Annotated in this window: 46 protein-coding genes (1 of these 46 running past the window's edge); 24 read left to right on the forward strand and 22 right to left on the reverse strand. The window is 72.0% G+C overall.

Annotation, left to right across the window (positions count from 1 at the left end):
- Positions 1 to 788: 788 nt before the first annotated feature.
- Positions 789 to 1715, reverse strand: a complete 927-nt coding sequence (locus ADL15_RS38840) for a S8 family serine peptidase (RefSeq protein WP_083972296.1) — start codon at positions 1713 to 1715, stop codon at positions 789 to 791.
- A 196-nt stretch (positions 1716 to 1911) separates the two neighbouring features.
- Here ADL15_RS38840 and ADL15_RS38845 point away from each other — a divergent pair, with 196 nt between their 5' ends.
- Positions 1912 to 2133, forward strand: a complete 222-nt coding sequence (locus ADL15_RS38845) for a hypothetical protein (RefSeq protein ID WP_067702448.1) — start codon at positions 1912 to 1914, stop codon at positions 2131 to 2133.
- Positions 2134 to 2153: 20 nt separating this feature from the next.
- Here the strand turns inward: ADL15_RS38845 and ADL15_RS53530 are convergent, their stop codons facing one another.
- On the reverse strand, positions 2154 to 2342 hold the full coding sequence (locus ADL15_RS53530; protein ID WP_157441870.1) for a hypothetical protein: 189 nt from the start codon (positions 2340 to 2342) through the stop codon (positions 2154 to 2156).
- 123 nt (positions 2343 to 2465) lie between these two features.
- On the opposite strand from ADL15_RS53530, the gene ADL15_RS38850 reads away from it, so the two are divergent.
- Entirely contained in the window at positions 2466 to 3089 is a 624-nt protein-coding gene (locus ADL15_RS38850) for an AbfB domain-containing protein (RefSeq protein ID WP_067702451.1), read from the forward strand.
- A 38-nt stretch (positions 3090 to 3127) separates the two neighbouring features.
- On the opposite strand, the gene ADL15_RS38855 is transcribed toward ADL15_RS38850, so the two are convergent.
- On the reverse strand, positions 3128 to 4549 hold the full coding sequence (locus ADL15_RS38855) for a WGR domain-containing protein (protein WP_067702454.1): 1422 nt from the start codon (positions 4547 to 4549) through the stop codon (positions 3128 to 3130).
- 79 nt (positions 4550 to 4628) lie between these two features.
- Complete coding sequence (locus ADL15_RS38860) at positions 4629 to 5246, reverse strand: hypothetical protein (RefSeq protein ID WP_067702459.1); 618 nt, start codon at positions 5244 to 5246, stop codon at positions 4629 to 4631.
- A gap of 138 nt (positions 5247 to 5384) precedes the next feature.
- Here ADL15_RS38860 and ADL15_RS38865 point away from each other — a divergent pair, with 138 nt between their 5' ends.
- The 4 genes from ADL15_RS38865 (at position 5385) to ADL15_RS38880 (ending at position 9844) form a co-directional block, all read left to right on the forward strand.
- On the forward strand, positions 5385 to 6350 hold the full coding sequence (locus ADL15_RS38865; protein ID WP_067702463.1) for a rhamnogalacturonan acetylesterase: 966 nt from the start codon (positions 5385 to 5387) through the stop codon (positions 6348 to 6350).
- 15 nt (positions 6351 to 6365) lie between these two features.
- Positions 6366 to 6956: a winged helix-turn-helix domain-containing protein gene (locus ADL15_RS38870; protein ID WP_157441871.1), complete on the forward strand. Its 591-nt coding sequence runs from the start codon at positions 6366 to 6368 to the stop codon at positions 6954 to 6956.
- Positions 6953 to 8176 carry an MFS transporter gene (locus ADL15_RS38875; RefSeq protein ID WP_067702469.1) on the forward strand — a complete coding sequence of 408 codons (1224 nt, stop codon included), beginning with the start codon at positions 6953 to 6955 and terminating at the stop codon, positions 8174 to 8176. The genes ADL15_RS38870 and ADL15_RS38875 overlap by 4 nt, the downstream gene beginning before the upstream one ends.
- Positions 8177 to 8305: 129 nt before the next feature.
- Positions 8306 to 9844: a sulfatase family protein gene (locus ADL15_RS38880; RefSeq protein ID WP_067702472.1), complete on the forward strand. Its 1539-nt coding sequence runs from the start codon at positions 8306 to 8308 to the stop codon at positions 9842 to 9844.
- Here the strand turns inward: ADL15_RS38880 and ADL15_RS38885 are convergent.
- Entirely contained in the window at positions 9833 to 10744 is a 912-nt protein-coding gene (locus ADL15_RS38885) for a phosphotransferase family protein (RefSeq protein WP_067702475.1), read from the reverse strand. The genes ADL15_RS38880 and ADL15_RS38885 overlap by 12 nt on opposite strands.
- Positions 10745 to 10839: 95 nt before the next feature.
- Between ADL15_RS38885 and ADL15_RS38890 the strand changes: the two genes are divergently transcribed.
- Together ADL15_RS38890 and ADL15_RS38895 are read left to right on the forward strand one after the other, a co-directional pair.
- Positions 10840 to 11262, forward strand: a complete 423-nt coding sequence (locus tag ADL15_RS38890) for an integrase (protein ID WP_067702588.1) — start codon at positions 10840 to 10842, stop codon at positions 11260 to 11262.
- A 141-nt stretch (positions 11263 to 11403) separates the two neighbouring features.
- Complete coding sequence (locus ADL15_RS38895; protein ID WP_269748425.1) at positions 11404 to 13770, forward strand: nitronate monooxygenase; 2367 nt, start codon at positions 11404 to 11406, stop codon at positions 13768 to 13770.
- 183 nt (positions 13771 to 13953) lie between these two features.
- Here ADL15_RS38895 and ADL15_RS38900 read toward each other — a convergent pair whose 3' ends face one another.
- On the reverse strand, positions 13954 to 14463 hold the full coding sequence (locus tag ADL15_RS38900) for a GNAT family N-acetyltransferase (protein WP_067702481.1): 510 nt from the start codon (positions 14461 to 14463) through the stop codon (positions 13954 to 13956).
- A gap of 72 nt (positions 14464 to 14535) precedes the next feature.
- Here ADL15_RS38900 and ADL15_RS38905 point away from each other — a divergent pair, with 72 nt between their 5' ends.
- From ADL15_RS38905 to ADL15_RS38915, 3 genes are read left to right on the forward strand one after another with little or no spacing between them, the layout of a single operon-like run.
- Positions 14536 to 15540 (forward strand): ABC transporter ATP-binding protein, encoded by a 1005-nt coding sequence (locus tag ADL15_RS38905; RefSeq protein ID WP_067702484.1) that lies wholly within the window; start codon positions 14536 to 14538, stop codon positions 15538 to 15540.
- Positions 15537 to 16337: an ABC transporter permease gene (locus ADL15_RS38910; RefSeq protein WP_198171203.1), complete on the forward strand. Its 801-nt coding sequence runs from the start codon at positions 15537 to 15539 to the stop codon at positions 16335 to 16337. The genes ADL15_RS38905 and ADL15_RS38910 overlap by 4 nt, the downstream gene beginning before the upstream one ends.
- A complete protein-coding gene (locus ADL15_RS38915) occupies positions 16330 to 17175 on the forward strand; it encodes an ABC transporter permease (RefSeq protein WP_232344820.1) in 846 nt (281 codons plus the stop codon). Before ADL15_RS38910 ends, ADL15_RS38915 begins: the two co-directional genes overlap by 8 nt.
- Here the strand turns inward: ADL15_RS38915 and ADL15_RS38920 are convergent.
- Positions 17169 to 18047, reverse strand: a complete 879-nt coding sequence (locus tag ADL15_RS38920) for a nucleoside hydrolase (RefSeq protein WP_067702488.1) — start codon at positions 18045 to 18047, stop codon at positions 17169 to 17171. The two genes, ADL15_RS38915 and ADL15_RS38920, sit on opposite strands and share 7 nt — an antisense overlap.
- A gap of 200 nt (positions 18048 to 18247) precedes the next feature.
- Here ADL15_RS38920 and ADL15_RS38925 point away from each other — a divergent pair, with 200 nt between their 5' ends.
- Both ADL15_RS38925 and ADL15_RS38930 read left to right on the forward strand, forming a co-directional pair.
- A complete protein-coding gene (locus tag ADL15_RS38925) occupies positions 18248 to 19207 on the forward strand; it encodes a pectate lyase family protein (RefSeq protein ID WP_067702491.1) in 960 nt (319 codons plus the stop codon).
- Between the two features lie 73 nt (positions 19208 to 19280).
- Positions 19281 to 20264 carry a pectinesterase family protein gene (locus ADL15_RS38930; RefSeq protein ID WP_067702494.1) on the forward strand — a complete coding sequence of 328 codons (984 nt, stop codon included), beginning with the start codon at positions 19281 to 19283 and terminating at the stop codon, positions 20262 to 20264.
- Between the two features lie 376 nt (positions 20265 to 20640).
- Here the strand turns inward: ADL15_RS38930 and ADL15_RS38935 are convergent, their stop codons facing one another.
- The 3 genes from ADL15_RS38935 to ADL15_RS38945 are packed head-to-tail and all read right to left on the reverse strand — an operon-like array spanning position 20641 to position 24866.
- Positions 20641 to 22149 carry a serine/threonine-protein kinase gene (locus ADL15_RS38935; protein WP_157441872.1) on the reverse strand — a complete coding sequence of 503 codons (1509 nt, stop codon included), beginning with the start codon at positions 22147 to 22149 and terminating at the stop codon, positions 20641 to 20643.
- 32 nt (positions 22150 to 22181) lie between these two features.
- On the reverse strand, positions 22182 to 23426 hold the full coding sequence (locus ADL15_RS38940) for a serine/threonine-protein kinase (protein WP_157441873.1): 1245 nt from the start codon (positions 23424 to 23426) through the stop codon (positions 22182 to 22184).
- Between the two features lie 42 nt (positions 23427 to 23468).
- Complete coding sequence (locus ADL15_RS38945) at positions 23469 to 24866, reverse strand: aminotransferase-like domain-containing protein (RefSeq protein WP_067702503.1); 1398 nt, start codon at positions 24864 to 24866, stop codon at positions 23469 to 23471.
- Here ADL15_RS38945 and ADL15_RS38950 point away from each other — a divergent pair.
- Positions 24865 to 25851, forward strand: a complete 987-nt coding sequence (locus ADL15_RS38950) for a DMT family transporter (RefSeq protein WP_067702506.1) — start codon at positions 24865 to 24867, stop codon at positions 25849 to 25851. The two genes, ADL15_RS38945 and ADL15_RS38950, sit on opposite strands and share 2 nt — an antisense overlap.
- Here the strand turns inward: ADL15_RS38950 and ADL15_RS38955 are convergent.
- Positions 25764 to 27065, reverse strand: a complete 1302-nt coding sequence (locus ADL15_RS38955; RefSeq protein ID WP_232344821.1) for a D-alanyl-D-alanine carboxypeptidase — start codon at positions 27063 to 27065, stop codon at positions 25764 to 25766. The two genes, ADL15_RS38950 and ADL15_RS38955, sit on opposite strands and share 88 nt — an antisense overlap.
- Positions 27066 to 27561: 496 nt before the next feature.
- On the opposite strand from ADL15_RS38955, the gene ADL15_RS38960 reads away from it, so the two are divergent.
- The 7 genes from ADL15_RS38960 (at position 27562) to ADL15_RS56680 (ending at position 33330) form a co-directional block, all read left to right on the forward strand.
- On the forward strand, positions 27562 to 27864 hold the full coding sequence (locus ADL15_RS38960; RefSeq protein WP_198171204.1) for a hypothetical protein: 303 nt from the start codon (positions 27562 to 27564) through the stop codon (positions 27862 to 27864).
- 645 nt (positions 27865 to 28509) lie between these two features.
- A complete protein-coding gene (locus ADL15_RS38965; protein ID WP_067702512.1) occupies positions 28510 to 29874 on the forward strand; it encodes an FAD/NAD(P)-binding protein in 1365 nt (454 codons plus the stop codon).
- Between the two features lie 35 nt (positions 29875 to 29909).
- On the forward strand, positions 29910 to 30551 hold the full coding sequence (locus tag ADL15_RS38970; protein WP_232344822.1) for a DUF2238 domain-containing protein: 642 nt from the start codon (positions 29910 to 29912) through the stop codon (positions 30549 to 30551).
- Between the two features lie 9 nt (positions 30552 to 30560).
- The gene (locus tag ADL15_RS38975) at positions 30561 to 31079 is read left to right on the forward strand and encodes an isochorismatase family protein (RefSeq protein WP_232344823.1); all 519 of its coding nucleotides are present in this window, start codon (positions 30561 to 30563) and stop codon (positions 31077 to 31079) included.
- Complete coding sequence (locus ADL15_RS38980; protein ID WP_067702514.1) at positions 31076 to 31333, forward strand: hypothetical protein; 258 nt, start codon at positions 31076 to 31078, stop codon at positions 31331 to 31333. Before ADL15_RS38975 ends, ADL15_RS38980 begins: the two co-directional genes overlap by 4 nt.
- Before the next feature lie 322 nt (positions 31334 to 31655).
- The gene (locus ADL15_RS38985) at positions 31656 to 32057 is read left to right on the forward strand and encodes a VOC family protein (protein WP_394326976.1); all 402 of its coding nucleotides are present in this window, start codon (positions 31656 to 31658) and stop codon (positions 32055 to 32057) included.
- Between the two features lie 241 nt (positions 32058 to 32298).
- On the forward strand, positions 32299 to 33330 hold the full coding sequence (locus ADL15_RS56680; protein WP_067702517.1) for an intradiol ring-cleavage dioxygenase: 1032 nt from the start codon (positions 32299 to 32301) through the stop codon (positions 33328 to 33330).
- A 317-nt stretch (positions 33331 to 33647) separates the two neighbouring features.
- Here the strand turns inward: ADL15_RS56680 and ADL15_RS38995 are convergent, their stop codons facing one another.
- Genes ADL15_RS38995 through ADL15_RS39010 form a run of 4 tightly spaced genes read right to left on the reverse strand, consistent with a single transcriptional unit; the run spans position 33648 to position 43438 of the window.
- The gene (locus tag ADL15_RS38995; protein ID WP_067702520.1) at positions 33648 to 39665 is read right to left on the reverse strand and encodes a DUF7507 domain-containing protein; all 6018 of its coding nucleotides are present in this window, start codon (positions 39663 to 39665) and stop codon (positions 33648 to 33650) included.
- A 48-nt stretch (positions 39666 to 39713) separates the two neighbouring features.
- A complete protein-coding gene (locus ADL15_RS39000) occupies positions 39714 to 40937 on the reverse strand; it encodes a vWA domain-containing protein (protein WP_067702523.1) in 1224 nt (407 codons plus the stop codon).
- Positions 40934 to 42106, reverse strand: a complete 1173-nt coding sequence (locus ADL15_RS39005; RefSeq protein WP_067702526.1) for an AAA family ATPase — start codon at positions 42104 to 42106, stop codon at positions 40934 to 40936. The genes ADL15_RS39000 and ADL15_RS39005 overlap by 4 nt, the downstream gene beginning before the upstream one ends.
- Positions 42107 to 43438, reverse strand: coding sequence for a hypothetical protein (locus ADL15_RS39010; RefSeq protein WP_157441874.1), 1332 nt, complete (start codon positions 43436 to 43438; stop codon positions 42107 to 42109).
- 119 nt (positions 43439 to 43557) lie between these two features.
- Here ADL15_RS39010 and ADL15_RS39015 point away from each other — a divergent pair, with 119 nt between their 5' ends.
- The 3 genes from ADL15_RS39015 to ADL15_RS39025 all read left to right on the forward strand — a co-directional run bounded on the left by ADL15_RS39015 (position 43558) and on the right by ADL15_RS39025 (position 46965).
- Positions 43558 to 45834: an FtsK/SpoIIIE domain-containing protein gene (locus ADL15_RS39015; protein ID WP_083972301.1), complete on the forward strand. Its 2277-nt coding sequence runs from the start codon at positions 43558 to 43560 to the stop codon at positions 45832 to 45834.
- Between the two features lie 528 nt (positions 45835 to 46362).
- Positions 46363 to 46596, forward strand: coding sequence for a helix-turn-helix transcriptional regulator (locus tag ADL15_RS39020; RefSeq protein WP_338025605.1), 234 nt, complete (start codon positions 46363 to 46365; stop codon positions 46594 to 46596).
- A 9-nt stretch (positions 46597 to 46605) separates the two neighbouring features.
- Positions 46606 to 46965, forward strand: a complete 360-nt coding sequence (locus ADL15_RS39025; protein WP_067702537.1) for a DUF2203 domain-containing protein — start codon at positions 46606 to 46608, stop codon at positions 46963 to 46965.
- On the opposite strand, the gene ADL15_RS39030 is transcribed toward ADL15_RS39025, so the two are convergent.
- The 7 genes from ADL15_RS39030 to ADL15_RS39060 all read right to left on the reverse strand — a co-directional run.
- Positions 46962 to 48923 (reverse strand): sensor domain-containing diguanylate cyclase, encoded by a 1962-nt coding sequence (locus tag ADL15_RS39030; protein WP_232344824.1) that lies wholly within the window; start codon positions 48921 to 48923, stop codon positions 46962 to 46964. The two genes, ADL15_RS39025 and ADL15_RS39030, sit on opposite strands and share 4 nt — an antisense overlap.
- A gap of 256 nt (positions 48924 to 49179) precedes the next feature.
- Positions 49180 to 51972, reverse strand: coding sequence for a DUF5682 family protein (locus ADL15_RS39035; protein WP_067702540.1), 2793 nt, complete (start codon positions 51970 to 51972; stop codon positions 49180 to 49182).
- The gene (locus tag ADL15_RS39040; RefSeq protein WP_067702543.1) at positions 51969 to 53081 is read right to left on the reverse strand and encodes an ATP-binding protein; all 1113 of its coding nucleotides are present in this window, start codon (positions 53079 to 53081) and stop codon (positions 51969 to 51971) included. Before ADL15_RS39040 ends, ADL15_RS39035 begins: the two co-directional genes overlap by 4 nt.
- Before the next feature lie 23 nt (positions 53082 to 53104).
- Positions 53105 to 54430 carry a vWA domain-containing protein gene (locus ADL15_RS39045; protein ID WP_067702546.1) on the reverse strand — a complete coding sequence of 442 codons (1326 nt, stop codon included), beginning with the start codon at positions 54428 to 54430 and terminating at the stop codon, positions 53105 to 53107.
- Positions 54427 to 55791 (reverse strand): hypothetical protein, encoded by a 1365-nt coding sequence (locus tag ADL15_RS39050; RefSeq protein WP_067702612.1) that lies wholly within the window; start codon positions 55789 to 55791, stop codon positions 54427 to 54429. Before ADL15_RS39050 ends, ADL15_RS39045 begins: the two co-directional genes overlap by 4 nt.
- The gene (locus ADL15_RS39055; protein ID WP_067702549.1) at positions 55791 to 56291 is read right to left on the reverse strand and encodes a hypothetical protein; all 501 of its coding nucleotides are present in this window, start codon (positions 56289 to 56291) and stop codon (positions 55791 to 55793) included. Before ADL15_RS39055 ends, ADL15_RS39050 begins: the two co-directional genes overlap by 1 nt.
- Positions 56292 to 56367: 76 nt before the next feature.
- Positions 56368 to 57671, reverse strand: partial view of a bifunctional 3-(3-hydroxy-phenyl)propionate/3-hydroxycinnamic acid hydroxylase gene (locus ADL15_RS39060; protein ID WP_067702552.1) — the 3' portion only. Its footprint extends 55 nt past the window's final position; 1304 of the gene's 1359 nt are visible here — the last part of the coding sequence; the start codon falls outside the window, past its right edge; it ends in the stop codon at positions 56368 to 56370.

The raw sequence follows: 57671 nt of genomic DNA on the forward strand, positions 1-57671 counted from the left end.
GCCCCACTCACTGCCCCCAGCTGGTGCCTGCGGCTGCCTCAACCCGCCCGAAACAACCGCGAGCACCAGCCACCCCCGCTCGGCTGCCGCTGACGACTGCCTCCACGGGCCCGAGGCAACCCTGAGCACCAGCCACCCCGCTCCATGCCACTTAGCTTGAGTTGATGTGTCGGTAGCTCCCGGGCAGGGCGGTAGGAGTCCGCACTGCCAGATCGCGTGCGGCTGCCGCCCACCCGCGGGCGGTAGCCGCACGCACAACCCGACCGCGGACCGCCACCGCCCCCAACCCGGCCCAACGCGGTCTTCCACCGCCCCACCGACGCCGAGCGCGGACCTCCACAGCCCCGCCGACGCCGAACGCGGACCCCTGCCGCCCCTCCAACACCGAACGCGGACCTCTACCGCCCCCTCAACGCCGAACGCGAACTTCTACCGCCCACCGGCATCGACCACCCACACCGACCGTCACAGCAACACCGACCGACCATCCCGGCCCACAACAACACCCCCACCCACCTGCACCCGAACTACATCGGACACCACTCCAAAGCCGCCGAGGCGCGCACCCGGCTGGCTTCCAGAGGTGCCTCCTCGCCCCCGACACACCCCTGAAGACCAGCTGCGCGCACCCGGCTGGCTTCCAGGGGTGCCTGCATGCTTCCGAGGCACCGCTGGAAGCCAGCCGAGGGCTGCTCGGCTGGCTGGGTCACGGGGTGCTCGCGGAAAACAGTGATGGGACGGTCAGCCCGCTGGGGGATTGTGCTGCATTCGGCGGGCCAGTGGTCCGGTCAGATGGAGCGTTCCATCACCCTGGGGGATCGCCACCCGGTGGCGTCCGCGGCGCGGATGTTCAGCACCCGGTTGGGAGTGCCGGTCGGCAGACGGTGCAGCACCCCGGTGGCCGCGTTCGCGATCAGCCAGGCCTTCACCGCGGCGGGTGGCGCGGTCGGGTGTGCCTCCAGGTAGAGCGCGGCTGCGGCGGCTACCAGCGGAGTGCCCGCGAACAGCGTCAGGCACGTCCCGAAGTCCCGCACGGCGTCCACCCCGACCGTGATCACAGCTGCCGACCGCCCCGGTGACCGGCCACAAGCGCTACCACCGGCACCACCGGCGATGGTGGTGCCGCCGGCTGAGACGACGGGGACGACGCCCGCGGTGACCGAGGCGGCGACCGCGTCGTCCAGTGCCCGGGACGGGCCGGCGCTGAGGCCCAGGCTGAGCACCGACGGTCCCTGATGCTGGCGGGTGATCTCGTCGATCGCGGCGATCACGGCCGACTCCGGGCCCGCGCAGACCGGCACCGGAACGATCTGCGCCGCGGGTGCCACCCGGCGGACGACGTCCGACTCGTCGTGGCAGTCGGCCAGGTAGACGGTGACCCCGGCGCCGGTCGCCTCACTCGCGCCGTAGTCGGACCGGTAGGGACCGCCGGCGTCCGGGTGCACGGCGCCGTCCGGGACGACGTATCGCACGCCTGGGTCGGTGCGCAGCGCCGCGAGCTCTGCCGGCGACAGCGCCGCGCTGAATCCGGTGAGCACGTGGTGGTAGTCGTGGTCGCGGTGGATCCGGTTCGCCGGGGCGCGCCGCAGGGCCGCGGTGTCCCGCAGCACGACGATGTAGTGGCCGGTCGCGGGTGCCGCGGCCGCCGTCCGCGCCGCTACGGCGAGTGATGTCACGGCCAGGACGGCGATGGCCGTTGCAGCGAGTCTTCTCATGACTCCACAGTGCTGAGCGGCGCGATTACGGACATGGGCACTCGTTGCCCATATCAGTCACCGCCCGACCTGCCGATATGGGCGTGACGGCCGGTAACAGCGAGGGCGAGGCTGGCAGGCCATCGTGATCCGTTAAGCTCCCGCCCGAAAGATCCACTCCGGACGGAATGGATCCACCGATCACTGCGGAGGAAACATGGCTGTCACCGCCGACCTTGAGAAGATCGTGGACAAGGCCTACCTCGACAAGTCGATCCAGGAGATCCTGGACGCCCCGGTCGAGGCGCTCGCCGGCGTGAGCGTCAACGGCGGCAAGCTGATCCGCGAGGCGCTCGGCGTCAAGACGATCGGTGAGCTCGGCCGGAACAAGTACTTCCGGGCCGCCCAGGCCCTCGCGGCGCTCGCCGACGCCAGCTGATCCACCGCGGCGGGGTTTCCCTACGGACGCCCCGCCGCGACCCGCACCTCCACCGGAACCGCACGCTGCACCGCGGCCAGTTCGTCGTCGTCGAGCAGATAGCGGTACGGGCAGAGCGACGGCCCCGGCGCACTGCAGGCACCACAGGGCCGGCCCGGATCCACCACGCACCGCTCGTAGGTCTCCATCCCGGCCGCTCCCCTCGCCACCCCCTCAGTCTCGCCGCTCGGCCTGCCCGCCCGTAGAGGCCAAGGTCCTGCGGCGGCACTCACGACACGGGTCGTCACCGGTCCGCATATAGTCTTCGGGGCTCGCACCAGGAGGAACCACCGATGACCATCTACGGCAGTGGCGGCACCGGCACCCCGGCCCGCCGCGGTCTGCACCCCGGCGTGCTCGCCCTCGCGGTCGGCGCGGCGATCATCGTCGTGGCGGCGTTCGCCTACATCGCGATGCGCTCCCCCGCGGACGCTCCGCCCGCCGCGGCCTCCGCGCCGTCCCCGGCCGCCGCCTCCGCGGCACCCCCGGCAGCCTCGCCGAGCGCGGCCGACCCGAAGGGCCTCAGCACCGGCTCCTGGCTGGTCTCGCCGGCCGACGACGAGGACAGCTACCTGATCGCGACCGGCGAATATGCCGCGATCTCCCAGGTGCCGACGGCGCTGACCGTGGTCGCCGGTCTGGGTGACGACTCCTGCTTCTCGTTCCGTGACGAGGACGGCGACTACCTGCGCCACTTCGACTACCGGTTGCGCTTCGACCCGAAGGAGGACAAGGACCTGTTCCGCAGCGACGCCACCTTCTGCGCCGAGGACGACCAGCCGGCCGGCAGCTTCCGGGTCCGCTCCAAGAACTACCCGGAATACTTCCTGCACCGCCGCGACACCAAGCTCTACATCGACAAGCCCTCCGGCGACGACTTCGAAGCCGAGTCCACCTTCACCCTCCGCGCGCCCTGACCCACCGGGCCGCGGCCACGGTCGCGGCAAGCGGGTGGTCAGAGGAGGCGACGGACCTCACCGTACGTCCGGTAGAAGCCGCCACGAGCCGCCTCCCGAACCCCGGTCACCACATAGCGGCTGCCGGTCTCGCGGATGCCCTTCGGGAACTGGACCTGCCAGTCGGTGTGGTACCCGGAGGACACCACCCGCACCCGCAACCGGCCCCCGACATCGATGCACTCGACGACCACCCCGTCGGCCACGTCGTGAACGATCTCGACGGTGGTGGACGGGACGACAGCGGCCATCCGCGGTGGCGCCTTGACGTCGACGGCCTGCGGAAGCGTCCCGCTCACCGCTGACTGCACCGCCGCCTCGCTCGCGTCGATGCAGGCCAGCGAGCCGTCGGTGGTGACGATGTAGAGGCGGTCGTCGTGGTACTGCATCGAATACGCCGAGCCGCACCCGGTGGACAGCTTCCACAGCCGGGTGCCGTCGGCGGCGAAGCAGTAGATCGACGACGCGCTGTCGCCGGCGAACACATACCTTCCGTCCTCGGCGGTGGCGCACGAATACACCGCGGCGTCGCAGCGGTAGACCTGCCGGCGCGAGCCGTCCTTGCCCAGCTCGACGACCTCGCGGGTGGCGGTGCCCGCGTAGAGCGTGTCGCGCTCCTGCCAGCCGAACAGCACCGGGCCGGTCTTGGTGTGCCACAGCTCGCGGCCGGTGCGCCAGTCGTAGCTGGTCACGCCGCCGGAGTGGCCGTGGTGCACGGCGTCGGTGTCGCACCGGACCATCCACGCCGAACTGCCCCGGCCCGGGCGCTGCCAGAGGAACTCGTCCTCGTGGTCGATGGCCGAGATCCCGCCGTTGGCGTCGGACACCCCGAGCACGCCGTCGTGGATGTCCAGCCAGTAGATGTCGATCTCGGGGGCGATCCGGTACGCCAGCCGCGGCACCTTGCCGGACAGGTCGTAGACGTTGCCGTCGTCGCAGCCCGCGTAGATCCAGCCGTCGTCGGCGACGATGGACTTCACCCCGTCGGGAAGGCGGAACTGCTGCCGCACCGTCGCGTCGTGACCCAGCGTGGTGATCAGGCCGCTCTCGTTGCCGACCATGCAGCCGTCGTCGTCGACGAAGATGCCGAACGCCGGGCTGCCCGACGCGTACCGCCAGAGGATCGGCGCGCGGGTGGCGGTGGACCGGGTGCTGACGATCTGCCGACGGGAGATCGACCGTTTCTGCCGGCCGCCGGGAACCGCCGGAGCGTACCCTTTCCGGACCTTGTCCCCGATCTTTTTCGAGGCCTCGGACTTCGCCTTTTCCGGTGTGGTGAACGACGACTGCTTGACCTGCCCGCGGTCGCCGATCCGGCCATATCGGACGGTCAGGTCGGTGCCGTCGACAGTCACCTCGTAGAACTTGTGCGCACTCCCGCTGTCTTCGGAGAGTTCGAGGTACGTCATGTCGGCAGGCATCACAGCCACCCTTCCCAGCAGCGCGGATCAGATGCCAGAACCGTAGTGACCGGGTACGACAAAAACGCGAAGACCCAGCTCAGGACGGATAGGACAGCACTGCCGAGCGCTCCTGTGCGACACCCGCGAACCGGACCAGCTCGGCCACCCCGACGGCCGGGTCGGTGCTGGACATCCCGATCACCGACCGCGGTGTCAGGTAGACGATCTCGGTGATCCCGGCGCCGGCGCGGTGCAGGGTGGCCGGTCGCCCGTCCACCACGGTCAGCGTCGCAAAACCACAGTCGGCGGCCGCCCGCACATAGGTTTCCGCGAACGGGCTGTCCGGCGCGAACAACACGACCTGCTCGCGTACCGAAAGTCCTTTCTCGGAAATCATGGTGACCGCGAGCCGGGCGCGCCCGCCGAGCGGATAGAGGTCGCTTTCGATCACCCACGGGAAGGCGTCGCACCGGTCCGGGCGGACCGCGACGCCGGCGCAGCGGTCGGCGGGAAGGAGGGTGTAGCTGGCGGAGGTCGCGCCGCCGTCCGGCCAGACGTCCTCGGCCCGCAGCGTGGCACTGTCCGGAAATGACGTTTCAAGCCCGCAGCTGGTGAACATCGGCGAGGCCGTGGCACCGGGCCGCACGGCCCGGTCGGCGCAGGCCGAGAGCAGCAGTGCGACGACCGCGATCGCCGCGACAACCTTGCCTGACATCGATTCCCCGAGCGCTGATCCATCGAAACCAGCAGATCGTACCCGGCACCTCCCGCACCGCGTAGAGATTCTTGACGATCGATACGTTGAGGGTTGAGATGGACGGTGTTTGAAACCTTTTAACCCCAGGGAGAGCCCATGCACGCGTTCCTCGCCGCGGCCCTGACCAGCGCCGCCGCGGCCGTCCCCGCCGCCGGGATCCCGGTCACCTGCACCGGGACCGCCCCGGTGGTCTGCCACGCCGACGTGGCACCCGGCAACTACCGGATCTCGGTGACCCTCGGTGACGCCGGGGTGCGGGCCGAGGCCCGACGGATGGTGATCGCCGAGGGCACTTCCGGTCATCGCACGTTCGGGGTGAACGTCCGCGACCCCGAGGGCGAACCCACGAAGACCGGCTCCGGCACGCCCGGGCTGACCCTGACCTTCACCGGCGCCGCGCCCGTCGTGCGCCACCTGCGGATCCGGCCGGCACCGCCGCGCACCCCGATGCTCTACCTGGCCGGCGACTCCACGGTGTGCGACCAGGACACGTTCCCGTACACCGGCTGGGGCCAGGCGATTCCGCAGCACCTGCGCGGTGTCACGGTCGCGAACTACGCCGACTCCGGGGAGAGCGCCGGGTCGTTCCTGACCGATCCGTTGCTGTTCGACACGATGCGCCCGCTGCTGCGCCGGGGCGACGTGGTTCTTATCCAATTCGGACACAACGACAAGACCACGACGGCCGCGGACTATCGCGCGAACCTGACCGCGCTGGTCGCCGGCGTCCGTGCCGGGCACGCCCGGCCGGTCCTGGTCAGCCCGCCGGTGCGACGGATCTTCGACAGTACGGGCGTGCTCACCCCGGTCGCCCGGCACGTCAACGGTCTCGGCGTCGACCTGCCCGCCGAGATGGCGTCGCTCGCCGCGGAGTTGCGGGTGCCCTACATCGACCTGACCGCGGACAGCGCCGCCCTGGTCGAGAGCCTCGGGCCGACCGACTCCCAGCCGCTGTACCTCTACCGCGAACTCCGCGACAACACCCACTTCTCCGAGTACGGCGCCGACGAGATCGGCAAGCTGGTGCTGTCCCGGCTTATTGCAGAGGGTCTTATGCATTAACTACTCTGCATATTCGTGAGAGACGATCGGACGAACGAGGTGCGGCAGATCGAGGCGCTACGCGCCCTGGCCCATCCGATGCGGATGCGGATCCTGGGCTCGCTGCGCGTCGACGGCCCGGCCACCTCCGCGAGCCTGGCCCGCCGCCTGTCGACCGATTCCGGTCAGACCAGCCACCACCTGAGGATGCTGCACCGGCACGGGTTCATCGACGAGGCGCCCGAGCTCGGCAAGGGCGACCGCGGCCGGGAACGCTGGTGGAAAGCCGCACAGGAGTCCACCTCATGGCCCAACCGGGGTGACGCGCTCGGGCCGGGTGGCCACGAGGTGGTGACCGCGTTGAACCGGGCCGCGTCCGCGGTCTGGGAGGACGTCTCCGCCACCTTCCGGGCGCAGGCGGCCCGGCAGGAGTGGTCGGACGCGTGGCAGGAGGCGGCCGGCTTCGGTGACTTCGCGATCCGCACCACTCCGGAGCGGTTGACCACGCTGCGGGCCGCGATGCTCCGCCTGATCGACGAGCACGACCTGGGCCCGGACTCGGCGGCACCGGACGCCGCGACAGTGGTGGTGGCGGTGCAGGCATTCCCGTATCGGACTCCGCAGTGACAGCCCTCTGGCGCAACCGCGAGTTCAACCTGCTCTGGACCGGACAGTGCTTCTCCGACCTGGGCGACGCGATCGCCCAGTTCGCCCTCCCGCTGCTCGTACTGATGCTCACCGGCTCCCCGGTACAGGCCGGGATCGTCGGCACCGTCGCCAAGGTCGCCGGTCTGGCCAGCCGCCTGCCGGTGGGCGTGCTGGTCGACCGGGTGAACCGCCGCTGGGCGCTGCTCGGCGCGGACGCCGCCCGGCTGCTCTCCGGCCTCGCCTTTGTCGCGCTGATCCTCAGTGGACACGCGGGCCTGCCGGTGATCATCGCGGTCGCCGTGGTGGACGCCGTGGCCGGCTCGGTCTTCTTCACCACCGAGCGCGCCGCGCTGAGCAGCATCGTGGCGAAGGAGCAGCTACCGGCCGCGGTGGCCCGCAACGAGGCCCGCGGCTACGGCGTGGCGCTGGCCGGGCCACCGCTCGGCGGCCTGCTGTTCGGTATCGGGCACGCGTTGCCGTTCATCGGCAACACGATCTCCTACCTGGCCTCGATGATCGGCGTTGCGCTGATCCGCCGGCCGCTGCAACGTTCGCGGGCGGAGACCCCGGACAGGTACACGACCGCGCTGGCCGAGGGCGTGCGCTACGTCGCGCGACAGCCGTTCCTGCGCGCCGTGCTGCTCATCGCGGCACCGCTCAATTTCGCGATCAACGGGGTGATCTTCACCATCGTGGTGTCCCTGCAGCAGACCGGCACCGCACCCGCCGTGATCGGCCTCACCGAGACGGTGATCGCCGTGGGCGGCCTGACCGGCGCCTTCTTCGCCCCACTGCTGCAACGCCGGCTGAGGATGGCCACGCTGACCCGGATGATCTGCACCGCGGCCACCCTGCTGTTGCTGCTCAGCGCGGTGCTGATGACCGGCCTGGCGGCCGCCGCGCCGGTGGCCGTGACCCTGTTCCTGGCGCCCGCCTGCAACGCCGCGATCTTCGGTCACCTGGCCGCGACCACCCCGGACCGGCTGCAGGGCCGGGTGCTCAGCGTCATCTTCCTTGCCGCCAACTCGGCTGCGGCCGCCGCGCCGCTGCTCGCCGGGGTGCTGGTCACCCACGGGGGCGGCACGGTCACCGTGCTGGTCTTCGCCGCGTCCGTCGCCGTCTCCGCGGTCAGCGCCGCCGTGCATCCCGGTCTGCGCCAGGAGACCCGCACCCCCGCGGACAACAAAGCCATCCGTTGAAGCGCCAGGAGACCCGCAGCCCCGCCGACAACGAAGCGACACCCCCGTGCGCGACGACACCGTCCGTTAAACCGGACCGGCTACCGTGCCGGGCTCCACCTTCTCGCCGACGGAGCTACCGCACCCGACATGGTCACCACGCTCATCCGCCTCACCGTCGCCGTCTCGCTGCTCATCACCACCGGATGCGCAACAGTGAAGGCCCCGGCCGCCGCCCCGTCGCCATCGCCGAGCCACGCACGGGAGAGCCCGACGCCGATCACCGAGACCACGAAGACCAGGCCGAACATCGTGTTCGTGCTGACCGACGACCTCTCCGACGACCTGCTGCCGTACCTGCCGAACGTGCTCGCCCTGCAGAAGGACGGCGCGTCGTTCGCGAACTACACGGTCACCGACTCGCTCTGCTGCCCGTCCCGGGCGTCGATCCTCACCGGCCGGTATCCGCACAACACCGGCATCGTGAAGAACAACGGCTCCGACGGCGGGTTCCGGCTCTTCCACAGCCGCGCCGAGGAGAAGTCCACGTTCGCCACCGATCTGCACGCGGCCGGCTATCGGACCGCGTTCTACGGCAAGTACATGAACGAGTACTTCCCGCGGATCACCTTCGGCGGCGGCACACCGTATGTTCCGCCGGGCTGGGACGAGTGGGCCGCCGGCGGCGACGCCTACGACGGCTTCAACTACGAGCTCAACGAGAACGGCAAGGTCCGCACGTACGGATCACGGCCGCAGGACTATCTGACCGACGTGCTCTCCGCCAAGGCGCAGCGTTTCATCACGGCGTCCGCGGCCGCCGGCAGGCCGTTCATGCTCGAGGTCGCGACATACACCCCCCATCTTCCGTACGTGCCGGCGCCGCGCGACGCTCACGGTTTCCCCGGGCTGACATCGCCAAAGAATTCGGCGTACGACACAGTGCCGGAGGACGCACCTCCCTGGCTCGCCGGGCACCCGCCGCTGCCCACCTGGCTGAAGAAGCACATCGACGACAGCTTCCGCAAACGTGTCCAGTCGATCCAGTCCGTCGACCTGATGGTGTCCGAGCTCCGGGCCACCCTGACCAGGGCCGGCGTCGCCGACGACACCGTGGTGGTGTTCAGCTCGGACAACGGGTACCACATGGGTGAGCACCGGCTGAACCCCGGCAAGATGACCGCGTTCGAGAGCGACATCAAGGTGCCCCTGATCGCGGCCGGTCCCGGGATCACGGCCGGGCTGGTCGTCGAAGAGCCGGTGGAGAACATCGACCTGCGGCCCACCTTCGCCCAGCTGGCCGGCGCGCCGGTCGCCGCGCAGATCGACGGGCGCAGCGTCACCGGCCTGCTGGACGGGACGACACCGGCCGAGGCGGACGGGTGGCGGACCGCCGCGCTGATCGAGCACAGCGACCCGGCCACCGACCCCAAGGACCCGGACTACAACCAGGACTCCGAGAACGTCCCGCCGTCCTACGACGCGCTGCGCACCCGGGCTTTCACCTACGTCGAATACGTGGACGGCAGCCGGGAGTACTACGACCACCGGTCCGATCCTGATCAGATGCTCAACCTGGCGTCCGGGCTCGACCCGGAACGCGTCACCGAGCTGCGCGAGGCCCTGCACGCGCTGAACACGTGCGCGGGCGCGACGGCGTGCGGGGCGGCCGGACGGTCAATCCGCTGAGGCGAGCAGGTCACGGATCCGGGCGAGCGCCCCCTGGAAGTACCGATGCTCCGGCGGGCGCGTCAGGAACGCTGCCAGGGCGTACACATCAAGGGCTGAACTCAGGGCACGCCAACCCGGCGGCAGATCGCCGCCCTGCGCCCGGAATCCCTCGAGGAACGCCTCGGCGAAGCCGGGCGGACGCGGATCGCGCAACATGTTGCCGACGTCGACCAGCGGCGGACCGCTGAACGCGAACTCCCAGTCCAGCACCGCGGAGATCCGCCACCGGCCGTCCACCTCGAGGGCCAGCAGGTTCTTCGGGTTGAAGTCGCTGTGCACCAACCGGCGCAAACCGTGCACGGCGGTCAGCAGCGGGGTCGCCCGGGCGGCATGGGTCCGCAGCGCACGCTGCTCGGCGTCGGTGAGACGGCCGGCCGCGTTGCCCTCGGCCAGGCACTTGTCGACGAAGACGTCGAGACCGCTCGCCGGCTCGATCCCGGGCGGGCCGGGAGTCAGGGTGCCGTCCGCGAAGAAGCCCGGCGCGGCGAAGGACACCGTGCCGATCCGGGCCAGCGTCTCGCCGGTCGAACGGCCCAGGTCCTCGACCACGGTGGCGTCCGCGTCTGTCTCCGCGTCGGCGAGGACCTCACTGAGCGGGCGGCCCGGCAGGAACCGCGACACCAGGGCTCCGTGACCGATCGCGATCACCTCGGGCACCGGGACCACCCCGGCCAGGCGGCGCGCGAGGGCGGCCTCGACGGCGCCCGCGTCGTCGCCCAGGTAGCGGCGCAGGACGTAGGTGTCGCCGGTGTCCGTGGTGAACGCGACGTTGTGGTTGCTGTAGCCGCCGGTCAGCTCGCGCTTCGTGGTGACGCGGTGGCCGGGCAGCGCGGTGTTCTCGACCCAATCCCAGATCATCGATCCCACTCTTCCGCCTCGGCCCTCGTCGCACGAATCGGGGGATCCCGTGCTGGGGGCGGGTTGTGGCAGGATCGGCGGCAGAGGTGATGGACATGCGAACACGGCTGCGGCACCTGCGGCACGGGCCCCGGGTCTACACCTGGCGGGCGGAGATCCATCACCTCCGGGGCAGCAGGGACTGTCACCGCTGCGTGCGGGTGCGGATCTGGGGAGCGGGCAAAACCGGTCAGGCGCTGCAGGCCGATCTGTTGTCGCTCGCGCTCGGGCCGGCCGGCGCCTGCGAGACCGACGGGTCCTCGCCGAGGCCGGCCGACGTGCGGGCCGTCCTCGCGTACGCGCTGCGGCACGGCTGGAACCCGGACCGGCGGGGCGGGACGTTCGCGCTGACCGAGATGTTGCACGGCGAGACGTTCACGCTGGCGGGTTTTGTCCTCACCGACCGGCTGCGAACACCACACGGCGCGGATCCGTCGGAACGGGTGGCCGCCGCCTTCGACCTCGGCGAGCAGGGTTGACGGCGGCATCGGCCGGCGTGCACGTCGACGTTCCGGCCTGCGCCGGCAGGGCTGCGGCCTACGAGGACGGGGTTGTTCATGGCGCTGACGACTGCTTTCACCGAGCTGCTCGGGGTGCGGCATCCGATCGCGCTGGCGCCGATGGGCGGGTCCGCCGGTGGGGCGCTGGCCGCGGCGGTCTCGGCGGGCGGCGGGCTGGGGTTGCTGGGCGCGGGTGATCACGCCTGGCTGGACCGCGAACTACCGATCCTGACCACCGCCCTGCACCACAACGCCGACACCGCCGGCCTCCGGGATTCCCGGGCTCCGGCGGGCGCCCAGCCGCCATCCGGCGCTCACCTTCCGACGGATGCTCCGGCTCCGTCGGACGCGCGGCCATTCCCGGACACCCGGTTTTTTCCGGACACGCGGGCCCCCTCGGACACGCGGGCCCCCTCGGACACGCGGGCCCCCTCGGACACGCGGGCCCCCTCGGACACGCGGGCCCCCTCGGACACCCCCTCGGACACGCGGGCCCCCTCGGACACGCGGGCTCCCTCGGGCGCTCCGGCTCCGTGGGGGGCGGGTTTTCTGACGTGGGCGATCGAGCCCGGCCTGGTCGAGCGGGTTCTTGAGCACGGGGCGCGGGCGGTGATGTTCTCGTTCGGGGACCCGGCGCCGTGGGTGCGGATGGTGCACGCGGCAGGCGCGCTGGTGATCGTGCAGGTCACTGACCTGGACGAGGCACGCCAGGCGGTCGAGCTGGGCGCGGACGTGATCGTGGCGCAGGGCACCGAGGCGGGTGGGCACGGGGCGCGGCGGGGACGGTCGGTGCTCTCGTTCGTACCCCTGGTTGTTGATCTTGCGGGACCGACGCCGGTCCTGGCGGCCGGCGGGATCGGTGATGGGCGCGGCCTCGCGGCGGCCCTGGCCCTGGGCGCGGACGGCGCGCTGCTCGGCACCCGCTTCCAGGCCACCCCGGAGTCCCTGGCGCATCCCATGATCACCGCGGCACTGCTGGCCGGGCGCGGCGCGGACACCGAGCGCAGCAGCGTCCTCGATGTGGTCCGCGGCTCGGCGTGGTCCCCGAAGTACACCGCCCGCACCCTGGCACACCCGCACCTGGACCGTTGGCGCGACCGCGAGCCCGAGGCCGCCGCGAGCACGCAGGCCCAGCAGGATTACCGCGACGACGTGGAACGCGGCGTGATCCCACCACTGCCGGTCTGGGCCGGCGAAGCGGTCGACCTGATCACCGAACTGGTCCCGGCCGCCGGCCTCGTCGAGTCCCTGTCCCTCGAGGCCGAACAGTCCCTGTCCCGAGCCGGCGCTCGGCCTCCCCGGGCCTCAGAGGCTGATCGATTTCCGCCGCTGCCGGGACGCGTTCAGGCGGAGATTGCGGAGTGTTTCCGGCTGGGGCTGGTGGCGGAGTGCCAGGCCGCGCCGGCCGGAGTGATGAACCTGAACTGGCGGCTGAGCACCGGCAACGGCCAGTTCGCGGTGAAGCGGCTGACCGACCGCTCCCCCGAGGCGTTCCGCGCCGCTCAGGATCTGCTGCCGCGGTTGGCCGAGGCGGGCTTTCCGGTTCCGGCGCCGCTGCGCACGGCGTCCGGCGACACCCTTCAGAAGATCAACGGCTTTTGGTACGCGGTGAGCACCTGGCTGCCCGGCACCCATCCCGCCGGCGCCGACCTGGACCTCGGGGCGTGCACGGCCCTCGGCGATCTGATCGGCCGACTGCACCTGGCCCTCGCCGACCTCTGCCCACCGGCGCCGCGGAGCCTGCCCGACGTGCCGCCCGACGCGGCCCAGGCGCGTGCCGAGCTGGCCCGGTACGCGCAAATCTCCGCAGACCACGCGAGTCGGTCGCTCAATCTGGGCGCGGGCACCACAAATCAGGCGCTCAAGCTCGGCACGGACACCACAAATCAGGCGCTCAAGCTCGGCACGGACACCACAAATCAGGCGCTCAAGCTCGGCACGGACACAAATCAGGCGCTCAAGCTCGGCACGGACACCACAAATCGGGCGCTCGAGTTCGGTGCGGAGATCGCCCGGCGGCGGGAGTTGCTGGATCGGGTCGCGGATCAGCGCCCGCCGGACCAGGACGTGTCGCCCTGCGGCTGGACACACGGCGACCTGCAGCCCTTCAATCTGCTGGCCGAGAATGGTCTGGTCACCGGCATCCTGGACTGGGACCGCCTCGATGTCCGGCCCTACGGCCTGGAGGTGATGCGCACCGCCACGATCATGTTCAGCGACGGCGGCCGCACCGCGCTCGACCTGGACCGAACCGCGGCATTCATCCGCGGCTATCGTGCCCAGATTCCGATCACTTCCGGTCAGCTGGTGGATGCCGCCGAGCGTCGCTGGTGGACCCTGGCCACCGAGACCTGGCAGCTGCAACGCCACTACGACGCCGGCGACACCAGTTGTGATCACCTGTTCCTCACCCGCGGAACGTTCCTGCACTGGTGGACCAGCCACCGCCAGCAGGTCCAGAAAACCCTGTCAGCAGTCAACCACTGACCCCACCCAAGAGCGTGTGAAGTTGCGGCGCGCTCCGCACCGAAAGTCCCCACGCAACCTGCTGCTCAACGCTGCGTGGGGAGTTGCGGCGCGCTCCGCACCGAAAGTCCCCACGCACGCTGCTGGTCGAGGTTGCGTGGGGAGTTGCGGTTCGACGCGCCCAGAAGCACTACGCGGCGGTGGCTAGCGCAGGGGTTTGCGGAGGATGTAGTTGATGCCGAAGTCGGTGTCGCTGACTCGGACGTCGGTGTAGCCGATCCGCTGATAAAAGCCGTGACCGGTGATGCTCGCGCCGGTCTCCATGTGGTCAAAACCGTCCGCGGCTGCCAGGTTTTCGATGTGGGTCATCAGCTGCCGGCCGACGCCCTGACCGTGCGCCCGCGGGTGGACGAACATGGTGAAGACCTTGTTGCCGTCCCGCGAGACCGTGCCGACGAGACCGGCGCCAGCGCCGAGAAGACCGTCGCCGGAAGACGGGGCGGCCGGGGCGGAGGGGGTGGGAGTGGCCTGCTGGGCGACGAAGATCTGGCGTTGCTGGGACAGCTCCAGCATCCGGAGTGGGTTGAAGTGGGCGCACATCCGGTCGATCAGCTCGGCCGGGTAGTCGCGGCTGTTGACCTCGCGGAGGCACCGGGTGATCAGCTCGGCCACCGCCACGGCGTCGTCGGGGCGGAACAATCGGATCGTCGTCACCGATCCATTCTGGACTCGATGCTCAGGAAAATGCGCCCGGCGAAACAGGCGGGAATGGTAGACCCATGAGTCATGGCCCTCATCACCGTGCGGCAGTTGACCAAGGAGTATGTGCGGACCAAAGCGGTGCAGGGCCGCTTCGGCACCCTGCGGACGCTGTTCACCAGGGAGAAGGAGCGCACCCTCGCCGTCGACCACATCGACTTCAGCATCGACGAGGGCGAGGTCGTGGGGTATCTCGGGCCGAACGGCGCCGGCAAGTCGACCACCATCAAGCTGCTCACCGGGGTGCTCTGGCCGACCAGCGGCACGGTCGAGGTGGCCGGGCCGGGCGGGCCGGTGGTGCCGTGGCGGGACCGGCAGAACCTGGCCCGGCGGATCGGGGTGGTGTTCGGCCAGCGCAGCCAGCTCTGGTGGGACCTGCCGCTGATCGAGTCGTTCACGCTGGTCGCCGCGCTCTACGACGTGCCGGCGCCCCGCTACACCAGCAACCTGGCCCGGCTGCGCAAACTCCTGGAGCTCGACCCGTTCCTGCACACCCCGGTCCGGCAGCTCAGCCTCGGCCAGCGGATGCGCGGTGACCTGGCCGCCGCGCTGCTCTACGACCCGCCGCTGCTCTACCTCGACGAGCCCACCGTCGGGCTGGACGTGCTCGCCAAGGAGACCGTCCGGGGCTTCGTCGACGAGTCCAACCGCAGCGGCCGGACCACGGTGCTGCTGACCACCCACGACCTGGCCGACGTGGAACGGCTGTGCCGGCGGATCCTGCTGATCGATCACGGACGGGTGCTCTACGACGGGGCGGTGGACGGGCTGGTCGCGCGCTTCGCCCCGTACCAGGAGGTCCTGGTTCGTCTGGACGGCGATCAGCCGGATGGGGACCGCCTGGACCTGGGCGGGTTTGTCGGCGAACGCGAGCACGACGGCCGATGGCGGTTCCGGGTGGGCCGGGACGAGCCGGTGCACCGGCTGCTCGCGGCGGCCGGCGACGGGTGGCAGATCCGGGAGCTGTCGGTGGTCGAGTCCAACCTGGAGAGTGTGGTCAAGGAGCTCTACCGGGAACGGCGGGACGGGTGAGGCGCGCGCTGCGGGGCTATCGGGCGTATGTCCGGGCCGCCGTCGCGATCCGCCTGCAGTACCGGATCACGATCTTCGCGTCGGCGGCGGTGACCCTGCTCTGGATCCTGCTGGTGACCCGGGTGTGGTCGGCCGCCTACCAGGGCCGGGACACCGTCGCGGGGCTCAGCCGGGAGAGCACGGTGGTCTATCTGACCCTGGCCAGCCTGCAGGCCATCGTGATCAACTCGCCACTGATGTGGATCATGGCGGCTCGGGTCCGCAGCGGGGAGGTGGTCTTCGACATCAGCCGGCCGCTCGGATATCCGGGGCAGATGCTGGCGTTGCAGGCCGGGACGTCGGTCACCCAGATCGCGGTGACGCTGCTGGTCGTCCCGCTCGCCGGGCTGATCGGCGGGCTGTCCGGGCCGGCCGGGCTCGCCGCCGGGCTGCTCTACCCGGTGGCGCTGCTGCTCGGCTGGATGCTGAACGGGCTGCTGTCGCTGCTGATCGGGCTGACCGCGTTCTGGACGGTGGAGAACACCGGGATCGCCGTGCTGTACCGCTTCGTCGCGGCGTTCCTGGCCGGTGCGAGCGTGCCGCTGGTGTTCTTCCCGGCGCCGCTGCGGGCGGTGGCCGACGCGCTGCCGTTCCGCTACATCGTGTACCAGCCGGCGGCGATCTACATCGGTCAGGTCGACGGGGCGGCGGCGCGCGACGGGTTCGTGCTCGCGGCCGGCTGGATCGTGGCGCTGAGTGGGCTGACCGCGCTGGTGTGGCGCCAGGCGTACCGGCGGACGGTGGTGCACGGTGGGTGAGCCCGCGGTGAAAGGTGGCGGCGCGGCACACCGACTGCGCCGAGAGCTCCGGCTCTACCTGATCCTGCGCGGGGCCGCGCTGCGCGCCGCGACCCAGTACCGCGGCAACGTGCTGACCACGATGCTGGCCGGCGCCGCGTACCAGGGAAGTGGTTTTGCGTTCGTCTGGGTGCTGCTGCACACGTTCGGCACGGTCGCCGGCTGGTCCCTCGGGCAGATCGCTTTCCTGTACGGCATGCGCCTGCTGTCGCACGCCCTGTGGCTGGTCACCATGGACGGCGTCGGGTTCTCCGACGTCGCGATCCGCGAGGGCCAGCTCGACCGGATGCTGCTGCGCCCGGCCAACCCGCTCGTGCAGCTGGCCACGAACACCCGGTCGCTGATGCCGTTCGGCGACCTGTCGATGGCGATCCTGGTCTTCGGCATCGCGCTGACCGTCGCCGACGTCGACTGGTCACCCGCCTCGGTGCTGTTCCTGGTGCTCGCGGTGATCGGCGGCGCGCTGGTGGAGGCGTCCGTGGTGGTGATGATCGCCGGGCTGTCGGTGCGGATCCTGGACACCTGGGCGTTCCGGCTGATGATGCTGGACGCGTTCGACACGCTGGGGTCCTACCCGCTGAGCATCTTCGGCAGCGGCGTGCAGCGGACGTTGACCTACGTCCTGCCGGTCGCGTTCGTGGCCTTCCTCCCGGCCAGTGTGGTGCTGGGCAGAACCGGTCAGCTGGCCGTCCCGGCGTGGCTGGGCTACCTGACGCCGGTGGTGGGCGCGGCACTGTTCACGCTGGCATACCTGTTCTGGAAACGGCAGCTGCGCGGCTACCAGGGTGTGGGTCACTGACCGAGGATGCGGCTCAGCAGCACCGGGCCGGCCGGGGCCGTGAGGGACAGGACCACCCGGACCGGGCCCGGGCCCTGCTCCACCGTCCGGCCGTCCGGGGCGACCGTGATCGACAGGGTCGGCGCGTCCGCCGGGGTCACGTCGCCGAGCATGACGGCGGCGGCGAGGGGGTCGTGCAGCGGGATCTCGCGGACGCCGAGGCGGCGCTCGTAGCTGGTGTAGTAGATCGGGAGCATGTCGGCCAGGGCCACCTGCAGCGGTGAGCCGCCGGCTCGCAGCGCGTCACCGTCGGCGGCGGTCCAGCGGTGCGCCATCGTGACGTCCAGCGGGACCAGGGTCACCGGCCAGGGGGCGGCCAGCACCACGGCCGCGGCGGCCGGGTCGTGGACGATGTTGGCCTCGGCGTGCGGGGTGCGGTTGCCGGGGACCCGCACGGCGCCGCCCATCACGGTGACCGAGGCGAGCAGTTCGGGCAGGCGCGGCTCCACGTGCAGGGCGGCGGCCAGGTTGCCGCAGGGGCCGGTGGCCAGCACGTGGAGGTCGCCCGGGTGCTGCCGGGCGAGGGCGACGAGCAGCTCCACGGCCGTACGATGATCGGGTTTGCCCCCGGAGGGGAGGCGGACCTCGCCGACGCCGTTGCCACCGTGCACCGAGGCCACCGCGTGCGGATGTTCGCCGGCGCCGATCGCGACCGGAACGTCCTCGCGGCCCGCCAGTGCCAGCAACCCGAGGGTGTTCGCCGCCGCCTGCGGCGCGGTGGTGTTGCCGTTGACCGTGCCGATGCCGGCGAGCGTGACCGCCGGGTGGGCCAGCAGGTAGGCGATGGCGACCGCGTCGTCGATGCCGGTGTCGCAGTCGAGATAGGTGAGCATGTCTCAGTTCTACAGATGTTGCACGCCGTCCGGGAGCGCCCCGAACGATGGAAGCCGCAGGTCAGCGTGAACCGGTTAAGGCGTCGCCGGAAACATGCCGGACATCAGTGATTGACAGACATGGATGACAGGCTTAACTTCGGCAGCCAGGAAAGCGCTTACCCGCAGGAAGAACCCGTCCCCCAACGGAGGAATCCCCCATGTCACCGTCACGTCGTACCGTCCTCGCCGCCACCGCCGCCGGAGTCCTGGCGGTCGGCGGCACCCTCGTCGCCACCCAGACCGGCGCGGTCGCCGCCGAGTCCAGCCCGGTCGGTTTCGCCAGCCTCAACGGCGGAACCAGCGGCGGCTCGTCCAGCACCGTGGTCACCGTGACCACGGCGTCCGCCCTCAAGTCGGCGCTCAGCTCGAGCACGTCGCAGACCGTCCGGGTCTCCGGCCTGATCACCATCTCCGGCATGTACAGCGTCGCGTCCAACAAGACAGTCATCGGCGTCGGATCCTCGTCCGGCGTCACCGGCGGCGGCTTCAACCTCTCCGGCGTGAAGAACATCATCATCCGGAACCTGGTGTTCAAGAACGCCTCCGACGACTCGATCAACGTGCAGTCCAGCACCACGAACGTGTGGATCGACCACAACGACCTGTCCAACGGGTACGACGGCCTGATCGACATCAAGCGTGGCTCGGACTTCATCACGGTGTCCTGGAACCACCTGCACGACCACGACAAGTCGATGCTGCTCGGCCACAGCGACGACAACTCGGCCGAGGACCTCGGGCACCTGCGCGTCACGTACGTGCACAACTGGTTCGACGGCACCAACCAGCGGCACCCGCGGGTCCGGTTCGCCAACCCGGTGCACGTGCTGAACAACTACTACAGCAACGTCGGCTCGTACGGCGTCGCGTCCACCGAGAACGCCGGCGTCTTCGTCGAACGCAACTACTTCGAGAACGTCGCGAACCCCACGATCACCCAGACCGGTGACTCGGATTCCGGGAACCTCAAGGTGCTGAACAACTACAAGGTCAACTCGGGCACCGAGGTGGTACGCAACGGCGCCAGCGTCGCGGCGATCCCGTACTCGTACACCCCCGAGGCCAACAGCACGGTCAAGGCCACCGTCACGGCCGGCGCCGGCACCGGCAAGATCTGACGTTCCCCGCTCCTGACGGCGCCCGCCCCAATCCCCAGGCGGGCGCCGTCCCCGTTTCCATCGGGAGGCACCCGTGAAAGCCATCGTTGTCTCGCTGGCCGCCGCTCTGCTGGTCGGTCTGACGACCACCGCCGCGCACGCCGCCACCAACGTCACCGTCGCCGCCGACGGCTCCGGCAACTACACCACCATCCAGGCCGCGATCGCCGCCTCGTCGACCGGCGGCGTGATCACCATCAAGGCCGGCACCTACCAGGGCCAGGTCCAGATCCCGGCGAGCAAGTCCGGCCTCACCCTGCAAGGCGCGACCGGCACCTCGTCCGACGTGGTCATCACCGGCAACAAGCCGCAGTCGACCGCCGGCACGGTCGGCAGCGCCACCGTCTACAACCAGGCCGCGAACAGCACGATCAAGGGCCTGACCATGCAGAACACGTATGGCGCGGGCAGCCAGGCACTCGCCGTCTACGCGGCCGGCGACCGTCAGGTGTACCGCAACGTGCGGATGTTGGGCTACCAGGACACGTTCCTGTCCTGGGGCGGCACCGGCAGCTCGCAGATCCGGCAGTATGTCTACAAGTCCTATATATCCGGCGCCGTCGACTTCATCTACGGCAACGGCGCGGTCGTCATCGACAGCACCACGATCGAATCGCTCAACATCGGCAGCAGCTCGAACAACGGCTACATCACCGCCGCCGCGACCGACGACAGCAACCCCTACGGCTTCCTGATCACCAGGTCCACGCTGAAGAGCTCGGCCGCCGCGCAGACCGTGGCACTCGGCCGCTGCTGGCACGCCGGCGGCGCGGCCGACGCGATCGGCCAGGTCCTGGTCCGCGAATCGACCCTCGGCAGCCACATCCGGCAGGCCGGCGCGTGGCAGGACATGAGCGGTTTCTCCTGGAAGACGTGCCGCTTCACCGAATACGCGAACACCGGCGCGGGCGCGACCGGCGGCACCAGCGACCGGCCGCAGATGAGCGCGTCAACCGCCGCGAACTACACGTCACAGAAATATCTGGCGGGCGCGGATGGCTGGAACCCGGTCCAATAGCGATATTTCGGTCGCTGTCCGCTTGTCGCTCCCGGTTACCTCGAAGATCAAATTCATGATGTCCCATGTGGTTGCCGGGTACAGATCGCCGCTCCCGCGGGGGCCGGGCACGGCGATCTGGCCGCTGGCGCGTCCACACCGATCGCCGCACCCTTCATTGCCCGTGGGTGGTCCCACTTCCCCCAAACCCCCGCTGCGTGGGGACTTTGGGCGCGATCCGCGCCGAAAGTCCCCACACTCGCCGCCGTCAGCCGCTGCGTGGGGAGTTGGGGTGCGCTCCGCGCCGAAAGTCCCCACACTCGCCGTTGTCAGCTGTTGCGTGGGGAGTTGGGGTGCGCTGCGCGCCGAAAGTCCCCACGGTCGCGGTTGTCGGCTGTTAAGGGGTGAAGGCGGGGCCGGTCGAGAGGTGGGTGGGGGGTTGGCCGAGGCAGTGCAGCAGCCAGGTCTTGCCGGACGGGATCGGCCAGGCGTCCCGCAGCCAGCCCGTGGCGATCTTGCCGCCGCGCCGGTGGTCGGCGAGCGCGGCGGCCGTGCACACCTTCGCGAACTCGGGGCGGTCGAGCAGCGTCTGGTCCCCGCCGATCAGCGGCTTCCCGTCCGGCAGCGGCACCGCGAGGTAGGTCTCCCAGAAGTGCTCGGTGCCGCAGTCCGCCGAGGACGGGGTCACCAGCTCCGCACCGTTCTGGGTCAGTCCGTTCCAGCACATCGGCTCGGTGGGACAGAACGCGTCACCGCAACCGGCGAACCCGGCCGGCGACGCGGCGGGACCGGCCGGAGCGCTCGTGGCGCCGGCGGTCCCGGGATCGGCTGCGGCGCTGCCACTGCCGTCGTCGCGGGTCTTGAGCACCACGCCGGCGACGCCACCCGCGATCACCAGGGCGGCAAGCGCCGCGGTCACCAGCTTCCCGGTCCGGCCACCCGGCGTCTGCGCCCGCGCCCGCGACACGTCACCACCGGACTGCGACGCGTCACCACCGGACCGCGGCACATCGCCGCCGGACCGCGGCGCATCACCCCCGGCCGGGGGCACGTCCACCCCGGACCGCTGCGGTGCCGGTGGGTCGAACGCGGTGCGGGCGGCGTCGGCCAGGGCGGCCGCGGACTGCCAGCGCTGTGACGGGTCGACCGCGAGCGCCCGTTCCACGATCGCCAGCACCGGCATCGGCACGTTCACCCCGATGGTCTTCGGGGACTGCTGGATCCGCTGCAGCGCCACCGCATACGGGTTGTCGCCGACGAACGGCCGCTCCCCCGCGAGGCACTCGTAGGCGACGAGACCCAGCGAGTACACGTCGCTGCGCCGGTCGGCCTGCTGGCCGAGCACCTGCTCCGGCGACAGGTAGCTGGGCGTGCCCAGGATCGCCCCGGTCGCGGTGATCCGGCTGGCGTCCTCGTGCCGGGCGATCCCGAAGTCGGTGATCACCACGCGGCCGTCGCGGCGCAGCAGCATGTTGGCCGGCTTGATGTCGCGGTGCAGGATCCCCTGGTCGTGAACCGCCTGCAGCCCCTCGGCAGCCTGGGTGATCAGGCGCATCGTCTCGTCCGGGGCGAGCCGGCCACGGCCGAGCCGCTGCGCCAGGGTCTCGCCGTCGACGAACTCCATCACCAGGTAGGTGATGCCGTCGCCGGCCCGGCCGACGTCGTGGATGGAGGCGACCGCGGGGTGGTTGACCCGCGCCATCACCGTCGCTTCCTGGGTGAACCGCCGTACAAAATCGGGGTCTGCGGATGCCGAGGGGAGCATGGTCTTGACCGCGACGGTCCGCCCCAGGAATTCGTCGAGGGCGCGCCACACCTCGCCCATCCCGCCGGCGCCGAGCCGGTCCTCGAGCAGGTAGCGATCACCCAGGCGCATGCCCGCGCGCAAGACCGAATCTGATTGCACGCGGGCAGTCTAGGGCGTCGCCGGCAGTGGCCCTACGGTGCGAAGACCGCACCGGTCGAGGTGCCGGCCTTGGGCTGGGCGATGCAGTGCAGCAGCCAGGTGTTGCCGGTGCCCTCGACCGGCCACGCGGCGCGGATCCAGTGCACGGTGGCGGCCGGCTTCTTGCTCTGCGCCTTGAGCGCCGCGGCCGAGCAGGCCTTGGCCGCCGCGGCCTCCTTGATCAGCGGCTTGGCCTTGGTCAGCACCGGCGGGCCGTCCGGCAGCGGGATCGCCAGGAACGTCTCCCAGACGTGGCTGCCCGGGCAGTACGCGGACACCGGCGGCATCGCCTGGGTGCCGGTCTGCACCAGCGCGTTCCAGCACATCGGCTCGGTCGGGCAGAACGCGTCGCCACACGCGCTGAACCCGGCCGGCACGCCGCTGCCCGCGCTCGCGGTGGGCTTGGCCGCGGATGCCGCGTCGGTGTCCCCGCCGCCGCGGACCGCGATGCCGGCGATGATGCCGCCGACCACCAGGACCGCGACAACGGCCGCGATCAGGTTCCGGCGCCAGGACTTGGCGCCCGTGCCGACCTCCGGCTCCGGCTCGGTCGCGACCTGGCGTGCGACGTCCGCCAGCACCAGCGCGGACGGCCAGCGCTGCTCCGGGTCGTCGGCGAGCGCCCGGTGCACCAGGGCGAGCACCGGGGCCGGCACGTCCGCCTGGTCGCCGCCCAGGCTCTCCTGGGCGACCTTGCCGAGCGCGTAGACGTCGCTGCGCCGGTCACCGGGGCGGCCCTGTGCCTGCTCCGGGCTCGTGGCGCCCGGCCGGGCCAGCGCGAAGCCGGTGATCGTCACGCCGCCGTCGCTGCCCAGCCGTACGTCGGCGGTGGTCAGGTCGCCGTGCAGAACGTCCTGGTCGTGCGCGGCCTGCACGCCCTCGGACGCCGCGGCGAGGATCCGCATCGCCTCGTCCGGGGCGAGCCGGCCGGTCCGGGCCAGCCGCTGGGCCAGCGACTCACCGTCGGTGAACGCCGTGACCAGGTAGGAGAAGCCTCCGGCGAGGCCGGCGTCGAGGACCTTGACGACCGCGGGATGGTCGATCCGGGCCAGCGCGCTCGCCGCGGCGGTGAACCGGTCCGGGTCACCGGCCGGGCTGATCTCGACCGCGACGGTCCGCGATTGCGACTCGTCGACAGCACGCCACTCTTCGCTGGTCGCTCCGGCGCTGATCCGGTCTTCCAAGCGGTATCGGTTACCCAGGCGAACCCCGGGTTGCAGGCCCATGTCAGATTGCACGGGCGCATCGTAGATCTTTTTCGTTTTGAAAATGTAAATCTGTCAACTGAATTTTTTCAGCGCTCGCGCCAGCCGCCGGACCGCGTCGTCCATCCTGTCCGGTGGGGCCGCGGCCCAGGTCAGTCGCAGGTGCGCAGCGGGCGGTTCAGCGGCGTGCCAGGGCCGGCCCGGGAAGACGATCACGCCCTCGGCGGCGGCCGCCGCGGCCACCGCGGTGTCGTCGGCGCCGTCCGGGAGCCGCACCCACAGGTGGAAGCCGCCGCGCGGGACCACCGCCGGGACCAGCTCGGGCAGGTGCCGGTGCAGGGCGGCGAGCAGCGCCTCGCGGCGGTCGCGCAACTCCCGCCGCAGCGTGCGCAGGTGACGAGGCCAGGCCGGGCCGGTGACGAACTCCAGCGCGGCCTGCTGCAACGGCCCGGCCACGAAGAAGTCGTCGAGCAACCGGGCCGACCGCAGCCGGGCGCCAGCCGGTCCGCGGGCGCCGATCGCGGCGATGCGCAGGCCCGGCGCCGCGGACTTGGTCAGCGAGCGCAGGTAGACGACGTGCCCGTCCGGGTCCGACGCGGCCAGCGGCGGCGGGGCGTCACCGTCGATGACCAGGTCGCGGGCGTAGTCGTCCTCGATCAGGAACGCGCCGTTGGCGCGGACGGTGGCCATCACGGCGTCCCGCCGGTGCGCCGCCAGGGTCGAGCCGGTCGGGTTGGCGTAGAGCGGCTGGCAGTAGAACAGTCGCGCGCCGGTGCGGGCGAACGCCGCCGCGAGCTGGTCCGGCAACACGCCGTCGTGGTCGGCCGGGACCGGGACCACCCGCAGGCCACTGGCCCGGGCGGTGGCCAGCGCACCGAGATAGGTCGGCGACTCGACCAGCAGCGTGTCACCGGGTGCCGCGAGCGAGCGCAGCGCCGTCGACAGCGCGGACTGCCCGCCCGGGCAGATCACCAGGTCACCGGCGCGCAGCCCGGTGCCGGTCTCCCGGGCGAACCAGTCGCGCAGATCCTCCCGGCCCTCGGCGGGGCCGCGCTGCCAGGCGGCCGGCTGCCGGGCGATCCGGGACAGCGTGGTGCCGAGCGCCGCGGCCGGCTGCAGATCGGCGTCGAGGTACCCGCCGGAGAGCGGGATGGCGCCCTGCGGCGGTAACGCCAGTAACGCCTGCATCTCGCTCTCCCCGGGAACGCCCGGCCCGAGCGCGACGGTCTGCCAGGACAGGTCCGGCGCGCGCGGCGGCTCCGGGCGGGCCGCCACGAACGTGCCGCGGCCCGGACGCGCCTCGACCAGGCCCTGCGCGACCAGGTGCCGGATCGCCTCGCTGACCGTGACCGGGGAGGCCTGGTGCGCGACGGTCAGCTCGCGCACCGACGGCAACCGCGACCCGGGCGCCGCATCCCGGACCCGGGCGCGAAGATCTTGGATAACACGGGTCGCTGCGTTACCGTCATTCATGAGAAGCAAGAGTAGCGCTACTGACGGCAGCACGGTAACAGCGGGACTTGCCCTCGGCGCCTTGGGTGTGCTCGCGTTCAGCATGTCGCTGCCGGCCACCCGGGTCGCGGTGCACGATCTCGACCCGTGGTTCGTGGCGTTCGGGCGCGCGGTCGGCGCGGCCCTGCTGGCCCTGGCCTACCTGCGCTGGACCCGGTCGCCGCGGCCCACCCCGGCGCAGTGGCGGCGGCTGCCGGTGGTCGCGCTCGGCGTGGTCGTCGGCTTCCCGCTCTTCACGTCCCTCGCGCTGACCAGCCAGACCTCGGCGCACAGCGCCGTGGTGATCACGGTGCTGCCGGCGATGACCGCGGTGTTCGCCGCGCTGCGCGCCGGTGAGCGGCCGCCGCCGGCGTTCTGGCTGGCCAGTGGCGGCGGGCTGGTCGCCGTCCTGGTCTTCCTGGTCGCCACCGGCGCCGTGCACGGCTCGCTGACCGTGGCCGACCTCTACCTGCTGGCCGCCGTGGTGCTGTGCGGGCTGGGGTACGCCGAGGGCGGGGTGCTCGCCCGGGAACTCGGCGGGGCCCGGACGATCTGCTGGGCGTTACTGCTCGCGCTGCCGGTCACCCTGCCGATCGCACTGGTCGCCTCGGTCCAGCACCCGCCGCACACCGGCGCGGGCGGGTGGGCGGCGTTCGGCTACCTCACCGCGGTGTCGATGTTCCTCGGCTTCTTCGCCTGGTACGCCGGGCTGGCCCGGGGCGGGATCGCCAAGGTCGGGCAGATCCAGCTCGCCCAGCCGGTGCTGACCCTGCTCTGGTCAGCCCTGCTGCTGGGCGAGCCGGTGACGGCCGCGTCGATCGGGGCGGCCGCCGTGGTGCTCGGGTGCGTGGTGCTCACCCAGCGCACCCGGGCCGCCGGTCAGGGGCGCCGGGTGAGCTTCCACCAGAGCGAGGGCTCGCTGGTGGCGGCGTCGGCGAGCAGCGGTACGCGTACCCCGGAAGCTTGAACCTCGCCCACCTGCTGCCCGGCGCTGACCTGGGCGCCGGGCTTCGTGGTGGTGGTCTTGACCTTGACCGCGAGGCCCGGCCAGCCGACCACCTTCAACGCCGTCTTCGGGGTGACCGTCGACGACGAGCCCCACGCGGTCTGCACCGTGCCGACCGGTTTCGCCGGCAGCACCGAGTATTCCTTCACGGTCTTCTCGACCGCCGCGAGCAGCTTGCGGACCACCTTGTTGACCGCGACCAGCTGCTCCGGCGTGTTCGCGCCCGGCTGGTTGAAGACCGCGCCGACGATCACCAGGTTCTTCGCGCCGACCTTGAGCCGGGCCGCGAAGACCAGGTTGCCGCCGGCCTGGTCGGTGGAGCCGGTCTTGATCCCGAAGACCCCGTCCACGCCGAGCAGGTCGTTGTAGTTGCGGATCTTCCCGGCCACCGGGATCTGCGCGTCGCGCAGCTCCACGATCTCGGCGAACACGTCGAACTTCAGCGCCGCCCGGGCCAGTTTCACCTGGTCCGGCGCGGTGCTGATGGTGGTCGGCAGGAAACCGCTGGGGTCGGTGTACTCGGAATCGGTCATGCCCAGCTCGTCCGCGGCGGCGTTCATCTTCTCCAGGAAGCCCGCCTCGGTGCCGCCGTCCCAGACCGCGAGCTGGTGCGCGATGTTGTTCGCGGACGGCAGCATCAGCGCCTCGAGGGCGTCGCGCTCGGTGAGCTTCTCCCCCACCTGCACCGGGACCAGGGACTGGCCGGTCAGCGTGCGCCGGTCGTGATCCGCGACGTCGGCGGCCGTGACGGTGAGCTCGGGGCCCTCCTCGTCGCCGTCGAGGGGGTGGTTCTTGAGGATGACGTAAGCGGTCATCACCTTGGCGACACTGCCGATCGGCTCGGCCGTCTCACCGCCGGAACCGCCGATCCGGCCCAACCCCTCGATCATCAACTCCGCGGAACCCTCGCTGGGCCACGGCATCGTGGGCGCGGCGCCGGGGATCTTGAGGGTGGTGGCGATCTCGGTGGCCAGGGTGGCGGGCGGCAGCTCGCGTTTGAGCTGCACCGCGGTCCCGGCGCCGAACAGCCCGACCAGGAGGAACACGACGACCAGGAGGGCGATGAGACCGCGGCGCCTGGGCTTTTTCGGTACGGAGCTCTGGTAGGTCTGCGGCCCGGCGGTCGGTGTGGCGCTCTGGTAGGTCGAGCCGCCGCTCGTCGGGGCGCTGCTCACGGGCACCGAGGCGCGGCCCGGCGCCGGGGGTTGCTGCGGCGCGGGCGGCTGGTGCGGGAAGGATGGCTGATTCGTCACGGGCGGGCGGAAGGGTGGTGCGAGAGGCGCTGCGGCGGCCGCGCGCTGGGGAGCATCGTATGGCGAGGCCGGCGGGGCGGGAGCCGGAACGGACGCCCTGCCGGGGGCGCTGCCCGGGAACGCCGCGGGCGGGCGCGGAGCGGCCTGCGGCTGCTGGGGCGCGGGTGGCGGGAAGGACGCGGGTGGCTGCTGGGGCGCAGGCCGCTGGGGTGGCGCGGGCGGCGCCTGCTGACCCGACGGACGCTGCGGCAGCGCGAGCGGCGCCGCTGGCGTCGGCGGATACTGCGACGACGCAGGCGACGCCTGCTGGGCCGACTGGCGCTGCGGCGACGCCTGCTGAGACGACGGATGATGCGGCGGCGCGGGCGGTGCTTGCTGGGGTGACGGGCGCTGCGGCGGCGGCGCCTGGGCCAGCGAGGTGGGGCGTTGCGGTGGTGGCGCCTGCTCCAGTGATGCGGGGCGCTGGGATGGCGCGGAGACCGCGGCGCGGCCCGGCGCCGACGGCTGGCTCGGCGTGATCGAGCGGGTCGCCGCCTCCGCCGGATTCGGCGTGATCGACCGGGTCGGTGCGTCAGCCGGGTTCGGTGCGGCCTGCGCCGTCGGTGCGGACTGCGGCGTCGGCGCGGCCGGTGGGGCGGGCGCGGAAACTGCGGCGCGGCCCGGTGCGGGTGGCGACGACGGTGCGGGGACCGCCGCGCGGCCCGGTGGTGCGGCCGGCTGAGCTGCGTCGACAGGAGTTGCGCTGTCCGGTGGGCGCGGGGCCGGGACCCGCGCCGAGCCGGCTGCCGGGCGGCCGCCGCCCTCCGGCGGTGCCGGCGCCTCCTGGCCGGAACCGTCGTTCGGCTCTGCCCCCTGCGTCATCAGCCTGCTCCCTCCACGGCCCCGGACCCCCCGAATGCCGGACCCAGTATCCCCGGGCCCCTCAAATCAACCATCACCAATTCCCTGAACAGGGGGAAAGGGGATCCCGCTATCCATCAGCGGGCACCGGACCACCATCCGCCAATCCCCCGACGGCCTACACCTCGCGGGCACCGGGTGAGCGCGGCTGGTCGTCAGGGGTGCCTCAACCGGGTTGAGGCACCCCTGACCACCAGCCGGGATCATGGGACGGCCAAGTCAGCCGGAACGGCGCGGGTTCCCGGCCGGTTCACCGATGCGCACGGCGCAGTGATCCAGAAGCGTCGCGAGCAGCGGCGGACCGCCCCGTTCGATCACGTTCGGGCACGGTGGCGCAACGCACGGACGAGGATTCACGTCGTGGATGTGGCCGCACCGTAAACTCTGCGGCGCGCGACCACTTAACCTACAAAACCGGTGGGTTTTGTGGTTTGCTTGCCGGAGCACCGACCTGCGGGAGAGTAAAATGTCGAGCCTCGTCGAAGTGGCGGTGACCGCCAGTCGGGACGCCGTCACCAGCCGCACCATCGCGATCGTCGGCGGGGGCGCCAGCGGAGCGCTGCTGGCCCACTTGCTGATCCGCCACATGGACCGGCACGTCGTCCTGATCGCGCCGGATCCATCACCCGGGCGCGGTGTCGCCTACGGCGCGGCCGAGCCGTGGCACATCCTGAACGCCCGGGCCGGCTCGATGAGCATCTGCCCGGACGACCCGATGCACCTGGTCCGCTGGTGCCGCGATCGCGGCGACGCCGTCGAGGGCACCGACTTCCTGCCCCGCAGCCTCTACGGTGACTACCTCGCCGACCAGTTCGCCGAGACCCTCGAGGAGTCCGGCGGCCGGCTGTGGCACCACGTCGCGACCGCCACCGCGCTGCGCCGCGACGCCGACGGGTACGTGGTCTACACCGACGCCGGCCCGGTCCGCGCCGAGCAGGTCATCCTCGCCGTCGGCAACCCGCGCCAGCAGCGGCTCCCCGGTATCAGCGACGCCGCCTACGCCAGCCCGCACCTGGTCACCGACCCGTGGTCGGCCTACCCGAAGCCGGCCGCCGACGAGCCGGTCCTGCTGCTCGGCACCGGGCTGACCGCCGTCGACGTGGCGCTGAGCCTGACCGAGGCCGGTCACCGCGGGCCGATCGAGGCGATCTCCCGCCGTGGCCTGCACCCGCTGGCGCACCCCCAGCTGCCCCCGTCGTCCGCCCACCCCGACCTGCTGCTGGACGGCGCGCTCACGCTGCGCCAGCTGCTGAGCCGGGTCCGGCTGGCGATCGCCGGCGGCGCCGACTGGGTCGCGGTGGTGGACACCCTGCGGCACCGGGCCGACCGGCTCTGGGCCGAGTTCAGCGACGGTGACCGGGAGCGGTTCCTGCGGCACGTGGTCCGGTTCTGGGACGTGCACCGGCACCGGATGGCCCCGCCGGTCGCGGCGCGCATCGCGGAGCTGCAGGAGCAGGGCACGCTGCGGTTCTCGGCCGGTCGGCTGCGGTCGGTCGAGCCGGACCCGCGCGGCGGGCTGCTCGTCGAGATCGAGGGTGCCGCGCCGCGCCGGTACGCCGCGGTCATCTCGTGTACCGGGCCGGGCGCGCTGCCCGGCTCCGCCGATCCGTTCCTGAACGGGCTGTTCCAGGACGGCACCGTCCGCCCCGGCCCGTACGGCCTCGGCGTCGACACCGACCCGGACGGCCGGGTCCAGCCCGGTCTGTGGCTGGTCGGCCCGCTGCGGCGTGGCCACACGTGGGAGACGACCGCCGTACCGGAGATCCGCGGGCAGGTGGACCGGCTGGTGGCCGCGCTCACCACCACGAACGTCGAGAGCCCGGTGCGATAGCCGGGGGCATCGACACCGGTGCGTACAGTGCGCGGGTGCCCACGCTCCCGCTCGCGCATCGATGGACGCTGGGCGTCTTCCTGCTCGTGGTGACGGCCACCTGGTGGCACCCTCCGCACCCGGCCGAACAGGCCATGCACCACTCGCTCACCGTCGTGGGGCTGGTGGCTCTGCTGCTGGTGCAGCGCCGGCAGCCCCTGCCGTACCCCTCATTTCTGTTGATTTTGATCTTTTTGCTGGTGCACTCGGTCGCGGCGCGGTGGATGTACTCGTTCGTGCCCTACGACGACTGGACCGAGCAGCTGTTCGGGGTGCGGCTCAACGAGGTGTTCGGCTGGCGGCGCAACAACTTCGACCGGCTGGTGCACCTGTCCTACGGGCTCTGTTTCGGCCCGGTGCTGTTCGCCCGGTTCCGCGGAGCGGGGCGTGGCGTCCGCTGGTCGGCGGTGGCGGCGGTGGAGGTGGTGCTGTCCACGAGCGCGCTCTACGAGCTGCTCGAATGGGCGATCGCGATGACGTTGTCGCCGGGGACGGCCGAGGCCTACAACGGCCAGCAGGGCGACGTGTGGGACGCGCAGAAGGACATGGCGATCGCCACGGCCGGGGCGCTGGTCGCGGTGGCGGTCGCCTCACTCCGGCTCCTGCGCCGGACTGTTCTTGTCGGACCCCCTTTGTAGGGTCCTGGTGTGACTGTCGAGGCTGCGCGGAGTGCGCTGATCGTGATTGACCTGATGCCCCGGATCGTGTCGCGCGATCTGGAGCCGCATCCCGGTGCGGCGGTGGTGGCACGGTCGGTGTCGCTGGCCACGGCGTTCCGGGCGGCCGGTGGCGTGGTGGTGCTGGTCCGGGTCGAGCGTCCGGGCGTGGCCGAGCAGCCACCGGGCAGCGGGTTCGTGCCGGAGATGACGCCGCAGGCCGGTGACATCGAGGTGGTGAAACAGACGGTCGGGGCGTTCTCCCGGACCGGGCTGGAGGCCGCCCTCCGCGAGCGCGGGGTGCAGACGGTGGTGATGGCCGGGATCGCGACCACGATGGGGGTGGAGTCGACGGCGCGGGCGGCGGCGGATCTCGGGTTCGAGGTGGTGTTCGTGTCCGACGCGATGAGCGGGATGACGGCGCAGGAGCATGAGCACGCGCTGACGGTGGTGCTTCCCCGCTTCGGCGAGGTGGTCACCACCGCAGAGATCCTGAAACGCCTGGAGTGACCGAGTCTGATCAGCTCACCCGGATCGCGGCGAAACTGGACGCGGCCTCGTTCGTTCCCGAGGCACCTTGGTTCACGATGAACCCGCCGCTCACTCCCGCCGAGGTCACGGCGTTCGAGGAGCGGCACAGGGAGCGGCTGCCACTGGGTGAGGACGAGCTGCTCGCGACGCTGGCCGGGGATCCGTCGCCGGAGCGGCGGGTGCGGGCCGGGCAGTCGCTGCTGATGGCGCCGGCGATGCGCGGCGCGGGGTAGGCGGCGCTGTCCCGGGCCGCTGCGGAAGATCAAGACCCTTGGGTACGGGTGGAGCTGCTCGCGGAACTGACCGCCAGGGACCGTGACCCGGGGGAACCCGAGGACGCCGTGGCCGCATATGCCCGGGACGTGGTGCGCGGCCCGAAAGTGATCCTTGGGCGCGGGCTCATCTGACGTGCTGCCTGCCGGATTGCGCCCCGGGGGCAGCTGACGATCCGTGGGCCGGAATGCCGCGGTGATTCCGCCGGACCCCATTTTTTGTCGGACCCCGGGTGGAGGATGGCGGGGTCGGTGAGGAAAGGGGTTCGTGGTGGTGCTGCGGGTGGATCTGACGTTCGACTGTGCGCGGGCGGAGGAGCTGGCGGGGTTCTGGAAGGTCGCGCTGGGTTATGTGGACGAGCCGCCACCGGCGCCGTTCACCACGCGGGCCGAGTGGGCGGCGTCGTTCGGGGAGCCGGCCGAGGACGAGGGCGGTGGCGCCTGGCTGCACGACCCGGACGGGGTCGGGCCGCGGCTGAGTTTCCTCGAGGTGCCCGAGCCGAAGGTGACGAAGAACCGGCTGCACCTCGACGTCCGGGTCGGCAAGCACGGCGAGCCGTGGCCGCGGATCCTGGCCAAGGCCGAGGAGTTGCGGGCGGCCGGCGGGCGGGTGCTGGCGACCTACGACGGGCATCACGTGACGATGGCCGACCCGGAGGGGAACGAGTTCTGTGTGGCCGCCTGAATGCGTTTTCCCTTTCCGAATGCCTGTCCGCAGAATTGTTGACAATCAACCTCGCCCATTCGAGGTTAAAGCCACAGGTCGTTCATAGCCTCCAATGTTTGTATTACCGGCGAGCGAGGACGAATCCGGCGGGATTCATTCGCGATCACGGCGGACCAGGAACGACGCCATCCTGGGGCCGCCGGAAACCGGCACAGCAAACCGGATCGGCGACACCCGTCGCCGGCCGACAGGAGGACCAGTGAAGCAACCGTCGTATCAGGGGCGCCCCCTTCCGAAACCCGATGAGGAGGTGTTCGACCAGGGCCTCGGCTTCGACCTCGGCACCCTCATGGGTCGCCGCCAGGTGTTGCGCGCGTTCGGCATCGGCGCGGCCACTCTCGGGCTCGCGGCGTGCAGCGACGGCAAGTCCGGCAGTGCCACGCCCACGGCCACCGCCAGTGCTTCGACGTCGTCCGGGGAGATCCCTGACGAGACCGCCGGGCCGTACCCGGGTGACGGGTCGAACGGGCCGGACGTCCTCGAGGAGACCGGGATCGTCCGCAGTGACATCCGGTCCAGCTTCGGCGACGCGACGACCACCGCCGAGGGGGTGCCGATGACCCTGGAGCTGACCATCAAGGACCTGGCGAAGAGCGGCGCCGCGTTCGCCGGGGTCGCCGTCTACGTGTGGCACTGCGACCGCGCCGGTGGGTATTCGATGTACTCCGACGGGCTGACCAAGGAGAACTACCTGCGCGGCGTGCAGATCGCCGACGCGGACGGCAAGGTGAAGTTCACCAGCATCTTCCCGGCTTGCTACACCGGCCGGTGGCCGCACATCCACTTCGAGGTGTTCCCCAGCCAGGCCGACATCACCGACTCCACGAAGGCGATCGCGACCTCCCAGGTGGCGCTGCCGAAGGACGTCTGCGACGTCGTCTACCAGGAGAAGGGGTACGAAGCCTCGGTCACCAACCTCGCCCAGGTGACCCTGCAGAACGACAACGTCTTCGGCGACGACGGCGGCGCCAGCCAGCTCGGCACCACGACCGGTGACGTGACCAGCGGATACGCGGTGTCGCTCGCGGTCGGCGTGGACACCGGCACCAAGCCTGCCGCCGGCGCGGCCCCGGCGGGCGGCGGCGGCCAGCCCGGCGGCACCCCGCCGAGCGGCGCTCCCGGCGGTGGCGGCCCGGGCGGCACTCCCCCGTCCGGCGCACCCGGTGGCGGCCCGGGCGGCACCCCGCCGTCGGGCGCACCGGCCGGCGCCGCGCCGAGCGCCGCGTCCTGACCCCGGCGCGGGCCTGACCCCGGCGCGGGCCTGATCACGGGTGGGGAGCGACCCGGCCCCTCGGCCGTTCCCCACCCGCCCGGCGTCGTCGGCGTCCTGGCGTGTGAAGTTCAGGTGCGCTCCGCACCCAAAGTCCCCACACACCCGGCTCCACGCACTCGGTGGCCGTCTGAGCGGTCCGGGCTGGCGCTCACGGCTGCCTCAACCCCGGCGAGGCGACCGCCGGCACCAGCCACAGCGTTTCGGCTGGTGCTGGCGGTCGTCTCGAGTGCTTTGAGGCAGCCGCCGGCACCAGCCGGGGGTGGGGACGCCTGCCGTTACCGGCCTTGCGACGGGCGGCGGCGGGTGGGGAGGCGGGTCAGGGTCAGCAGGGCGGCGCCGCCGATGATCAGGGACAGGCCGAGGAGCATCAGCACGGCCGACGCGCCGCCGGTCACCGGGACCGAGCCGCCGGGACCGGGGAGGGCCGGGTCTCCGGGGCGCTGCGGGACGGCCGGCTTGCCCGGTGGTTTGCGGGCCGGGACCGCGACCGTCGACGGCGCGTCCGCGGTCACGTCGGCGGCGGCCGGGTCGACCAGGTCCCCGGCGATGTGCGCCTCGAACGTGTGCTGACCTGCGGCGATCTGCCGGGTGGTGAGGTGGTAGGCGCTGGATCGGCAGGTCACCTTCGCGGTCGGGGCGATCCGGGTCGCGTCGCAGACCACCGCCGCGGGCAGGCCGGTGACCCGCAGGTTGATCAGGGTGACGTTGCCGGTGTTGGTGACCCGGATCGTGGAGACCACGGTGTCGTCCGGGCCGAGCCGTCCGTCACCGTCGGTGTCGGCCCAGACCGCGGTCTGTGCGCCGGTCACTTTCGGGTTCGGCGCCGCGAGCGGCACCGAGGTGCCGGCCGCGGTGGAGACGACCGTGCGGCCGGTGCCCGGCACGGTGCCTTTCGCGTACGCCTGGTCCGCGATCGGCACGTTCGCGTCCACATCGGCCTGCGTCACCCGGTAGGGGGTGCCGGCCGCGCACGTGGTCGACGCGCCCGGGGCCAGCCGGGTCCGCACGCAGCTCACCGCGACACCGCGCGCGTGATCGACGGTGATGTCGCCGACCGTCACGTTCCCGCGGTTGCGCACCGTGTACGCGTACCGGAGTAAATCGCCCACCGTCACCCCGACCGCAACCGCCGTAGCCCTGACCCGCGCGGCGGAGGCCGACGAGACCTGGGTGCTCATGGTGATCTCCAGGGCCGGATCGGCCGCCTCCACCGCCACGGTCCCGTGGAACGGCCCGAACGTGTGCACCCCGTCCGGCGCCCGCCCGGCCACCGTCACCGAGGTCGCGATCGGCTCACCCAGGTCCACGTCGTCCTGGGTGACCGTGTAACCGGAACTCCCCGCGCAGGTCATCGTCTCCCGCACGGCCAGGGTGCTCTTCGGGCACACCACACCCCCGGACGGCGTCACCTCGGTCATCGTCTGGTTCCCGTTGTTGACCAGCTCGTACGTCCAGCCGATCCGGTCACCCGCCACCGCGCCGGCCGCGTGCCCGCCCGGGTCGGCCGTCCCGATCACCCGGCCGTCGAGCGACGGCGCACCGACCACCACCGGCACCCAGGTCGGCACCGGCCCGAAGCTGCGGGTCGCCCCCACGCTCCCGGCCCGCCCGCTGACCGTCACGCTGCTCTCCAGCGGCCCGCCCAGGTCGATGTCCTGCTGGGTCACCCGGTACGCGCTGGTGCCACAGGTGATCGTCGCGGCCGGTCGGATACTGGCCACCGGGCAGGTCCCGGTACCGGTCCGGCTGTCGGTGACGGTCAGCCCGGACATGGTCAGGTTGCCGCTGTTCGTGATCTCGACGTCGAACGCGACCGTGTCGCCGGCTTCCACCGCCGCGCGGTGCCCGGCCGGCACCACCCTGGCCGGCCCGGCCGCGACGGTCAGCGTCCCGAGCCCGCCACCGACGGGTACGGTCACCGTGCTCGTGCCGTACGAAATCGTGCTGACCTGCCCCGGAGCGCGCCCGGACGCGCGAGCGGTGGCCGAGACCGGCGTGCCCGCGTCGAAGTCGTCCTGCGTGACGGCGTACGTCGGACCGCTCGCACAGCTCACCGACGCGGCGGGCGCGAGCGGGCCGGCCGGGCAGGACCCGCCCCCGGTCCTGGTGTCGGTGACCCCGACCGCCTGCATGGTCACGTTCCCGGCGTTCGTCACCTGGTACGTGTAGAAGATCCCGTCACCGGGCTGGACCCCACCGGCGTGCCCGGCCGGCACCACGTGGGCCGAACCGGTCACGGTGAGGTCCGGTACGGCGGCCACCACCGGCACCCCGGCCGACCCCACCACGCTGAACGGCTGGTGCCCGGGCGCGACGCTGAGCGCGTCCACGATCGCGTCGTTGTGCACCGGCCGCCCGGCGTCCACGTCGCCCTGAGTGACCAGGTGAGCGGTGGCCGCCGAGTGGCAGAACAGCGTGCCACCGGCCGCGATCACGGTCGGTGAGCAGGTGACCGTGGCGGCGAGCGAGTCGGTCACCGCGACCGAGGCGACACCGACGTTGCCGACGTTGCGGATCTCGTAGTGGTACCCGATGGTGTCACCCACCGCGACCGGCCCGGGTGTCGTGGTGGTGACGGTGACCTCCAGCGCGGGCACCCCCGCGGCGACCTGCACCCCGCCGCTGGGCACCACGAACGTCCCCGCCACGAGGCCGCCGTTGGGTGTCGCGGTGATGGTCGCGACGTCGGCGATCGGCGTGCCGGTGTCGATGTCGGCCTGCGTGACCAGGTATCCCGGCGCCGGCGAGTGCCCGCAGGTCATCGACATGTTGATCGCCAGGTCCGGCTGCGGGCAGGTGACCACGTTGCCCAGCGTGTCGGTGACCGTGACGCCGTCCATCTGCACGTTGCCGTTGTTGGTGATCGCGTAGCTGTAGGCGATCCGGTCACCGGCCGCGACCGCGTTCTGCCGGCTCGGGTTGCTGACCGTCGGGGTGATCACCGCGGTCAGCGAGGCCATCGGCAGGGCGAGCGACACACTCGTGCTGAGCTGGGCATACGTGGCGGGCAGCACGGTCGCGGTGTTCAGCGCCTGCGCGGTCACCGTGTCGGTGATCGGCATGGTGGCGACCACGTCGGCCGAGGTGACCGTGTGCGTGGCGGCGCCGGAGCAGGTCGTCGAGGCGTTCACCGCGAGCGTGGTGGCCAGGCAGGACGCCGTGCCGCTGCGGGTGCCGGTGAGCGTCATCGTGGTCATCGGCAGGTTGCCGGTGTTCGTCACCTGATAGCTGTACGTGATGACCGCGCCGACCGGGGCGGGCACCGGCGTCGACACCGTGCTCGTCGACTGGATGTCCAGCGCGGGCGCGGCCGCGACGGCGGTGACCGTGGCCGTGTCGGTGTTGTCGGCCGGATCCGGGTCGGTGCCGTCGGCCGCCACGACCCGGGTGCTGTTGTTCAGCGTGCCGGTGCCCAGCGCCGTGCCGACCAGGTTCAGCACCGCGTCCGCCGCCGGAGTCGGCGCCAGCCGCTGGAGGGTCCAGGCCCGGGTGTTCGGGTCGTAACCGCCGTCGGCGCTGGTGCCGGACGCGATGCTCAGGCCGGTGTCCGGGTCCTCGCGCAGCACCACACTCGTCGCGTCGGACGGCCCGAGGTTGCGCACGGTGACCCGGAACCGGACCTCCTCGGTCTGCACCATGCTGGCCGCGCTCGTCACGATCTTGGTGACCCGCAGGTCGGCGTGCTGCTCGACGGTGCTCGTGGTGGTCACGCTGTTGTTCGACGCGTCCGGGTCGACGGTGCTCGCCGACACGGTGGCGGTCCGGGCGAAGGTCGGTCCGGCGTACCCGGCCGGCAGCGGCACCGCGCCGAAACTGATCGTCCAGGTGCTCGACGTGGCCAGGGTCGGCCGGTTGCAGACGAAGCTGCCGCCGTCCGGGGTGATCGTGCCGGGGCTGCCGTTGCCCTGGAACGTGCAGACGGCACCGGTGGTGGTGACCACCGGGACCGTCGCACCGGCCAGCACCGCCTGGCGCAGCACCACACCCTCGGCGCGGGTCTGACCGTTGTTGACCACCGTGACCACGCCGGTGACGGTCTGCCCGGCGACCAGCGCGCTCGGGTCGGACGGGTTGGCCAGCGTCTGGGTGACGCCCAGGTCGGCGCGGAGCAGCACGGTGAAGCCGATGGTGTCGGTGTCGTTCGCCGGGTTGTTGTCGTAGGTCGGGGAGATCACCGTGGTGCTGGCGAACCCGGGCCCGGACGCGGCGGTCGCGGCGAGCGTGGCGGTGCCGGTCAGCACGATCGGATAGTTCGGTGGCAGGGCCGCGATCGTGCAGGCGTTCACCGTGCACTGCGGGCTGGAACGCACGATGGTCACGCCGGGCGGGACGACGGTGTTGAACGTGACGTTGCGGGCCAGGGCCGGACCGTTGTTGACCACGGTGAGCGTGTAGGTCACGGTGTCGCCGGCGTACGCGCTGAGCGCGCTGAGCGCGAGCTTCACGCTGACGTCGGCGGCCACCGTGCCGGTGGTCTGCACCGAGTAGTTGTTGTTCGCCGCGACCGGGTCGGGTGTGGTCGAGGTGACCGAGACCGCGTTGTTGACGTCGCCGGTGCCGCTCGGGTCGAGCCGCACGTCGATCTCGACGGTGACGGTGGCGCCGACGTTCAGGTCACCGATCTGGCACTCGACGATGCCGGTGCTGGTCGTCGCGCAGCTGCCGCCACCGCTGCTGAACCGGGCGGTCAGGTAGGTGGACGAGTTCGCGATCGCGTCGGAGAGGACCAGCGAGCGCGCCACCGACGGGCCGGTGTTGGTGATCGGGACGGTGTAGGTGACGGTCGCGCCGGCCACCCCGGCCGTGTTGGTCATGGTCACGCCGAGGTCGGCCAGGGTGGCCACCGCGCCGCTGACCGAGGCGGCGTTGTCCGCCTGGTTCACCTCGTACGTCGTGCTGGTCACCGCCGAGGTGAGGGTGGCCTGCGCGCCGGGGGTGGCCGCGGACAGCACGTCGCCGCTGACCACCATCACCGCTGTCGCGCCGGACGCCATCGACGGCAGGGTGCAGCGGGCGTTCAGGCCACCGGTCACCACGCAGGCGGCGCCGGTCAGGTTCGCGGTCACGTTCACGATGCCGGGCGGCACGACCGCGCTCACCTGGACACCGGTCGCGGTGCTCGGCCCGGCGTTGGTGACCGTCAGGTTCGTCGTGGCGGCCCGGCCGGCCATCACCCCGCCGGCCGCGATAACCGCGCTCAGCCGCAGGTCGGCGGCGGCGTTCACGGTGGTCACGACGGTGTTGCCGGTCGCGGTCGGCCGGTTGGTGCTGAGCGGATCCGTGTACGTCGCGGTGCCCTCGGTGCTCAGCGTGGTCTCGGCGGCCGCGGTGTTCACCCGTACCTGGTAGCTGAACGAGCGCGACTCGCCGACCGGGATCGTCCCACCGGCGCTCGACCCGGCGCCGGTGCCGGCCCGGACCCGGACCGTACGGGCCGACGCGTCGTACTCGCCGGTGTCGCTGTCGGCGCTGTCGCTGACCGCCGTGCTGCTGGCCCCGGTGATCGACCGGATCGAGCCGGGCACGAACGTGGTACCGGCCGGCAGCACGTCGCTGAGCAGCGCGAGCTTGGCAGGGTTGCCGCCACGGTTCTCCGCGCTGACCGTGTAGGTCAGCAGGTCACCCACGTTCGCCGTCGCCGCGCTGACCGTGGTGGTGCTGAACAGGCAGGCCTCGGTGCCGAACGAGATGCCGTCCAGGAAGTTGCCGTACGTCGGCTTGTTCTGCGCCGCTGAGATGGAGTCGAACGCGAACCGGGTCAGCGTCTGCCCGGCCGGCACCGTGTACGTGCCGGACCAGCTCCCCCACACCGCGCTGCCGTCCGAGATCAGCCCGCCGTTCTGCGGCAGCGTGGTGTTCGGCACGCCGATCTTCACGGCCATCACGTCGGTGCCGAGCCGGCCGCGGTGCTTGAGCTCCCAGCGCAGCGTCTGTCCGGGAGTGGTCGGCAGGTCCTGGTAGAGGGTGGAGACGTAGTTCGCGTTCAGCTCGACGAACTGCACCCCGGATCCGGCGTTGAAACCCTGCCGCACCTCGTGCCACAGCTCGAACACGTGGTCCGGCGCGCTCGTCTTCCACCCCGGCATGTCCGGTCCCTCGTTGATCAGCGACATCGAGTTGGCCGCGATGGCCGGCGCCTCGAAGTCGCCGTTGGCCAGCAGCACCGGGGCCGCGCAGGCGGTCTGCGCGGCCCGCACCGGCTCCTGCGGCCACGCCGCCGGGATCACCAGGCAGCCCACGAGCAGCAACAGCAACGGCACCAGCAGCAGGCGAAGTTCGCGACGCTTGACCACGTCCGCAATTTAATCGGCAATCCGCGCAAGATTCGCGTTTCGTATATATCAGCCGATCGTGACCGTCCGGGCCCAATCCGGTGGCCGCCGTAGCTCCACGTCCGACTTCTTCGGATCCCGGTAGAAGAGGCCCACCACGGTCCGGCACGGCGGCGGCGCCTCCGGCCACGGCGTCCAGCCGTCGGTCAGCGCCACGATCACGTCCGGTCTGGTCCGCAGCGCCTGAGCGAACCCGGCCCGCAGATCGGTGCCCCCGCCGCCGATCAGCGGGATGCCCTCGGCCTGGCACAGCGGGTGCGCCACCCCGGCCGCCGCGTCACACGAGACCACCCCGACCAGGTCGCGCCGCCCGCCGACCGCCCGGCCGATCGCGGCCACCTCCAGCAGGGCGGTGCCCAGCTCCTCGTCGCTCACCGAACCCGAGGTGTCGATCACGACGCAGACCCGGGGTGGGTTGCGGCGCAGGGCCGGCAGGATCACTCGCGGCAGGGCGGCGGCGCGGCGAGCCGGTCTTCCGTACGTGTAGTCGTCACCCGCACCGGCCGACGCGGACGCCGAGCGCACCGCCGCGCCCAGCAGCTCGCGCCACGGCTGCGGCGGGTGGAACGCCCGTTCCGCCCAGCGCTGCCAGCCCTTCGGCGCGGTGCCGGGCTGCCCGTCGATGGCCTGCGCCACCCGGTAGCGCACCGCGTCGCGCTCGTGCTCGCTCAGCCCGTGCGCGCCGTCCGGGCCGAGATCCCACACCCGGTCACCACCGTCCGCGCCGCTGCCGCAGTCCAGCCACGCGTACCCGTCGGTGAACCGGCCCAGCCCGAACCGCGGCAGGTAGTCCTCCATCAGCAGCCCGGCCGGCAACCGCAGCTGGTCGGGGTGCACCGCCCCGGACGGGTACGGCAGGCCGTCGCCGTACACGTCGTCGTTGATCTCGCAGTCCGCGGCGATGTTGAGCCGGAGCCGTTCGCCGACCCGGTTCAGGCCGTGCTTGTCGACGTACCGGTCGCCCCGGCCGTGGTGGTCGCGCAGCAGGTGGGAGACCTCGTGCACCCAGACCGCGGCCAGCTCGTCGAGCGGGGTGTGCGCGACGAACGCCGGCGAGACGTAACAGCGCCAGTGCCGGTCGACCGCCATCGTCGGCGTCCGTGGCGAGTCCACCACGTGCAGCGCGAACAGCGCCGACGCCAGGTAGGGCCGGGCCTTGGCGGCGTAGAGGCGCGCAGCGTAGAGCTTCTCGGTGTCGAGCTCTTTCCGTCCAAGATCAGCTTTTTCGGTCATCGGCCCGTTCCGGCGAGCTGCGCCACATTCATCGCGCCGGCCAGCCGTTCGAGCCCGGCCGGCAGCGGCCAGTCGTCGCGCCGCAACGCCGCCAGCTCACCGGCCGGCACCACGAGCAAATCCGGCGCGCCGCCGTCGAGCGCACGGACCAGCACGGCCCAGGCCGCCTCCCACCGCTCCCGGCCGCCGTTGTTCCGGACCGCTTCGACAACCCCGTCGAGTACGGCCTGACGAAGATCCCCGCGCTCCGGCAGCACCGCGTTGCCCGGGTCGGCCAGCAGCGCCTCCGGGTCGGGCAGGTCCATCCGGTCCAGCCCGGCCAGCAGCTCCAACCCGGGACCGTCCCCGACCACGCCACGGACCAGCATCGACAGCACCTCGCGGGACGTGCCGGCGGCCGTACCGAACGCGATCAGCCGCACCGCCATCTCCCAGGTGCGCGGCGACGGCCAGGCCCCGCCGCGCTTGGTCTCCGACTGCGGCAGCTGGTGCACGAGCTTCGGCCGCGCGGTCAGCACCTCGCCGACCGCGCGCCGGGCGTACGCCACCGCGTCGACCAGCCGCGCGGGGTCGAGCCGGGGCAGCGCCGAGCGCGGCCACGTCCCGCCGAGCCCGCGCACCACCACCGCATGGTCATAGGTCCACTGCAGGTGCACGAACCGGTTCGCCAGGGGCGCGCTCAGCTCCCAGCCGTCGGCGGCCGACCCGCGCGGGTTGGCCGCCGCCACGATCCGTACCCCGGGCGGCAGGGTGAGCGCGCCGACCCGGCGTTCCAGCACCAGCCGCAGCAGGGCGGCCTGCACCGCGGGCGGCGCGGTCGACAGCTCGTCCAGGAAGAGCAGGCCCCGGCCGGCCTTGACCAGCCGGACCGCCCAGTCCGGCGGCGCCATCGGCACGCCGTGCACGGCCGGGTCGTCGCCGATCACCGGCAGGCCGGAGAAGTCGGTGGGCTCGTGCACGCTGGCGATCACCGTGGTCAGCGGGAGGTCCAGGGACGTGGCGAGCTGGGTGAGGGCGGCGGTCTTGCCGATGCCGGGCGCTCCCCAGAGCAGCACCGGGAGGTCGGCGGCGACGGCCAGGGTGAGGGCTTCGAGCTGGGTGTCCGGGCGCGGTTCGGTGGTGGTGGCGGAGAGCAGGGCGAGCAGGTCGGCAGCGATGTCGAGAGTCATTCAGCGGATCACCTTTGTCTTTGTCGGGGTTTTCGATGGGCTTGTCGGGATCTTTCGCCTGCGGGCGTGCTTGTCCGGGAATGGGCAGATCAAGCCGGCCCGGTACTGCTGGTAGGTGACGTGCCGCTGCTCGACCCGGGCGAGTTCGTCACGGAGCGGGCCGTCGCGCAGCACGGCGTCCGGACCGAGCAGCTCGGCGACCGCGGCCAGGGCGCCGGACAGGTCGCCGTGGTCGAGGCGGGCGCGGATGTCGACGAGGGTCTCCGGGCGCCGCGCCGCGCGGTCGATCGCCTGCAGGCAGGGCAGCGGGGTGCCGCCGAACGCCACCAGGATCTCCTCGCGGAGCAGCTCCACCGGGTCGTGATCGAGAGCGGACAGGACGCCGTCGCGCAGGGCGATGCGGTGCCGGTCGCCACGGCAGTCGACCAGGCGGAGCTGGTCGGGGCGGGGTGCGGTCGGGGGCGGAGCGCCGGGGGCCAGGGCCGCGGCGACCAGGGGGTGCAGCTGACCGGGTTCGATCAGGCCGGCGTGCAGGAGTTCGAGGTCGGGCGGGATCCAGGTGGCGGCGTCGGGGAGGACGAGCGCCTTGCCGGCGGCTGTGGTGCTCGGTGCTGTTCGGGCAGGTAGGAGGTGGGTGGTGCGGGCGTCCAGGCGTACCAGAACGGGGTCTGACGGCCGGCCCTCCGCCTGCCGCAAGAGATCCGCCTCCGCCTCCCACCGATGGGCGGCGCAGCCGTCCTCGTCTCCCGCCCCCGTGTCGGCCTTGTCGCCCTTGGTGGCCGCCCACGTGTCGGCCTTGTCGCCCTCGGTGGCCGGCCACGTTGCCGCGCCGGAGCGTTCGCGCAGCTCAGCGGCGTGGCGGGCGTCCCAGAGGTGGCGGTGCAGATCCAGGCGGAACCGACGGTGCGGTCGGGAGGCGCCGACCGCCGCGGAGCTGTCCCACAGCGCGAGGGTGATCCGCTGGTCGGCGTCGGCCCAGGCCGGCGCGGTGCGGGCGACCAGGTGCAGCCGCGGGCTGTAGCGGACCAGCGAGAGGGTCAGGCCGGGGCGCAGCAGACCGGTTCTGATCCGGGGCAGGTGCCAGCGCAGCAGGTCCGGGGCGAGGTGGAGCAGATCGGTGCGGATCTCGTCGGCCAGGGCACGGCCGTGCCGGTCGTCGAGGAAACGGGTGTTCAGATCCGGATCGACCCGGGCCGCGGCGCACGCGCCGGCCCAGTCACCGCCCTGCCGGCGCGCGGTGGCGGTTTTGATCATGGAGGGCGGCACGGCGTACTGCCGCACGTGGTGCCAGGCGAGGAGACGGGGGTGGTGGCCGTCCACGAGGGAGCGCATCAGCACTCACTTCGGGTGGACATGGCCCCCTCTCGGACGTGTGAGGTAAGCATCGCGAGGGAGCATAGCGGGTCGGCGCGGGCCCGGCATCCACAAATTTCTGTACTACCGTCCTCGATGTGCTTCCCTTTCCGCCCTCCGCTTCCCCGCCGGGTGCGTCCGATCGGCGGGACCGAAAGAGATCAGCGAGTGGGCGGCTGCGGGTCGTGATCGGCCACGCGCCGGACGGCGGGCCGGTCCACCTGGACCTGACCGAGGCGGCCGACGGCGGCATCGGGCCGCACGGCGTGGTCGCCGGCTCCGGCGCGGCCGAGCTGCTCCGGGCCCTCGTGCACGGTCTCGCCGCCGGACACTCCCCGGACGAGGTCACGTTCGTGCTGCTGGACGCGGAGTCCGGAGCGTTCGGCGCGCTGGACCGGCTGCCGCACACCGCGGTGCTGCTCGACGGCGCCCGCCCCGACCTGCTCCCCCGGCTGATCGAGGTCCTCGAGGGCGAACTGGCCCTCCGCAAACGCCTGCTGGTCGCGGCCGGCTGCTCCAGCCACCGCGAATACCTCCGGCTCACCGCGAACCACCCGCCGATGCCGGCCCTGGTCCTCGCCTGCCACGGCTTCCCGGCCCTGCTCGCCGGCCGCCCGGCCCTGCTCGACCTGTTCCGCCGGATCGGCTGGCTCGGCCGGGCCCGCGGCCTCCACCTGCTCCTCGCCGGCACGGAACTCACCGAGGCCGGCCTGCACGACCTGACCACGTACTTCGGCTACCGGATCGCCCTGCCCGGCGCCCCTGACCTGCTGCTCGGCTCCCCCGCCGCCAGATCCCTGCCACCCGGGCACGGCTTCCTCTCCAGCGGCCCCGGCGTCCTGTCCACCGATCCCGGCGTCCTGTCCACCGGTTCTGGTCTCCCTTCCGCCGGTCCCGGCTCGCACGCCGGCGCCGTAGGGCCGCTGCCGTTCCGCTTCGCCGACGCGCCCGGCAGCCTGCCCGCGCCGCTCACCACCGGCCCGCCGCCGACGCACCGCACCTGGCTGCCCCCGCTCGACGAGGCGCCCACCCTCGACGAGCTGGCCGGCCCGGTCGTGACCGATACCGATCAAACGCCGAGGTTCGCCGACCACACCCTGCACGGCGCCCTGCAGGTCCCGATCGCGATCCTCGACAAGCCCCGCGAACACCGCCGCGACATCATCTGGCTCCCGGCCGCCGGCAACGTCGCGATCGTCGGTGCTCCCGGTTCCGGCAGAACCACCCTCCTTCGTACGCTGATCCTGTCCCTGGCCCTGTCACACACCACCCCTGACGTCCGCATCCTGGCCCCGTCCTCGATCGCCGCCGACTACCGGCAGCTCCCCCTGGTCCACGGGGTCCTGGGCCCGCCCGCCGGCGCCGCGCAGCCTCGGCCTGGCGGGTCCGTCGGCTCGGTGCCCGGCGACCAGCAGCCTCCTCCGGCGCACGGCATCGCCGACGTGTCCACCGCGGCCGATGACGCGCGGCGCGATCTGTATGCCCTCCTCGACGACCCGCAGGGCGACACGGTGCTCATGATCGACGGCTGGGCGGAGTTCTGGGACGCCCGCCCCGACTGGCACGACCTGCTCCTGCAGATCGCCGAACGCGGCACCGCCCGTGGCCTCCACCTCGTCGCCACCGCCACGAGCTGGTCCGATTTCGATCCCCGCTTCGCGGAGCATTTCGCGTCCCGTCTGGAACTGCGCCTCACCGACCCGGCCGACTCCGCGATCGACCCCGCGGTCGCCGCCACCGTCCCGCCGGACCAGCCCGGCCGCGGCATCGTCCCGGCACCGGGCACCCCGGCCGGCGCCCTGCACTTCCTGGCCACCCGCCCCGAACTCGCCGCGACCCCGCACGCCGACCTGCTCGCCGCGCTCCGCACCGACCACTGCGCGGAATGCGGCTTCACCTATCGCAGCATCGCACCGGCCGAGGTGCCGTCCCGGCTCCGCACCACCGGTTCGCGGTTCGCCGCTGCCCTGCTCGCGGCCACCGACCTGCGCCGCCGCCCGGCCCCGGACGTCTGGTCAGCACTGGAATACACCTGCCACGTCCGCGACATGCTCCGCGCCCAGCGGGACCGGCTGGCCCTGGCCCTGGCCGTCGACAACCCGTCCTTCACCCCGATGGGCCGCGACGAACGCCCGGTCCGGGACGCCTACAACACTCAGGACCCGCACACCGTCCTGACCGAATTGGACCAGGCCGCCGAGGCTCTGGCGGCCGCTTTCGAGGCGCTGAGCCCGGCCGAGCTGGCCCGCACCGGAACCTACAACTGGCCCCGCCCTGCCACCCGAACCCTGCTCTGGATCGGCCGCCACACCCTCCACGAAACCGTCCACCACACCCTCGACATCACCCGCCAGTCCCCACCCCGCACTCCCTGAAGTCACCCGAACTCCCCACGCAGCGACCGGTCGCGGGTGCGTGTCGACTCACGGCGCGCTCCGCACCCAACGCTGCGTGGGGACTTTCGGCGCGGAACGCACCACAACTTCACACACAAGCTGTGACTGGCTGCTGCGTGGGGACTTTCGGCGCGCTCCGCACCACAACTTCACACACAAGCTGTGACCGGCCGCTGCGTGGGGACTTTCGGCGCGGAACGCACCACAACTTCACACACAAGCTGTGACTGGCTGCTGCGTGGGGACTTTCGGCTGGTGGATCGGGTGGGTGGGACACCGGCGAGGAGATCGTGCTGTTCGACTGCGAGCGGCCGATGCTGCTCAGTCCGTACCGAAAAAATGGGTGCCGTTTTCTCGCCTGCCGCGACGTGCCAGGGGGTCGGCGCCGAAGGCGGCGGTCATAGCCGCTTCCCTGGTCGCGATCAGCCCGTCCGGAACGTGACGATCCGGTCTCGAACGGACGACGGAGAGTCGCACGACAAGGTGTCGCATGACTATATTCAAGAGGTGTCGCGACATCTGATGGGAGCCGGCGAGATCGCCCGGCGGCTCGGGCTGAGCCGGCAGCGCATTCAGCAACTCGCCGAACGCGACGACTGGCCCGCGCCCTACGACGAGCTGGCCATGGGCCGGGTCTGGTTGATCGCCGACATCGAGGACTGGATCCGCCGGCAGCGCGTCGAGCAGCAGCCCGCACCGGACACCACCGCCGCGACGGGCGACGATCAACCGGATGGTTAACTGATCTCCATGGGGCTGTTCACGCTGCAGGAGGCACGGGCCGAGCTGGACCGGCTGCGACCCGTCCTGGAGCAGATCGTCGAGTTGCGGGCGGACATGGTCGAGCTGTCCGCGGCGCTGGTCCCGGGCGGCGAGCCGACCACGCTCGGCGGGCTGCCCGAGCGCAAGGGCGTCGAGGCGCGGCTCAACGAGCTGATGACCGTGGTGCAGGAGTCCGGGGCGGAGCTGAAGGGGATGGCGCCGCTGCTGATCGACTTCCCGGCGGATCTGGACGGCGCGCCGGTGCTGCTCTGCTGGCTCGAGGGCGAGGCCGAACTTGCCTGGTACCACCGCCCCGACCTGGGCATCGCCGGCCGCCGCCGTCTTTAGACCCCTATTTTGTACGGTGTGACAGCCGGCGTCAGCGCCCCGCGGACCAGGTTCCGTCCCGCGGACTTCGCGGCGTAGAGCGCGCTGTCGGCCCGCTCCAGCAGCTGCTCGTAGGTTTCCGCGCCGGTCCACACCGCGTACCCGATGCTGCAGGTCTCCGCGCCGGGGGTGGCCGTCCGCAGCCGATCCAGGATGACGACCGCGTCGGCGTCCCCGCAGTCGGGCAGCGCCACGACGAACTCCTCCCCGCCCCACCGGGCGATCAGGTCGCCGGCCCGCAGCTCACCCCGGAACGCTCCCGCGGCCGCGATCAGCAGATCGTCGCCGGCCAGGTGACCGTGCGTGTCGTTGTACCGCTTGAAGTGATCGAGGTCGATGATCGCCACGACCAGGGGGCGCTCGTCCGCCAGGGCCGCGCCGAACTGCTCGGTGAGGCGGGACTGCCAGGCCCGCCGGTTCGACAGCCCGGTCAGCGTGTCGGTGTACGCCATCTGCTCCAACCGGCGCAGCAGCCGCTCGTGGTCGAGGGCGAGCGCGGTCTCGTCGGCGAGCAACGCCACCGCCCGGGCGCGGACGTCACTGACCGAGGTGACCCGCTGGCGCCAGCCGACCACCAGGATCGCGACCGTCTCCCCGGCCACGATCACCGGCTGCCACAGCATGGACCGGCCCTTGACCAGCTTGATCAGTTGCGGTGACACCCGTGGGTCGTCGGCCGGGTCGGCGAGGAAGACCGGCTCGCAGGTGCGGTACACGTTCGCGATCATCGACGTGCCGTCCTTCGGCACCCGGGTGCCCAGCACCTGGGCGCCGACGCCGCCGGTGACCACCAGGTCGTACGGTTCGGGTTCGAGCAGGGTGATGAAGTCGGACTCGGCCAGCTCGTTGATCGCCGTGATGATCGTGTCGCGGGCGTCCTCGCCGGTGCGGATCCGCCGGGACGCCGCCGAGACCGCGGCCAGCAGCCGGTCGGATTCCCGGACGGCGCGTTCGGCGAGGTGCCGGTCGGTAATGTCGTGCAGGTGGACGAGCATCCACTCCTTGGCGTCGGCCGAGTCCGGCACCTCGGTACGGCCCACGGTCAGCCAGGCCCAGCGGATCTCGCCGTCCGGGCGCACGCACCGCAGCTGCCGCCCGACCGGGTCGATCTCGGCGGCCGGGTCGACGTAGGCATGGCTGCTCGCACCGACCAGCTCGTCGGCCGGCATCCCGACCAGCTCGCAGAACGCCGGGTTGACCGCGACGAACACACCGTGCTCGTCGGCGATCCCGACACCGGCCGGTGACGCGTGGAAGAGCTTCTCGAACCGCTGGAGCACCGTCGCCACCTGGTCACGGGCCACTTGCAGGTCCCGCTGCCGGCGCCGGGTCGCCTCGTGCAGGATGCAGCCGAGCAGCCCCGCCATCACCAGCTGCCCGGCGTAGAAGCCGAGTTCCGGCGTCCGCAACTGCTCCTGACTCGCGACCGCGACCACCCAGCCGGTGATGCCGAGCGCCCCGGCCCGCACCGCGGTCCGCCGCTCCGGGACCGCCCCGCCGATACCGAGCAGGGTGATCAGCAGCATCGTGGTGTGGTGCAGCTGCCCGGTCACCGCGACCTGGGCGACCGCGTCCAGGACCGGCAGGTAGGCCAGCTTCTCCCAGCCCCGCCCGGCCCCGGCCGCCCGCCGCCGCACCGCCCCGAACGCGGCCGCCGCGAACAGCAGTACCGCGATCACCCCGGCGAGCAGGGTGAGCACGACCCGCGCCGTTCCGGTCAGCATGAGGAAGTCGGTGACCATCAGCGCCACGAAGTAGGTGGCGAGCGCACCCCGCCGCCAGCGAGCGGTCGGCGCGTCATCCGGCCGCTCCCGCGGGCCGGTGGTCCGGGCTGCGGGTTCGCCGACGGCGGGCCGGGGAGCGGGCATGCCGGACTGGCCGCGGGTGTTGCCCGGGTCGTGGTGCCGGTCAGCGCTCAAGGGTTCCCTCCCTGCCGCTTTGTCTGTCGGCCACCACCACCCCGACTTGAGAAAACCGCTCCCGCCCAGCTCTGAGCGGCCCCTCCCCCACCCGCGCAACACCAGCCGCAGGCAAGCCGCGCCCCCGCTCCCTGGCTAGCCCTCAGAGGTGCCTCCCCACACCCGAGACACCTCTGAGCACCAGCCGGGAACAGGACGCGCGGCACCCACCACGGCCCGCGACCACGCCGCGCGCCGGTGGGTGGAGCGGGACGGGTCAGGCGCTGATCAGGGTGGCGACGGCTGTCGCGGTGGCGGGGTAGGTGGTCAGCAGGACTGCCGGGGCGGATGACTCCGGGCTGGTCGGTGCGGTGGTGGGTTCGGTCCACTGGCCTGGGCAGCCCAGCAGGGTGGACACCGCGTCGGTGGTTGCCGGGTGGGTGGCCAGGAATGCGCCTACCGGACCCGTGGCCGGGGCGAGCGGACCGGGACCCGCTCCGGGACCGGCGGGGGACGGGCGGCGGGCCAGCCATGGCGGGGTCCAGGAGTCGATCGCCGCGAGCGTGCCGGGGAACGTGTGGCCGGCTTCGCGGGTCAGGACCGGGACCAGCTCGGCCGCCTGGCTCTTCAGGGTGGTGATGAGCTTCGGGAGCCAGGGCAGCAGGACCGGGTCGGGCAGGCGGCCGAAGGCCTTCGACAGGGTCTCCACCACGAACGGGGCCAGCCGGGGCACCGGGTCGAGGGCCTGGACGAAACCGCTCACGTACTGCGGGAACGCCGGGACCACCAGCGGGTTGGCGAGCAGGGCGTCGACCCGGTCGCGGAGGTCGGCCAGGGACAGATCGCCCAGCTGGTTGCGGGCCGCCCAGAGCAGCGCGATCTTGGCGGGGGCCTCCGGGTGGGACTGACGGACGGCGATCTCCAGCTGGGTCCGGTCGCAGCCCAGGGACAGCGCCAGGCTCTCCATGCTGAACAGGAAGCCGAGCATCGCACCGACCTGCCGGACACCAGTGTCCTCGTCGACGAAGGCGGTCGGCAGCAGGGTGCAGTAGTGCGCGTACCCGCTGGTGACGAACCGCTCGCACCAGGACGGCAGGACCGGCGTGGTGGCCCGGTAGTGGCCGAGCAGCCGCCGGATCCGGCGCAGCACCACCGGCGCCTCGTCGACCGTGCGTTCGGCCGACAACAGCTCGACGGCGCGGTTGCCGAGCTCGTCGGTGAGCCGTGGGCTCTGCAGGAACAGCATCGAGTTCTCGACGGCCTTGAGCGCGACGGCCGCTGTCGCCTTCGGATCCCAGGCATCCCGGCGCAGCCGCTGCTCGAGGACCTGCTCGACGGTGACACCCTCGTAGCCCAGCTCGATGATGGTCCGCTGGTGGCGGCCCAGGTCGAGATCCCAGCTCTCCTGGATGTGCTTCTCGCCGAGCCGGCGACTGCCCATGATCGGACGGACCGCCTGGTCGGGAAGCAGGTATCGCAGCATCCAGAGCAGCCGCGAACACGCCGCCAGCTCCGGGTCGGCGGCCAGGTCGAGCAGCGCGCGCTGGATGCTGCGCTGATCGAGGTTGAGCCCGAGCGGGGCGAGCCGGTCGTAGACGTCGCGGGCCAGCGGGGGCAGCGCGTCATAACCGACCTGGCCGATCCGGTCGCCGCCGAGCAGGATCTCGCAGAGCCGCCGCACGTCGCGACGGCCGGGCACGGCGTCCTTCTCGATGCAGGTGACCGCGGCGTCCTGGAAGTCGTACGGCGTCGGCCGCGCCCGCCCGCGCATCCCGGCGAGCAGGATCGACGTCTCGAAGACCGCGATCGCGTCGGCGGTGCTGGCGAGATAACCGTTGCGACGGGCCAGCCGGACGATGTCGACGCACCAGCCGCGCAGCTCCTCCTCGTCGAGCCCGTCGAGCCGCGGCGGGCCGGCGAGATAGCCGGTCAGGTGGTCGGTGACCGGTCCGGTGGCGGCCGACGGCAGGGGCAGCGCCTTGGTGGCCTTCTTCTTGCCGCCCTCCTGCCCGTCCAGCCGGAACGGCGTGAGCCGCTGTTTCACCAGCTGTTTCTGCCAGGTGGTGGCCGCGATCGACACGGAGCCGGGCGCCAGCCCGAACTGCGCCTCGATCGCCGAGTGACTGCTCGGGATCAGGCCGTAGAGCCAGGTCGTGGCGGTCCGCGGGGTGATCGTGAAGTCCGGGGTGCCGGGCGCCGAGCCGACCTCGGGGAGCCGGCTGGCGGCGTGGAAGGCCCCACAGACGTACAGGCCGTCGGCCGGGTCGGTGCCGGTGGCCGCGAGGTGGGCCCGGATCCGGGTCCACATGTAACGCTCCCGGTCCTCGTCGGAGGCGTACCGCGAGGTGTCGTGCGGGGCCAGCCGCCGGAACAGGCTGCCGACCAGCACCATGACCTGCCGGTACGTGTCGTGGTCGGCGCCGGCCAGCGGCTGTTCGACGTACTGGTCCCACCACTCCGACCAGTGCCGCACCCGCCCGTGGTGCAGCAGGTGCTCCTCCAGCTCGGCGAAGCGCGGGCGCAGGTCGCCGATCTCCACGCCGACCGCGTCGCCGTGCAGGTCGTCCTCGGGCTCCTCGGCTCCGGCCGGTGACGACGGGTCGGGCTGCCACTGGAACACGTGGTCGGTGGACCGGTCGACCAGGACCAGCTCCACGCCCGGGGTGTCCAGGGCGTACGAAATCGCCTGGTACTCCGCGGACGCCTCGGTGATCGGAGCGATCACCGAGAGGGGCGCCGACTCCTTCGGGAAGCCCTCCAGCTCGGACGCGAAGGCCTGCAGCGCCACCGGCAGCCGGCAGTTGCGCAGCTCGGTCAGCAGCGGCTGGAGGTCCTCGCAGAGCTCCAGATAGATCACCTTGGGCTGCTTCTCGCGCAGCCGCCGCAGCATGGCCAGCGCGGAGGCCGGCGAGTGGTGACAGACCGGGAAGATCTCCAGCGGCTCGCGCAGGGCGTGGTCGACGTCGTCGACGATCCCGGCCAGGATCTCCGGCAGCGCGGCCGGCCCGTCGCCCAGCGCCTCGGCGGCGCCCAGCAGCTGCCGGCGGAGCGGGTGGAAAGGACTGCTCACGACAGGGTCGCGATCGCCTTGCGGCCGCCCTCGAGGAAGCCGTCCCACTCGCCGCTCTTCTCCTTGCTGCGCGGCTCGACCACGCCGTGCCAGTACTTGTTGAGGATCGCCAGGTCCTCCGGGCTGCGCCGGGCCAGCGAACCGACCAGCGACCCGGCCAGGGTCTCGGCGGACAGCTCCTTGGCGCCGAAGAAGTTGCTGTGCAGGATGGCGTCCTCGAGGACACCGATCTGCTCGGCGGTGGAGAGCGCCGACTCCAGGCGCTCGTCGTCGCTGGTCGCCGACGCGGAGGCGGCGCGCAGGTCGGCGAAGCTCTGCAGCAGCACGTCGAGCAGGGTGGGCGGCACCTCCAGCTCGATGTTGTGCCGGCGCAGCAGTTCCTCGGTGCGGAACCGGACGATCTCGGCCTCGCTCTTCTTGTTGGTCACCACCGGGATGCGCACGAAGTTGAAGCGCCGCTTGAGCGCCGAGGAGAGGTCGTTGACGCCGCGGTCGCGGCTGTTCGCGGTGGCGATGATGCTGAAGCCGGGCTTGGCGAAGACGATGTTGTCGTCGTCCAGCTCGGGGATCGACACGTACTTCTCGGAGAGGATCGAGATCAGCGCGTCCTGCACGTCGCTCGTCGATCGGGTCAGCTCCTCGAAGCGGCCGATCACCCCGTTCTCCATCGCTGTCATGATCGGCGACGGGATCATCGAGGACCGGGACTGGCCCTTGGCGATCACCATCGAGACGTTCCACGAATACTTGATGTGGTCCTCGGTGGTGCCGGCAGTGCCCTGCACGACCAGCGTGGAGTTGCGGCTGATCGCGGCGGAGAGCAACTCGGCCAGCCAGCTCTTGCCGGTGCCCGGGTCGCCGATCAGCAGCAGGCCACGGTCCGAGGCGAGGGTGACGATGGAGCGCTCGACGAAGCTGCGGTCGCCGTACCACTTCTGCTCGATCTCGCGGTCGAGGCCGTCGGCGCGCTCGGAGCCGAGGATGAACAGGCGCACCATCTTCGGGCTCAGCCGCCAGGAGAACGGCTTCGGGCCGTCGTCGACCGACTCCAGCCAGTCCAGCTCCTCGGCGTACTTGACCTCGGCGGGGGCGCGCAGCATGTCACTCATCAGGGGGTCTCCTAGAACGGGGTTCAGACGAGGAAGTTCTTGAGCTCGGTGACGAGCTTCTTGATGTGGCCGGACAGGACCGGGGTGCCCTGGTCCTTGAAGCGCTGGCGGAACCACGGGTTGACGCTCTGCTGGCCGCCGCTGCTGACCGAGCCGACCGGGATGAACTTGGCGCCGGAGCGGTGGATGGTCTGCATGCCGGTGAAGACGGCCTGCTCCTGCCACTCGTAGAAGTCCGAGATCCAGACGACCACGGTGTTCCGCGGGTCGGTGATCTTGGGGCGGGCCAGGTCGAGCGCGGCCGTGCCGTCGGTGCCGCCGCCGAGCTGGGTGTGCAGCAGCACCTCGAACGGGTCGTGCACCCACGGGGTGAGGTCGAGCGCCCGGGTGTCGTAGGCGATCAGGTGCACGTCGACCTTGGGCAGCCCGGCGAAGATCGAGGCGAGGATGGTGCAGTTGACCATCGCGTCGACCATCGAGCCGGACTGGTCGACCACCACGATCAGCCGGGCCGGCTCGATGCGTTTCGCGGTCTGCTTGTAGTAGAGCCGGTCGACGTAGAGGCGCTCGTCCTCCGGGTTCCAGTTCGGCAGGTTCTTCCAGATCGTGCGGTCCAGGTCGAGGTTGCGGAAGACCCGCTTCGGCGGGACGGACCGGTCGACGGTGCCGGTGCTGGCCTGTGCGACCTGGGTGCGCAGCACCTCGGCCACCTCGTCGACGAACCGGCGGATCAGCGCCTTGGCGTTGGCCAGCGCGACACCGTCCAGGTTGTCCTTGTCGCGCAGCAGCTGCTCGATCAGCGACATGCTCGGGGTGAGCTGCTTGGCCAGGCGGTTGTCGGCGAGCACCTCGCGCAGCCGCATCCGGCTGACCAGGTCACCCTCGATGCCGGCCAGCACACCGCCGAGGCCGGACGAGTCGTTGCCGGCCGCGCGGCCCCGGAGCCCACCGGGCTCACAGCCCATCGCCCGCTCGAACCAGCCGGCGTCGGCCTGCCAGCGCTGCAGCTGCTCGGCGGTCACGTTGCCGGAGCCGGTGGCGAACACGTTGAGCAGCAGTTTCGACACCAGCGCGGCGCGGCGGACCTCGCCGTCGCGGTCGTCGGCGGCCGACTCGTCGGGTGTCATCAGGCCGTCGAACTCGGACTCCAGCTGCGGGAACCGCTGCACCACGGTGTCCAGCGACACCGACGGGTCGAGCAGCGCCGCGGGCAGGCCGAGGTCACCGACGATCGCCATGCTGCCGGACTCCAGGGTGGGCTGCTCATCGGGATCGAAGAGCCGAGCCAGCAACCGCCAGTAGAGGACCTGCCGCCGGGACTCCGCGGCGTTGATCTCGGGGGAGGTCATTTGCGCAGCAGCCTTCCCGCGCGCTCGCGCAGCACGTCGACCGCCGTGCCGGCGGCCGCCTCGGCCTTCGCGGCCTTGGCCTCGGTCGGCCCGAGCGCCCAGTCACCGCCGTGTGCGCCGACCGGCTTCTTACGCACCAGCGCCTGCACGGCCAGCGGTTGCAGCAGCCAGCGGCCGTCCCAGCGGAGCAGCCCGAGGCAGGCGGTGGACGCCGCGACCAGCGCGGGCGTGAGCGGGCCCGCGGCGGGCAGCCGGTCGAGGTCGAGCGCCACGGTCACCCCGCCGCCCAGGTCGAACGCGCCCTCGGCATGCGCATAGCCCTCCAGCAGCACCGGCTCGGCCAGCACGCCGGGGTGCCGGTCGAGCGGCGGTGTGGCCGCGCCGAGCGCGGACCCGAGGCGCACCCGGGCCGCGGCGAACGGGTCGGCCGGTTCACCGGCGGTGGCCCGGGACTCGTCCCAGATCAGGTCGCCGGCCGGGGTGAGCGCCATCCCGGACACCTCGACCGTGCGGTGCTCGGCGAGGACACCGCGCAGGAGCGGGAACGCGGTGAGCATCCGCCAGGCGGACGGCCCGCTGATCGTGTCGACCTTGGCGGCGGCCACGCTCGTGCGGACCAGCCGGACCGTGCCGTCGGACACCTCCAGCAGCGCGTGCGCCTGCACCCGGAACACCGTCGGGTGCTCGTGCAGGTCGGCGCCGAGGATCACCAGCCGCCCGTCGACCGGGACGGCCTCGGACGACGCGAACCCGTCCTGCGACAGCAGCAGGGCACGCGACCACAGGTCGGCCCAGCGGCGCACCGGGATCCGCGGCAGCGTGGCGACCGGCGCGGCGGCGCGCAGCTCGGCGGCGAACCCGTCGAGCAGCACCGCGAGCCGGCGCGAGCCCGGCGCGGCCAGCAGCGACTGGACGGCCTGCGCGGCCCCGCCGGCCAGGTCGTGGTCGACACCGCGCCAGCCGGCGATGGCCAGCTCGCGCAGCCAGGACCGGCTCCCGGACAGCAGCTGACCCGGATCGGACACCGCGGTGGCCTCCCACGGGGCGCGGGCGCGGCCGAGCGCGGTGTCCAGACCGGTCTGCAGGGCGTCGTGGGCGGCGCCGAGCAGCGCGGTGCGGGCGCCGGCCAGGGTGGCCAGGTGCTCGTCGGTGACCGTCCCCGCGATGATCTTGCCGGTGGCGTCGGCGACCCGGCCGCCCAGCGGCGAGGCGGCGAACGCGGCGGCGAACGACTCGAGGGCGGCGGCGCGCTCCTCGTCGATCCGGGCCAGGCCCTGCACGAGCGCGTCGTCCAGGCCGTCGACCAGGGTGAGCGCCTCGGTGAGCCCGGTCGGCGCGGTGGTCAGTGCGTCGGTGAGCATCAGCGGGCCACCGCCGCGGCCGGGAACCACTGCAGCTCGGGCAGCGGGTCGGTGGACGGCGTGACCTCGAGATAGGCCAGGTGGCGCAGGAAGCTGCTGAACACCTCGGCGGCGCGGTTCGGCGCGGTGGTGGTGTGCAGGCCGGACCACAGGTTGTCGCTGCCGTCGGCGAGCTCGGCCTTCAGATATCGCGCGACGCGGGCCAGACCGTATTGCGCGACGGCGGCGTCGGCCAGGGCGCGGAGGTGGTTGCAGGCGTGCGCGCCGCCGGCGAGGCCGCCGCACGGACGGTTGTTGTTGGTGTTGCAGCTCAACCCGTGGTCACCGGCAGTGATCGAGGAGACGTAGACCCGCTCGATGTCGGAGCCGCTGGAGACCACGCCCTGCAGGCGCCCGTCGGCCAGCTCGACGAACGGCACCTTGGCCAGTTTGCGTGCCACCACCGGGGTGATGACGGACGCTGAGCTGCGCCGCTCGTAGGCGACGTCGTCGCTTGTCACAACCAGTCCCTCCCTCAAGGATCCCGTTGGGAGGTAGTTCTATCGGAGCGGTACGACAAAAACTTAAAACAACAGGTCAGAGCCCCGAAACCGCGATGCCGCCGCGGCTGAGCATCCCCGGGTCGGCGTGCCGGCCGGCCGCCGCGACGATCCGGTCCGGGCGGATCAGCAGCGCACCGCGGGTGCCCGGGCGCAGCAGCGTGAACCCGTCGCCGAGCCGCGGGTCGAGGGTGGCCGGGCAGAGCCGCCCGCCGCCGCGCCCGACCAGCGGGCCGCGGCCGAACGCCGGCCAGGTGACGGTCGTGGCGGCCCGCTCGGCGCCCGGCAGCCTGGTCACCGTGCGTAGCAGGGCACGGCGCAGCGGCGCGGTGCGCCGGCTGCCCCCGGTCATCACCCAGCCGATCAGGGTGGCCATCCGGATCATGGTTTTCGCGTACGGCCGCCGCTCCCGTTCGTACGTCGCGAGCAGCCGGTCGTCGGCCCGCCCGGACAGCACCATGGCCAGTTTCCAGCTCAGGTTCGCGGCGTCCCGGATCCCGGCGCACATGCCCTGCCCGATGAACGGCGGGGTCAGGTGCGCGGCGTCGCCGAGCAGGAACACCCGGCCGTCGCGCCACCGGTCCGCGACCGCGCCACGGAACGTGTACTCGGCACGCCGCAGCACGGTCAGCGCGCCCGGGTCCACCCCGCGCAGCCACGGCCGGACCAGCTCCGCGACCGGCTCCTCGAGCAGCCCGGGGCGCAGCCGGAACTCCCACCGGTACCGCCCGGGGGTGACCATCATGAACGTGGCCGCCCGGGTCGGGTCGCACACCTGCTGCACCCCGTCGTAGGCGTCCAGCGGCTGGGTGGAGGTCGCGTCGACGACCAGCCAGCGCTGCTCGAAACCGAGGTCCTCCCAGCCGGCTCCGATCGCGGAACGGACCACGCTGTTCGCCCCGTCGCAGCCGAGCACGGCGGCGGCCCGGACCTCGCCCTCGACACCGGAGTCGACCGATCTGAACCGGACACGCGCCGGTTCGCCGATCGGCTGCTCCACGGCGTACACCTCGATCTTGCCGCGGATCGTGGCCCGCGGCAGCCTCCGCAACTCAGCGCGGAGCAGGCGTTCCAGGTCGGGTTGATCGAACATGTTGGCCTGCGGGAAACCGTGCGGGCCGACCGGGTCCCGGGTGAACTCGGCGAGCACCCGCAGGCGCGGGTCGACCAGCTGCATGCCCGGCGCCGGCCGGGAGATCGCGCGCAGCTCGCCGGCGAGCCCGAGCCCCGCGAAGATCCGGAACACCTCGTCGTCGAAGTGCACCGCGCGCGGCAGCGGGTAGGGCTCGGCGAACCGGTCCAGGACCAGGCACTCGACGCCGGCCCGGGCCAGCATGATCG

Source organism: Actinoplanes awajinensis subsp. mycoplanecinus (assembly GCF_001509495.1).
Taxonomy (GTDB): domain Bacteria; phylum Actinomycetota; class Actinomycetes; order Mycobacteriales; family Micromonosporaceae; genus Actinoplanes; species Actinoplanes palleronii.

What these genes read in the sequence shown, in the direction of transcription:
- ADL15_RS38840 (WP_083972296.1), bottom strand. Translation starts at nt 1,715, where the DNA reads ATGAGAAGACTCGCTGCAACGGCCATCGCCGTCCTGGCCGTGACATCA.
- ADL15_RS38845 (WP_067702448.1), top strand. Translation starts at nt 1,912, where the DNA reads ATGGCTGTCACCGCCGACCTTGAGAAGATCGTGGACAAGGCCTACCTC.
- ADL15_RS38850 (WP_067702451.1), top strand. Translation starts at nt 2,466, where the DNA reads ATGACCATCTACGGCAGTGGCGGCACCGGCACCCCGGCCCGCCGCGGT.
- ADL15_RS38855 (WP_067702454.1), bottom strand. Translation starts at nt 4,549, where the DNA reads ATGCCTGCCGACATGACGTACCTCGAACTCTCCGAAGACAGCGGGAGT.
- ADL15_RS38860 (WP_067702459.1), bottom strand. Translation starts at nt 5,246, where the DNA reads ATGTCAGGCAAGGTTGTCGCGGCGATCGCGGTCGTCGCACTGCTGCTC.
- ADL15_RS38865 (WP_067702463.1), top strand. Translation starts at nt 5,385, where the DNA reads ATGCACGCGTTCCTCGCCGCGGCCCTGACCAGCGCCGCCGCGGCCGTC.
- ADL15_RS38880 (WP_067702472.1), top strand. Translation starts at nt 8,306, where the DNA reads ATGGTCACCACGCTCATCCGCCTCACCGTCGCCGTCTCGCTGCTCATC.
- ADL15_RS38885 (WP_067702475.1), bottom strand. Translation starts at nt 10,744, where the DNA reads ATGATCTGGGATTGGGTCGAGAACACCGCGCTGCCCGGCCACCGCGTC.
- ADL15_RS38890 (WP_067702588.1), top strand. Translation starts at nt 10,840, where the DNA reads ATGCGAACACGGCTGCGGCACCTGCGGCACGGGCCCCGGGTCTACACC.
- ADL15_RS38895 (WP_269748425.1), top strand. Translation starts at nt 11,404, where the DNA reads ATGGGCGGGTCCGCCGGTGGGGCGCTGGCCGCGGCGGTCTCGGCGGGC.
- ADL15_RS38905 (WP_067702484.1), top strand. Translation starts at nt 14,536, where the DNA reads ATGGCCCTCATCACCGTGCGGCAGTTGACCAAGGAGTATGTGCGGACC.
- ADL15_RS38920 (WP_067702488.1), bottom strand. Translation starts at nt 18,047, where the DNA reads ATGCTCACCTATCTCGACTGCGACACCGGCATCGACGACGCGGTCGCC.
- ADL15_RS38925 (WP_067702491.1), top strand. Translation starts at nt 18,248, where the DNA reads ATGTCACCGTCACGTCGTACCGTCCTCGCCGCCACCGCCGCCGGAGTC.
- ADL15_RS38950 (WP_067702506.1), top strand. Translation starts at nt 24,865, where the DNA reads ATGAGAAGCAAGAGTAGCGCTACTGACGGCAGCACGGTAACAGCGGGA.
- ADL15_RS38945 (WP_067702503.1), bottom strand. Translation starts at nt 24,866, where the DNA reads ATGAATGACGGTAACGCAGCGACCCGTGTTATCCAAGATCTTCGCGCC.
- ADL15_RS38965 (WP_067702512.1), top strand. Translation starts at nt 28,510, where the DNA reads ATGTCGAGCCTCGTCGAAGTGGCGGTGACCGCCAGTCGGGACGCCGTC.
- ADL15_RS39000 (WP_067702523.1), bottom strand. Translation starts at nt 40,937, where the DNA reads ATGACCGAAAAAGCTGATCTTGGACGGAAAGAGCTCGACACCGAGAAG.
- ADL15_RS39005 (WP_067702526.1), bottom strand. Translation starts at nt 42,106, where the DNA reads ATGACTCTCGACATCGCTGCCGACCTGCTCGCCCTGCTCTCCGCCACC.
- ADL15_RS39010 (WP_157441874.1), bottom strand. Translation starts at nt 43,438, where the DNA reads ATGCGCTCCCTCGTGGACGGCCACCACCCCCGTCTCCTCGCCTGGCAC.
- ADL15_RS39025 (WP_067702537.1), top strand. Translation starts at nt 46,606, where the DNA reads ATGGGGCTGTTCACGCTGCAGGAGGCACGGGCCGAGCTGGACCGGCTG.
- ADL15_RS39040 (WP_067702543.1), bottom strand. Translation starts at nt 53,081, where the DNA reads ATGAGTGACATGCTGCGCGCCCCCGCCGAGGTCAAGTACGCCGAGGAG.
- ADL15_RS39045 (WP_067702546.1), bottom strand. Translation starts at nt 54,430, where the DNA reads ATGACCTCCCCCGAGATCAACGCCGCGGAGTCCCGGCGGCAGGTCCTC.
- ADL15_RS39050 (WP_067702612.1), bottom strand. Translation starts at nt 55,791, where the DNA reads ATGCTCACCGACGCACTGACCACCGCGCCGACCGGGCTCACCGAGGCG.